We start from the raw sequence: 53,835 nt of genomic DNA on the forward strand, positions 1-53,835 counted from the left end.
CCCACCCACCGGCCCAAGGCGCTACACCAGCCACGACGCGACAGCGACGGGCCGCCGCAGGCATTTCAGGGGCGCGGGGAACTGCGCGAGCAACCACCCACACACCCGCAGACGAAAACGGCCCCTACAACACACCCACCCGCACCAAACCAACCCCCCGCCGCCGCCTAGGCTTCGGGCATGACCCACCCGCACGCCGCGTCCCGCCCCACCCAAGCCGTCATCCTGGCCGGAGGCCAAGGCTCCCGGCTGCGCCCGTACACCGACGACCGCCCCAAGCCGATGGTCGAGATCCCCGGCACGGGCACGCCGATCATCGGCCACCAGCTGGCCTGGCTCGCCGACGAGGGCGTCACGGACGTCGTCATCTCCTGCGGCCACCTCGCCGAAGTGCTCCAGGACTGGCTCCAGTCGGCCGACCTCCCCGTACGCGTCACGACCGTCGTGGAGTCCGAGCCCCTCGGCCGCGGCGGCGGCCTGCGCTTCGCGGCCGCCCACCTGCCGCACCCGGACCTCCCCTGGTACGCCACCAACGGCGACATCTGGACCCGCTTCTCGCTGCGCGAGATGGCCGACTTCCACACCGAGCGCGACGCGATGGCCACCCTCGCCCTGGCCCGCCCCCGCATCCCCTGGGGCGCGGTGAAGACGGACGGGTTCGGTCACATCACCGACTTCATCGAGGCGCCCCCCTCCACCTTCGAGATCAACGCGGGCGTCTACGTCTTCTCCCCCGCCTTCGCCGACCTCCTCCCGGAACGCGGCGACCACGAGCGCACCACGTTCCCGCACCTGGCCCGCCAGCGCCGCCTGGCCGGCTTCCCGATCCCGCACGGCGCGTACTGGCGGGCTATCGACACGGCGAAGGACCTCACCGAGGCGGCGAAGGAACTGGCGTCCTTGAGCCGCTGAAGACAACGAACCGCAAGACAACCAACCCCTGAACCACGACAAGGGGCCCCGCACCCCCAGGCGCAGGACCCCATCAACCACGAACGACCGCCGGGCCGGCCGACAACAGGACCGAGGAACATTCAGCCGGTGGGCTTCCCGAGCAGCCCGCCCACCGGCTCCGTTACCCCAACAGGCCGCCCACAAGGCCGGACTGGTCGGAACCGGAACCCCCGGAGCCGGAGCCGCCGGAGCCGGAGCCACCGGAACCGCCCCCGCTGCCGGACCCGCCGGACGCGGTGCCCCCGGAGGTCGGCCCGGAGCTGGTGCTCGGCTCCTGACCGGCCGGGGAGGACTGCCGCGACGGCGCCTGCCCGGCGCTGCCCTGCGTCTGGCTGGGCCCACTGGTCGCCGTACCCGACGAACGCCGCGCGCCCGGCGTGCCGGCCTCGTGCGAGGGCCCCGCGGACGTCGCGCCCTGGGTCGGCGCGGTGGACGCGGACGGCGTGCGCCGCGCCGACGACCGGTCGTCGGGCTCCTGCGGAAGCGGCGAGCCGGGCAGCTCGTTGCGCGGGGCCTCCCCGGGCCCGGGCACGACCACCCGGTCGGCGTCGCGGACGGCACCGCCGAGCAGCGAGCCGACGAGCAGCGTGAGACCGGTGACGATCACGGTGATCAGCGCACCGCGGCGCAGCACATAGCGCCGCAGCTCCCAGATGTCGGAGCGCGGTCCGAGCCGCCGCCAGGCGCTCGCGGCGAGCCGGCCGTCGACGGAGTAGACGGGGGCGCCGGCGATGATCAGCGGCGACCAGGCGGCGAGGTAGATGATGTCGGGGGCGTCGTAGGCGGGAACGGTCTTCCAGCTGACGGTGACGATGAGCGCGGCCGACAGCAGCGCGCCGACCACGGCCGCGACCCGCTGCCAGCAGCCCAGGACGGTCAGCACCCCGACCAGCACCTGGAGGAAGGCGATGACCAGCCCGGAGCCGACCGGGTGGTGCAGGGCGAACTGGCGCAGCGGTTCGGCGACCTCCCAGGGGTGCAGGGTGTTGAGCCACTTGACCATGGAGCCGCGCTTGCCGCCGTCGAAGTAGACGGGGTCGCACAGCTTGCCCATGCCGGCGTAGATGGAGATGAAGCCGAGGAAGATGCGCAGCGGGAGCAGGACGACGCCGAGGTTCATGCGCCGGTGCGGGTAGTACGCGTGCCGCGCGGGATCGTCCCCGTGCCGCTTGCGCGCCCCGGACTCGTCACGCTGCTCCTGCTCGGCGTACCCGGGTCCGGGCCCGTATCCGGCGTATCCGTCCCCGGCCTCGCCCTCGTATCCGGCGGCCCCGTTCGCGTCCCCGTATCCGGGTTCGTCGTAGGCGCTGCCGACGGTGCGCATGGCGGGGAGCAGCCGGGTGCCGGCGCCCTCGTCGGAGGTGCGCTGGGCGCCGACGACGGGCGTCTCGACGGTCCGGTCCAGCTCGTCGTAGCCGAAGTCGTGGCCCGGGTGGCCCGGGTGGCCCGGCTCGACGCGGGGCAGCACCTGCGTGGCTCCGGCGTCGGCCGCCGACGGCTCGGCGTGGCCGACGCTGCCGGCCCGCACGGCCTGCAGGAGGCGGTGGGCGCCGGTGTCGTCGGGGGCGGACCTGCCGCTCCAGACGACGGGTCGGCGGCGGGCCCCGGCGGCCGTGTCGGCGGCGTGCGCGGCACCGGCGAGGGGCGCGCGGGCGGTGTCCTGGGTGGCGCTCACGTGCCGCGCGATCCGCGGGGATCTGGTGCGCACGGACGACGCACCCAGCTGCACGCGGAAGCTCGCGTGAGTGACGATGATCTGCGCCGGATCGCTCGGCACCTTCACCATGCTCAGCGCGGGAGCGTCGTCGAATCCCGACGAGCGGTCCCCCGTGGGTGTGCGGGGTGTTCTGGTGTCCACACTCATCTAACCGAGTGATGTGTGGTTAGGACACTGCCTTGACCGTGCGGATCTGTCCGGACCCCGTCAAGGTTGTCCCGATCGCCCGGAATCCCCCGTGTGGGGGACACCGGCGAACAGGCATTCAGCCACGGCGCCGCGCCACAGGCCTTCAGACATGGCGCCGCACCGCAGGCCCTCAGCTACGGCGCCGCGCCGCCTCGTACAGCACGATGCCCGCCGCGACACCGGCGTTCAGCGACTCGGCGCCACCCGGCATCGGGATGCGCACCCGGTAGTCGCAGGTCTCGCCGACGAGCCGGGACAGGCCCTTGCCCTCGCTGCCGACGACGACACACACCGGCCCGCCGAGCGCGTCCAGCTCACCGAGCTCGACGTCCCCGTCGGCGGCGAGGCCGACGACGATGATCCCGGCCTTCTTGTACGCCTCCAGCGCCCGCGTCAGATTGGTCGCCCGCGCCACGGGCGTGCGGGCGGCCGTACCGGCGGACGTCTTCCAGGCGCCGGCGGTCATCCCGGCCGCGCGCCGCTCGGGCACGACGACACCGTGCCCGCCGAAGGCGGAGACGGACCGCACGACCGCGCCGAGGTTGCGCGGGTCGGTCACACCGTCGAGGGCGACGATGAGCGGGTCCTCACCGTCGTCCGCCGCGGCGTCGGCGAGGTCCTCGGGGTGGGCGTACTCGTACGGCGGGATCTGCAGCACGAGCCCCTGGTGGTTGAGCCCGTTGGTCATCCGGTCCAGCTCGGGACGCGGGGCCTCCATCAGGTTGATGCCACCGCGCTCGGCGGCGAGCTGCAGCGCCTCGCGCACCCGCTCGTCGTTGTCGATGAACTGCTGGACGTACAGCGTGGAGGCGGGCACGCCCTCACGCAGCGCCTCGACGACCGGGTTGCGGCCGACGACCAGCTCGGAGGGGGACTTGCCGGCGCCCCGGCGCTGCGGCGCACGGCCCTGCGCGCGGCGGGCCTTCGCCTGGGCGGCACGCTGCTTGGCGTGGCCCTTGCGCATCTCGGCGGGCGGGGTCGGGCCCTTGCCCTCCAGGCCCCGGCGCCGCTTGCCGCCACTGCCGACCTGCGCGCCCTTCTTGCCGGACATGCGACGGTTGTTCGCGGCCATGACCTACCTGTCTTCGTGATGCGTGGTGTACGTACGTCAGTGCAAGTGTGCCGCCCATGGCGACGGGCGGCACATTCGCGGTGTTCTAGCGGGCCCCGAGGCTCCAGCGCGGCCCCTGCGGGCTGTCCTCGATGACCAGCCCCGACTGCCCGAGCTGGTCCCGGATCGCGTCCGCGGTGGCCCAGTCCTTGCGGGCGCGAGCGGACTCACGCTGATCGAGGACGAGCCGTACGAGGCTGTCGACGACGCCGTGCAGGTCGTCGCCCCGGTCGTTCTCGCCCGCCCACTGCGCGTCGAGCGGGTCGAGCCCGAGGACGCCGAGCATCGCCCGCACCTCGGCGAGCCGCGCCACGGCGGCGTCCTTGTCGTCGGCGGCCAGGGCGCTGTTGCCCTGCCGGACCGTCGTGTGGATCACCGCGAGGGCCTGCGGGACGCCCAGGTCGTCGTCCATGGCCTCGGCGAAGGCGGGCGGCACCTCGGCGGCGGGCTCGACCTCGCCGGCCTTCTCCACCACCCGCTGCACGAAGCCCTCGATCCGGGCGAACGCGGACTCGGCCTCGCGCAGGGCGTCCTCGCTGTACTCGATGGTCGAGCGGTAGTGCGGGGTGCCCAGGTAGTACCGCAGCACGATGGGCCGCCACCGCTTGGCCATCTCCGACACGAGCACGCTGTTGCCGAGCGACTTCGACATCTTCTCGCCGCTCATGGTGACCCAGGCGTTGTGCACCCAGTACTGGGCGAAGTCGTCGCCGAACGCCTTGGCCTGGGCGATCTCGTTCTCGTGGTGCGGGAAGATCAGGTCGAGCCCGCCGCCGTGGATGTCGAAGGCGGAGCCCAGGTACTTGTGCGCCATGGCCGAGCACTCCAGGTGCCAGCCCGGACGCCCCCGGCCCCACGGCGTCTCCCAGTCGGGCTCGCCCGGCTTGGTGGCCTTCCACATCGCGAAGTCGCGCGGGTCGCGCTTGCCGGTGATGCCCTCCTCGGCAGGCTGGCGCATCTCGTCCAGGTCCTGCTTGGACAGCTCCAGGTACGAGGGCCAGGAGCGCACGTCGAAGTAGACGCTGCCGTCGGCCTCGTAGGCGTGCCCGCGTTCGATGAGGGTGCGCATCATCTCGACCATCTCGGTCACGTGCCCGGTGGCACGCGGCTCGTAGGTCGGCGGGAGGCAGCCGAGGGCGCTGTAGCCGTCGTTGAAGGCGCGCTCGTTCTCGTAACCGATCGACCACCAGGGCCGGTTCTGCTCATGGGCCTTGGCGATGATCTTGTCGTCGATGTCGGTGACGTTCCTGATGAACGTCACGTCGTAGCCGCGGTACTGAAACCAGCGGCGCATGATGTCGAAGTTCAGCCCGGAGCGGATGTGCCCGATGTGCGGGGCCGCCTGCACGGTGGCGCCACACAGGTAGATCGAGACACAACCCGGCGTGAGCGGGGTGAAGTCACGGATCTGCCGGGCGCTGGTGTCGTACAGGCGAATCGTCACGCATCCAGGGTAGTGGGCACGGACGAGTGCCTCGCGCCCTTGGGCCGACAAGGCACGGTTTCGTGACCTCGGGGCCGGCCGGCCCCGCGAACCGGCCGGTCAGCCCACCCGCACCACGAGTGCCGTCGCCACGGCCATGAGTCCTTCGTCCCGGCCGGGGAAGCCGAGCCCGTCCGTCGTCGCCCCGGAGACGGACACCGGCGCCCCCGCCGCCTCGGAGAGCACCTTCTCCGCCTCCGCCCGCCGCTTGCCGATCTTCGGCCGGGGGCCGACGACCTGCACCGCGACATTGCCGATCCGGAAGCCGGCGGCGCGCACGATCCGCGCCGCCTCCGTCAGCAGGGTGACACCGGACGCGCCGGACCACTCGGGCCGCCCGGTGCCGAAGTGCTGCCCCAGGTCACCGAGACCGGCGGCGGAGAACAGCGCGTTGCACGCCGCGTGCGCGACGACGTCCGCGTCGGAGTGGCCGGCCAGGCCGGGCCCCTCGCCCTCCCACTTCAGCCCGCCGCACCACAGCTCGCGGCCGTCCTCGAAGGCGTGGATGTCGGTGCCGATGCCGACCTGCGGGAGCACCACGTCCTCAGAACCCATCGTTCAGCCTCCTGCGCGCGAGCACGGCCTCCGCCAGGACCAGGTCCAGCGGCCGCGTCACCTTGAACGCCTCCTCGTGGCCCGGCACCACCACGACCCGCTCGCCGAGCCGCTCGACCATGCCGGCGTCGTCGGTGACGTCGTCCGTGACGGTCTCGTGCGCCCGCACCAGCGTGGCCCGCTCGAAGCCCTGCGGGGTCTGCACGGCCCGCAGCCGCGCCCGCTCCGGCGTGGCCAGAACCGGCTCCGGCTCGCCCGCCTCGGCGGCCGGTTCGACCTCCTTGACGGTGTCCGCGAGCGGCAGCGCGGGAACCACGGCGACCGCGCCCTCGCGCACGGCCTCGATCACCGCGTCCACGGTGTCGACGGGAACCAGCGGCCGCGCGGCGTCGTGCACCAGCACGATGTCGTACTCGGGCGGCAGCGCCTCAAGACCCAGCCTGACCGATTCCTGACGGGTCTGTCCGCCGGGCACCACGACGAAATCCGTGCGCTCGGGCAGCGCGTGCGCGTCGAGCAGGCTCTTGACCTCGCCCGCCCCGTCCGGCGGGGCCACCACGACGACGAGGGAGACGAAACGGGACGCCGCCATGGCGCGCACCGCGTGCACCAGCATGGGCGTGCCGCTCAGCGCGCGCAGTGCCTTGGGGGCGCCCGGCCCCAGACGCACGCCACGCCCGGCGGCCGGAATCACCACAGCCGTGCGTGGTTCGGTGATCGAAGGACGCGATACCTCAGACATCGGTTCCTGTCAGGTTTGTGTGCTCGGCCCGGGTGGGTATGGCCTCACCGTGCCGGGCGCGCGACGCTCTGACCGGACCCTTCCGTGACCCTGGTCGGGCGGGCAGCCCGGGCCCGGCACCGCGGCAGCGGGGGTTCCCCGTGTACGGCAGGACGGCTTGGACGGCAGTGGCGTCACGTGCGCGGATACGAAACGTACGGATGCGTAGCGTACGCAGCGGTGGATACGAACATGCCGCAGCGCCCGGCGACAGCTGTTGCGTCATCGGGCACCGCGGCATTTCACACCGTGCTGAACTGAGGCGGACGGGGCCGCGTCAGGAAGCGAGAACCTCGTCGAGGAGGGCCTCGGCCTTGTCCTCGTTCGTGTTCTCCGCGAGGGCGAGTTCGCTCACCAGGATCTGGCGTGCCTTGGCGAGCATGCGCTTCTCACCCGCGGAGAGTCCGCGCTCGCGCTCACGACGCCACAGGTCACGCACGACTTCCGCGACCTTGATGACATCGCCGGAGGCGAGCTTCTCCAGATTTGCCTTGTAGCGACGGGACCAGTTCGTGGGCTCCTCGGCGTACGGCGCGCGCAGCACCTCGAAGACCCGGTCGAGCCCGTCCTGACCGACCACATCACGTACGCCGACGAACTCCGCATTGTCCGCTGGCACACGTACCGTCAGGTCACCCTGGGCGACCTTCAGCACCAAGTAGGTCTTGTCCACGCCTTTGATCTGGCGAGTTTCGATGGCCTCGATCAGCGCGGCCCCGTGATGGGGATAGACCACGGTGTCGCCAACCTTGAACGTCATGTGACAGGTACCCCTTCCGTGGCTATCCAGGGTAACACGGATACGGCGTCTTCTGAATGGCGTTTTCGCAGGTCAGGGCATATCTCGGGGCTTGACAACAGCGACGGGGACGTGCTGCGCGGGGCGACCGGAGGCAGGTATTCGCAGGTGGGAGCCGCTTCTCGGGGCGCCTGAAACACGCCCGTCACAGCCTTCGGGGGCCTCCTGCGGAGGGCCGAACATCACAAAATGTCCGGTTCCAAGCGTGCGACTTCCGCTACTCCGTTCGGCCCCATGGAGACGGTTACGAGTCGAATCCGGAATTGATCACGCCGTACCGGGAAGCGCGCGGCAAGCGCTCTCGAACCGATCAGGAAGGGGCCGGCTCATCGGGTGTGATCAATTCCGGTGACGGCCGTGCATTCTTCACGGAAAATTCGCCGACCGGAGTGACGGAGACCTGCGACGACTTATGTGAATGGCGGACGAAGCGAGTGGTCAATGTGACTGGTGAGTCAGTTGTGGCAACTGACGGCCGAAGGGGCCCCGGTCACCCCCTGTGCGGGTACCGCCTGCTGAGCGATCCGGGGGTTCGGGGGAGGGTCGGGTGCGGCTGCGTGGGAACGGCTCGGTAACCTAAGCCCGCTGACTGACCCTTAGGGCGGCTTTACAAGGAAAGCTGCCCCTGCGTTCAAGGAGTTGCCGCCGCCGTGAGCAGCAGCCTTCGACGCGGCGCCCTCGCCGCCTCCGTCACCGCCCTCTCGATCGCCTCGCTGGCCGCCTGCGGCGCCGGTAACGACAGCCAGACCCTGCAGATCAAGCCGGACAACGCGGCGACGAGCGTCGGGGACATCAAGATCCAGAACGCGACCGTCATCACCCAGCCCGACCGCGAGTCCACCGGCCCGGCCGCCGTCTCCGCCACCCTGTTCAACTCCAGCGGCACCGACCAGACCCTGGACGCCGTCAAGGTGGAGGGCTCCGGCCAGAACGTCGAGCTCAAGCCGGTCGGCGGCAAGGGCAAGGTGACCGTCCCGGCCCATGGCTCCGTCGTCATCGGCGGCAAGGGCAACGCGTCGGCGATCCTGGCGTCCGGCCGCGAGGCCGTCCAGAACGGCAACGTGCAGAAGGTGACCTTCACCTTCAGCAAGACCGGTGACGTGACGCTGGCCGCGTTCGTCGTCCCGGCCACCAGCTACTTCAGCGACTGGGGCCCGAGCGACGTCCCGAGCGCCCCGGCGCAGAGCCCGTCGCAGTCGCCGTCCGGCTCCGCGTCGGCGTCCTCCTCGGCGAGCCCGTCGCAGTCGCCGTCACAGTCGGCCTCGGGCAACCCGAGCAGCCAGGCCTCGGCCTCGCAGTCGGCCGGCCACTGAGCCGCGGACACGTGACGACGAAGGGCGGGACCCCGTGAGGGGTGCCGCCCTTCGTCGTCGTGGTGCCGTTGCCTTCCAGCTCGGGGTGCCCGTGGGCTTTACGGCTCGAACTTGTAGCCGAGCCCCCGCACCGTCACCAGGTAGCGCGGCGCCCCCGGGTCCGGTTCGATCTTGGCGCGCAGCCGCTTGACGTGGACGTCGAGGGTCTTGGTGTCGCCCACGTAGTCCGCGCCCCACACGCGGTCGATGAGCTGCATACGGGTCAGCACGCGGCCGGCGTTGCGCAGCAGCATCTCCAGCAGGTCGAACTCCTTCAGCGGAAGGTCGACCTTGGAACCGCCGACGGTCACCACGTGCCGGTCGACGTCCATGCGGACCGGGCCGGCCTCCAGCGCGGCCGGCGCGACCTCCTCCGGCTCGCCGCGGCGGCGCAGCACCGCGCGGATGCGGGCGACCAGCTCGCGGGAGGAGAAGGGCTTGGTGACGTAGTCGTCGGCCCCTATCTCCAGGCCGACGACCTTGTCGATCTCGCTGTCCTTGGCGGTCACCATGATCACGGGGACGTTGGAGCGGCCGCGCAGCTGACGGCACACCTCCGTACCGGGCAGCCCCGGCAGCATCAGGTCGAGGAGGACGAGGTCGGCGCCGTTGCGCTCGAACTCGTCGAGTCCGTCGGGGCCGGTGGCCGCCACGGCCACCTCGAAGCCCTCCTTGCGGAGCATGTACGACAGGGCGTCGGAGAAGGACTCCTCGTCCTCGACGACGAGCACTCGGGTCACGGAAGGACCTCCGGGGCGGAAAGCGTTTCGTACGCGGATGAGTCGGGGGTGTGGGACGAGCCGCGCGACGGCTCGGCGGACCGGCCGGCCCCGTCGGGGTCGTCCTCGCCTTCGAGGTCGGGGTGCTGCTGGGCGCGGTCCCGGCCCGCACCCGCCTCCGGCAGTCGCAGGGTGAAGGTGGAGCCCTGTCCCTCGGCGCTCCACACCGTGACCTCCCCGCCGTGCGAGGCGGCCACGTGCTTGACGATGGCCAGACCCAGGCCGGTGCCTCCGGTGGCACGGGAACGGGCCGGGTCGACCCGGTAGAAGCGCTCGAAGATGCGCTCCTTGTCCTTGTCGGAGATGCCGATGCCCTGGTCGGTCACGGCGATCTCGATCATGTCCCCGCCGGGCGCGGTCAGGCGCCGGGCGGCGATGCCCACGCGGGTGCGGGCCGGGGAGTAGTTGACTGCGTTCTCGACGAGGTTGCCGAGGGCGGCGGCGAGCTGCCCGCGGTTGCCCCACACGGCCAGGTCGGCGGTGCCGCCGGCGGCCATGGTGATCTGCTTGGTGCCCGCCTGGTGCCGGCAGCGGTCGATGGCCTCGGCGACCAGCTCGTCGACCCGGACCGGCTCGGCGTCCTCCAGCGGGTCGTCGTTCTGCACCCGGGAGAGGTCGATGAGCTCCTGCACCAGGTTGGTCAGCCGGGTGGCCTCGATCTGCATGCGCCCGGCGAACCGCTGCACGGCCTCCGGGTCGTCGGAGGCGTCCATCACGGCCTCGGACAGCAGGGAGAGCGCGCCGACCGGGGTCTTCAGCTCATGGCTCACATTGGCCACGAAGTCCCGCCGGACCGCTTCGATGCGCCGGGCCTCGGTGAGGTCCTCGACCAGCAGCAGCACCAGCCGCGACCCGAGCGGGGCGACCCGCGCGGAGACGGCGAGCGCCTCGCCCCGTCCGGTGCCCCGCCGGGGCAGATCCAGCTCGACCTGCCGTATCTCCCCGTCCCTGCGGGTGTCCCGGGCCATCTGGAGCATCGGCTCGACGGCGAGCCGGCCGCCGCGCACCAGCCCGAGGGCGTACGCGGCGGAGCTGGCCTTGACCACGGCGTCCGCCTCGTCGAGGACGACGGCGGAGGAGCGGAGCACGGACAGGACGGTGTCGACGCCGGGCGGGAGCACGGCCTCGGTGTGCAGAGAAGTACGAGTGGGGCGCTTCTGCTCCCGCTCGCTCCAGCGGAACGCCAGCATGGCGATCACGCCGGTGAGCACCCCGGCGATCGCTGCCGCTGCGGCGACCGCCGCGTTCACGTCCATGCCACCAGGTTAGGCATGGGGTACGACATGCCCACAGCCGTCCGGCTGTCAGCTCGAACACTCGTCGCTCAGAGTTCACCTTGGGGCCAGGATTGGTTCATTTGGGGTGGCGGAACCGGACGCGTAGGGGACGGAACGTGGGAGCGTGGGGTCGGGACCCCTGCCCCGGAACCCCGGACGACACGCACGAGAGGGAACCTAGATGCGGGACGCGTACCACGAGGAACTGGACTCGATCGGCGACGGTCTGGTGGAGATGGCCCGGCTGGTCGGGTCGGCGATCGGACGCGCCACGACCGCCATCCTGGACGCCGATCTGAAGCTGGCCGAGAGCGTGATCGAGGCCGACCAGAAGGTCGACGAGCTGCAGCACGACCTGGAGGCGCGAGCCATAGCGCTGCTGGCGCGGCAGCAGCCGGTGGCCACCGATCTGCGGATCGTCGTCACCTCGCTGCGCATGAGCGCCGACCTGGAGCGCTCCGGCGACCTGGCCCAGCACGTGGCCAAGCTCGCCCGGCTGCGTTTCCCGGCGCGGGCGGTGCCGCAGGACATCCACGCCACGATCCTGGAGATGGGCCAGCTCGCGCAGCGCCTGATGGCCAAGGCGGCCGAGGTGATCATCACCAAGGACGTCGACCTGGCACTGCAGCTGGAGCAGGACGACGACGCGATGGACCTGCTGCACCGCACGCTCTTCCAGCACCTGATCGACGACCGCTGGAAGCACGGCATCGAGACGGCCGTCGACGTCACCCTGCTGGGCCGCTACTACGAGCGCTACGCCGACCACGCGGTCGCGGTCGCCAAGCGGGTGGTGTATCTGGTCACGGGTGAGCACGCGGACGAGCTCCAGCAGGACATCCAGCCGGTGCCGGGCGCGGACGGCGCCTGACGGGACGCAGCCGGGGGCGCGCGATGGACCGCGCGCGCTCGTATGCGCCGTTGATGCGCCCGACGGACCGGGCATGCAATGGGCACAGGCACGAGCCTCGTATAGGAGGAACCATGGCCGATTCCCCCAGCACGCCCGGTACCACGTCCGACCCCACCCAGGAACGCCCGACCGAACAGAGCGCCGAGATCAGGAACCTGACCCTGATAGGCGCCTGCGGCTGCGGCTCGGGCTGCGGATGCGGCTGCCAGTCGGGCAACCCGTGCCAGTGCGGCTGATCCGCTGATTCGACGCCGAGGACCCCGGCCGCCGCCACGGCGCCGCCGGGGCCTTCGGCGTGCCGGTCAGCCGCCCGCGCGGACCGTGATCTGCACGTCGGCGGTGGCCCGGATGGTGCCGGCCGGGCTCAGCTGGAAGGCGACCGACACCGTCTGGGCGCTGCCGTCAGCCGCCGCGCGCCGCTGATCTACCTGCGCCGCGGGCGCCAGGATGGCCCGCGCGCCCCCGCACAGGCCCAGCGTGGCGGGGTCGTTGCCGGCGTCGCCGTGGTTGTAGTCGTCGAGATCGTCGACGTCGGGCACGAGGTGGCTGTCCCGCAGATAGGCCCGCAGCGCGTGTCTGCTGCTGCGCAGGGACACGGCGAGCCGGACCTCACCGCTCGCCGCGGCCGCGTGCGACACGTAGTGAACGTCCTCGGCACCGGCGGGCAGCGACAGCCCCGTCGCACCGAGCGCCTGGTCGAGCGGCACGTCGGAGTGCGCGCAGGCACGCCGGTCCCCGAAGGGATGCGCGGCGTCCCCCTCCGCGTACCACCAGCCGGCCGCGAGCACGAGCAGCGCGCTCGCCCCGCCGATCCCCCACGCCGTCCGCCCCATGCCCGCAGGCTACCGACCCGTACGGTCGCCGTGCCCGCCGGGCGGGCGGAGCATGAGAGGAGGACGAAGACAGGGGCTTCGCGCACCCGACCAAGAAGGAGGTGCGGACCATGCCCAAGTTCATGGACGTCCACCACGGGATGAAGGGCATCACGGCGGACCAGCTGATGGAGGCGCACAACGCCGACCTCGCCATCGAGGGTGACGAGAGCGTCCACTTCGAGAAGGCCTGGGCGGATCCGGAGTCCGGCGAGGTCTTCTGCCTGTCCGAGGCCCCCTCGGCCGAAGCGGTCCAGCGCATCCACGAACGCGCGGGGCACAGGGCGGACGAGGTCCACCCGGTCCCGCTGTCGGTCTGAGCCCCCGGCCCCTACGCCCCGGGGGCGCGGAAGTCGACCTGCCGCCGGGTGGCCTGGTCGATCTCGTCGACGGAGAGCAGAGGAGTGGCCCGGGTCGTCAGCGCGCCGCTGGCCTTGACGGTGAGGCTGATCGCGGCCATGGACACCGGATCGGGGAGGTCGATGACGAGCACGAGGTCGTCCTCCCCGAAGGCGAAGTACATGGCCTCGACGCTCCCCCCGAGCCCGCCGACAACCCGCTCGACAGCCGCCCGCCGCCCACTGGCCCCTTCCTTCAGCAACCCCTTGGTGCCCTCGGGCGTGTAGGTGGCCTGAATGAGGAACTTCGGCATGGCCGCTCCCGGCTCGTCACTGGTCCGCCAACACCCAACGGCCTTCCCGGCCTCGCGCCCCCGCCACACACCACCGGCCCGAATTCACCCGCGAGGCCCGGCAGCCGGACCATGCGAGCGGCGAGGCCATGGCCATGCGGCCCGGGATGTGGTCGACTCGCCGGCGTGGACACCGTCTTGGCCGCCCTGGTGGCCGTCGCCGGCACACTGATCGGCTCACTGACCACGTATGTGTTCCAGCGACGTACGACCGAGCACGCGAACGCCGCCGCGAGGGAAGAACGTCGGCGGCAGGAGCGTCTGGCCGCCTGCAGCGGCTACGCCGTCGCCGTCACGGAACTCAAGCGCGGCGTCATCACCCTGTGGTTCCGCCGCAGGGCGTCCCCGCCCGACCAGGACGCCTGGATGACCGCGCAGATAGAAGCCGACAGACTGGGAGCCGCGGCCGAAGCCGCCGCCTTCCACCTCCACCTGGTGGCGGACGACCCGGCCCTCCGCCGGCTGATGAACGCGATCTCCGCCAAGATCGCCGCGCTGGACGAGGCGGAGGACCGGGACGCACTGCGCGGCATGGAAACCGAGTTCGAACAGGCTGTCCACGCGTTCCTGGACGAGGCCGCCCGGCGCATCCGCTGACCGACGGAAAGCCCCACTCGCCCCGGCCCGGGCCACGACCAAGCCCCCTGCCCCGCACCGTGTGCGCGGGGAGGGGGCGTGATCAGGGGAGCTACTTCTTCTTGCCCTGGTTCTTCACGGCCTCGATCGCTGCTGCCGCTGCCTCCGGGTCGAGGTACTTGCCGCCGGGGGTGACCGGCTTGAAGTCGGCGTCGAGCTCGTAGTACAGGGGGATGCCCGTCGGGATGTTCAGGCCCGCGATGTCGGCGTCGGAGATGCCGTCCAGGTGCTTGACCAGGGCGCGCAGGGAGTTGCCGTGGGCGGCGACCAGGACCGTGCGGCCGGTCAGGAGGTCGGGGACGATGCCGTCGTACCAGTAGGGGAGCATGCGGACGACGACGTCCTTGAGGCACTCGGTGTCCGGGCGCAGCTCCGGCGGGATCGTCGCGTAGCGGGCGTCGTGCGCCTGGGAGAACTCGGAGTCCTCCGACAGCGGCGGCGGCGGGGTGTCGTAGGAGCGGCGCCACAGCATGAACTGCTCCTCGCCGAACTCGGCGAGGGTCTGCGCCTTGTCCTTGCCCTGCAGGGCGCCGTAGTGGCGCTCGTTCAGGCGCCAGGTGCGGTGGACCGGGATCCAGTGGCGGTCCGCCGACTCCAGGGCGAGCTGGGCGGTGCGGATGGCGCGCTTCTGGAGGGAGGTGTGGACGACGTCGGGGAGCAGGCCGGCGTCCTTGAGCAGCTCACCGCCGCGCGTCGCCTCCTTCTCGCCCTTCGCGGTCAGGTTGACGTCCACCCAGCCGGTGAACAGGTTCTTCTCGTTCCACTCGCTCTCGCCGTGGCGGAGGAGGATCAGCTTGTACGGTGCGTCGGCCATAAGGATGAGCGTAATCGAAGGCCCCCGGGCGGCGACGCGGGCGCTCGCACCGCGGACGGTTGACGGGGTTTGTTAATCGAGTGGTCTCCCGCGCATCGGCTTTGTAAGTTGCGGTTACCTGTCGCGCCGCTTACATCCCTCGGGGGGACCTCCACCATGCCGTCCGCCGCACTGCCCAGTCTCAGACGTGCCGCCCGGGAGTCCGTCGCCGGCCTGCCCCGCGCCTTCTGGTGGCTGTGGACCAGCACCCTCGTCAACCGGCTCGGCGCCTTCGTGGCCACCTTCATGGCCCTCTACCTCACCCTCGACCGCGGCTACTCCGCCTCCTACGCCGGCCTGGTCGCCTCCCTGCACGGGCTGGGCGGGGTCGTCTCCTCCCTCGCGGGCGGGGTCATGGCCGACCGGCTCGGGCGGCGGCCCACCCTGCTGATCGCGCAGCTCGCCACCGCGGCCTCCGTCGCGCTGCTCGGGTTCATGACCGATCCGGTCGCCATCGCCGCCGTCGCCTTCCTGGTCGGCATGGCCTCCAACGCCTCCCGGCCCGCGGTGCAGGCGATGATGGCCGACATCGTGCCGCCCCAGGACCGGGTGCGGGCCTTCTCGCTCAACTACTGGGCGATCAACCTCGGCTTCGCCGTCTCCTCGATGGCCGCAGGCTTCATCGCCCAGGTCAGCTACCTCGCCGGGTTCCTCATCGAGGCCGGCATGACGCTGGTGTGCGCGATCGTCGTCTTCCTCAAGCTGCCCGAGTCGCGGCCGGTCCAGGTCGGCGGCGGCCCCAAGGAGCCCGACGTGGGCCTGGGGACCGTGCTGCGCGACGGGCGGTTCATGGGCGTCGTCGGGCTGTCCTTCCTCGTCGCGCTGATCTTCCAGCAGGGCTCGGTCGGGCTGCCCGTCGCCATGGGCGAGGCCGGGTTCACACCCGCCGACTACGGGCTGGCCATCGCGGTCAACGGCGTCCTCATCGTCGTCCTGCAGATCCCCGTGACCCGGTTCATCGAGCACCGGGACCCGCGCCGGCTGCTCGTCGTGTCCTCCGTGCTCGCCGGATACGGCTTCGGGCTCACCGCCTTCGCCGGGTCGGTCGGCGTCTTCGCGCTCACCGTCTGCGTGTGGACCCTCGCCGAGATCGTCAACGCGCCGACCCAGACCGGTCTCGTCGTACGGCTGTCGCCGGTGCACGGGCGCGGGCGCTACCAGGGCATGTACACCCTGTCGTGGTCCGTGGCCGCCCTGGTCGCGCCGCTGATGGCCGGTGCGGTCATCGACCGGTACGGGGCCGGGTGGCTGTGGGGGCTGACGGCGGTCGTGGGGACCGTGGCCGGTGCCGGGTACGCCCTGCTCATGCGGCGGCTGCCCGACGAGGAGCCCGCGCCGGAACCGGCACCCGCCGCCGAGGTCACGGGTGCATCCGCGCGCCCTTGAGCACCTTGTCCACCGCGTTGCGCGGGCCGTACACCGCCAGGCCCACCAGGTCGAGCTCCGCCGTCGGTACGGCGCGGACCGCCGCCCGGTTGTCGCGGTCGTTGCCCGTGGTGAACAGGTCCGACGTGAAGACGGCCCGGGGCAGCGCGCGGGTCAGCACGCGCGCGTGGGCCGCCGTCAGCGTCTCCTTCGTCCCCTCGAAGACCAGCACCGGCTGGCGGAACATCGGCAGGTAGTCCGTTCCGTCCGCGTCCTCGTACGGCTCCCCGATCACCTCGGGGAGCCGCGTGCCGAGGCCGCTGACCAGGAAGGCGGTGACGTTGAGGCGCTGCCAGGGCTCCAGGTCCTCGCGCAGCAGGATGGCGATCTTGGTGTCGAAGCGGATCGGTTCGATGCCTTGCGCTTCCGCCGCGTTGTTCATGCCTTGAGGTTCTGCGTCGTTCATGCCTTGAGACTGTCCCGCGGCGGACCATCCCGTCTTGTACGTTCTTTGCATGGCCGCGCAGCGTGAGGTGTCCGCCTGGCGGCCCCGCGTCCCCGGGGTCGTCGAGGTCTTCCACGCCCACTTCACCGAGTACGCCTACCCCATGCACGTGCACGCCGCGTGGACGCTGCTGATCGTCGACGACGGCGCCGTGCGCTACGACATCGAGCGGCACGAGCACGGCACCCTGCGCGACACGGTCTCCCTGCTGCCGCCGCACGTCGCGCACAACGGCGCCCCCGCCACCGCGCACGGCTTCCGCAAGCGCGTCCTCTACCTCGACTTCTCCCGGCTCGGCGAGGAGCTCATCGGCTCGGCCGCGGACTCACCCGACCTGCGCGATCCCCTGCTGCGGCGGCGGGTGGGGCAGGTGCACGCGGCGCTGGCCCGGCCCGGGGAGGAGCTGGAGGCCGAGAGCCGGCTGACCCTCGTCGCCGAACGGCTGCGCGACCACCTGCGGCCCCGGCCGGCAGCCGGGGCCGGGACCCGCCGCCCCGACCCCGCCCTCGCCCGCCGGCTGCGCGAACTGCTCGACGCGCGCGTGCCCGAGGGCATCACCCTGGAGGAGGCCGCGCGGGTGGTGCAGGCCCATCCCGCCCATCTGGTACGGGCGTTCAGCGGCGCCTACGGCATCGCGCCGCACCAGTACCTGACGTCGCGGCGGGTGGAGCGGGCCCGGCGGCTGCTGCTGGACGGGCAGCCGGCGAGCGCGGTCGCCACTGAGGCCGGGTTCTACGACCAAGCCCATCTCACGCGCCATTTCCGGAAGTTGGTGGGTGTGACTCCGGCCAAATACGCTACTTTGCGCCATGGTTGAATGCCGGACGCTTCCGTAGTCTGCGGTCATGGACTGGCATGCGTGGCACGACGCTTACGACATCCCCGACTCCTACCTCGGCCGGCGTCTCGCTCTCGTCCAGGAGCGGGTCCGGCACGCCCTCGACGTCGCACCGCCGGGTCCGCTCACGGCCGTCAGCCTCTGCGCGGGGCAGGGCCGGGACCTGATCGGCGTACTGGCCCGGCATCCGCGGCGGGGTGATGTGCGGGCGCGGCTGGTGGAGTTGGACGAGCGCAACGTGCGTTCCGCGCGCGCGGCGGCCGCGGCCGCCGGCCTGGACGGGGTCGACGTGGTGTGCGGCGACGCGGCGCTCACCGACCACTACACCGCCTACGCCCCGGCCGACCTGGTTCTGCTGTGCGGCGTCCTCGGCAACCTCACCGACAAGGACATCGAGCGCACCCTCGACCACTGCGCGCAGCTGTGCCGCAGCGGCGGCACGGTGGTGTGGACGCGGACCCGGCACCACGACACAAACGTGTGTGCGTGGCTGGAAAAGCGCGGCTTCGAACCGGTGTGGGTCTCGGGCCCGGAGATCCCGCACGGCGTCGGCGAGCACCGGTTCACCGGCGAGACGGGGACGCTGCCCGCGGGACAGCGGATGTTCACCTTCGTCGGTTATCCCATCCTGCACGGCAATCTGTTTCCGAGCACGGGGAGTTGAGGCCGGGAGCTGCGGCCGGCGTTGGGGCTGGGGTTGGGGCCGGGAAGATCTGCGGAAGGGGCCCTTCCGTACGTTTGTTCGGATAGCGTCCCGGGTCATGGACGAGACACAGGACACCCGTACTTCCTCCGCCCCCAGATCCCTGCGCGCCCGCCGTGTCACGACCGCCGTCGCCGGGGCTGCGGCCCTGGTCGCGCTCGCCGTCGGCGCCGCCCTCGCGGCCGACGGGGACGGCTCCACGACCCCGCCCACCCCCTCCTACAGCACCCCGGCCGACACGTCCGGGGGTGACACCGGCGGCGTGGCCGGGGGGTCCGGTGGGGGCGACTCCGGTGGTGTGGATGGCGGGTCCGTGAGTGGGTCCGAGGGCGTGGACGGCGGTGGCGACGGTGGGTCCGTGAGTGGGTCCGGCGGTGTCGTCGGTGGCGGCGACGGCGATCCCAGTCCGTCCACCCCGCCCAGCCCCTCGCCGTCGGCCCCGGTCGACCTGGCCGAGCTGAACCGGAAGATCGACGAACTGAACCAGAAGGTCGACCAGTTGCCGACGAAGAAGGACCTGGCCGACGCGCTGCGGGCGCTCGCGGACGAGCTCGACAAGCCCGCGAAGACCAAGTAGGTCAGTCCGGCCGCTGCGTGAGGTGGGTGAACGCGTCCAGGTTGCGCGTGGACTCGCCGCGGGCCGTCCGCCAGGCGTACTCCTTGCGTATCGCGGAGGCGAAGCCCAGCTCCAGCAGCGTGTTGAACGCCCCGTCGGCCGCCTCCAGGACCTGGCCCAGGAGGCGGTCGATCTCGTCGGGGGTCACCGAGGCGAGCGGGAGGCGGGCGGTGACGTACACGTCGCCGTGGCCGTCGACGGCGTAACTCACGCCGTACAGCTTGAGGTTGCGCTCCAGGAGCCAGCGGTGGACGCCGGCCTCGTTCTCGTCGGGGTGGCGGATGACGAAGGCGTTCAGGGACAGGGAGTGGCGGCCGACGATCAGTGAGACCGTCGTGGACAGCTTGTGGGTGCCGGGGAGCTTGACGACGAAGTGGCCCGGCTCGGGGCTCTCCCACTCCAGCTCGGCGTCCCGCAGTACGCCCTCGATGACGTCACCTGTCGGCTTCTCTACCTCACCCATGGTGCGAGCGTACGCGACGGCGGTGGGCATGCAGCGCGGCCGTGTACACGTCGGCGGTGGCGGCGGCCGCGGTGTCCCAGCCGAAGGACTGGGCGTGCCGGGCGGCGGCTCCGCCGAGGCGGGCGGTGAGCTGCGGGTCGTCGGCGAAACGGCCCAGCACGCGCGCGTACGCCTTCGGGTCGTGCCCCTGCACCAGGAAGCCGGTCTCGCCGTCGCGCACCGCGACCGGCAGGCCGCCGACGGACGCGGCGAGCACCGGGGTGCCGGTGGCCTGTGCCTCTATGGCGACCAGGCCGAAGGACTCGCTGTAGGAGGGGACGACGAGGACGGACGCGGCCCGGAACCAGTCGGCGAGCTGCTCCTGGCCGACGGGCGGGCGGAACCGTACGACGTCGGCGATGCCGAGCCGGGCGGCGAGCTTCTGCAGGCCCTCCGGCTTGGCGAGGCCGCTGCCGCTGGGGCCGCCCACGACGGGTACGAGGGTGCGGGCGCGTAGCTCCGGGCGCTCGTCGAGGAGGGCGGCGACCGCGCGCAGCAGGATGTCGGGGGCCTTCAGGGGCTGGATGCGGCCCGCGAAGAGCGGGATCAGGGCGTCCTGGGGCAGGCCCAGGCGGGCTCGGGCCGCCGCCCGGCCGTCGGCGGGGCGGAAGCGGCCGAGGTTGACGCCGGGGTGGACGACGGCGACCTTGCCGGGGTCGGCGGCGTAGTGGTGGACCAGCTCGTCGGCCTCCTCGGAGGTGTTGGCGATGAGCCGGTCGGCGGCGGCGACGATCTGGGTCTCGCCGATCACTCGGGCGGCGGGCTCGGGGGTGTCGCCGTCGGCGAGGTTGGCATTCTTGACCTTGGCCATGGTGTGCATGGCGTGCACCAGGGGGACGCCCCAGCGCTGGGCTGCCAGCCAGCCGACGTGGCCGGAGAGCCAGTAGTGGGAGTGGACGAGGTCGTAGTAGCCGGGGCGGTGGCCGGCCCACGCCTGCATGACGCCGTGCGTGAAGGCGCACAGCTGGGCGGGGAGGTCCTCCTTGGCGAGGCCCTCGTAGGGGCCGGCGTCGATGTGCCGCACGAGGACGCCGGGGGCGAGCTGCACGGTGGGGTCGAGGCCGCCTGCGGTGGCCCTCGTGAAGATCTCCACGTCGATGTTGATCGCGGCGAGGCGCTGCGCGAGCTCGACGATGTAGACGTTCATGCCGCCGGCGTCGCCGGTGCCGGGCTGGTGGAGCGGGGAGGTGTGCACGGAGAGCATGGCCACGCGGCGGGGCCTGCGGTGCAGTCTCAGCCGTGCGGCGGGGGACGGGGAGCGGCGCCCGAGCCTGCTGACGTAGTGGCTCACGTGGCGGTCCTCCTTGCTGCGGGCACGGTTCTCCGACAGGGGGAACGTTGGGGGGCGGGTTCCCATTCCTGCGGGGGTGATTTTGCCTGGGGGGGTGGGGTGCGTTTTTGTCTGCGGGTGTCGTCGTGGTTGCTCGCGCAGTTCCCCGCGCCCCTTGAATGCCTGCGGCGGCCCGTCGCTGTCGCGTCGTGGCTGGTGTAGCGCCTCCGGCCGGCGGGTGGGTCGGGGCCGGGGTGGGGGGTATCCCACTCCGTAGCTGCGGGCAGTCGTGCCGCTTGGGCGGCACGGGTGGGCGCTGGGGGTCCCCCCCTGCTCGAAGAGCTTGGGGGAGGCACCCCGTCGCGCCGGGCTGCGCAAACCCACCCCCGGCCCACCGCAGTACCGAGGACCTGCTGGCGCACCCCGTAGCAACCCCGGCGCATACCCTCTACCCATGAGTTCCCGTGCTTCGAGTCGCCCCGTGGGGACCGTTACGCGTGGGACCACCAATCCGAACCGGCTGCGGCGTATGGACCGGTGGATCGCGGCCGTGCACGGCGCCGCGCTGCGACGGGTCGCGGAGCCCGTGGCCGTCGATCTGGGCTACGGGGCCGCGCCCTGGACCGCCGTGGAGTTGCTGACGCGGCTGCGGACCGTCGCGCCACGCGTGCGTGTCGTCGGGGTGGAGATCGAGCCGGCCCGGGTCGCGGCGGCGCTGCCCTACGAGCGGGAGGGGCTGGTCTTCCGGCACGGCGGGTTCGAGGTGCCGGTGCCGGGGCGGCCGGCGCTGATCCGGGCGGCCAATGTGCTGCGCCAGTACGACGAGGACGAGGTCGCCGCGGTGTGGGAGCGGCTGTGCGCGCGGCTCGCTCCGGCCGGAGGCGGATTCGGGGGCGGGCTGCTGGTGGAGGGCACGTGTGACGAGATCGGGCGCCGGCACGTGTGGGTGGCGCTCGGGCCCGAGGGGCCGCGCACGGTGACCTTCGCGACCCGGCTCGGGTCGCTTGAGCGGCCGTCGGATCTCGCGGAGCGGCTGCCGAAGGCCCTCATCCACCGCAACGTTCCCGGTGAACCGGTGCACGCGTTCCTGCGGGACTTCGACCGCGCCTGGGCGGCCGCCGCGCCCTATGCCTCGTACGGCGCCCGGCAGCGGTGGATGCGCGCGGTGCGGGATGTCGCGGCCGGCTGGCCGGTCGTGGACGGGCCGAAGCGGTGGCGGCAGGGGGAAGTCACCGTGGCCTGGGAGGCGTTGGCGCCGCGTCGCTGAACTGGGCCGCACCGGCCCGGATCGCCGGATCGGGTGATCTGGGTGCCGGGTGGAACGATCTTCGGGGGTCGTTCGTCGAACGGGCGGGGTGATCGTCGCGTCCGGCCGGGGGGTCGAGGCACTGCCTCTGTCGCTTTTCGCGCGGACATGGCACGATCCCTCCGGCACCGGTAAGTTACTGACGGTAAATCAGTTTTGGGGGATGAGGTATGGCAGCGGGCAAGCGCAGCCTGATCACGGCGGCAGTGACCGTGGTCTGCGCCGTCACCGTGCTGGCGGCACCGGGTACGGCCTTCGCGAGCCCCTCGCCCACCCCGTCCCCGGCGGCCTCCGCACCCGCCACCCCGGCTCCCGGCGCCTCGCGGGCCCCGCAGCCCAGCAAGGACCTGGAAGAGGTCCGGCAGCGGCTTGAGAAGCTCTACCACGAGGCGGCCGTCGCCACCGACGCCTACAACGCCGCCGAGGAGCAGTCCAAGCAGCAGTCGGCGCAGATCGTCGCGCTGGCCAAGAAGATCGTCGAAGGGCAGCGGCGCCTCGACCAGTTGAAGGACAGGGCCGGGGCCGCCGCCCGCGCCCAGTACCGCACGGGCGGCCTGCCGCCCGAGGCCCAGCTGGTGCTCAGCGACGACCCACAGCAGTTCCTCGACGGCACCGGCCGCCTCCTGCAGGGCCAGCGGGCCACCAAGGGCATGCTCGGGGAAATGGCCCGCACCCAGGAGGACTTGAAGCAGTACGCCGCGGACGCCTCGGAACGCTGGCGGCAGCTGGAGGCCAACCGCAAGGCCAAGGAGGCGGCCAAGCAGAAGATCACCCAGCAGATCTCCGCGGCCGAGAAGCTGGAGTCCCAGCTGGAGGCGAAGGAGAAGGCACGCCTGGCCGAGCTGGAGCGGCAGGCCGCGCTCAAGGCGCAGACCGCCTGGCTGGACACCGGGATACTCAAGGACGTCAGGGCCGCTTCGAGCGGCCAGGGCAAGCAGGCGGTCGCCTTCGCCACGGCCCAGATCGGCAAGCCGTACGAGTGGGGTGCCGAGGGCCCGAAGACCTTCGACTGCTCGGGGCTGACCTCGCAGGCCTGGGCGCACGCCGGCCGGCCCATCCCGCGCACCTCCCAGGAGCAGTGGCGGCAGCTGCGGCACGTCGACGTCAAGGACATGCGGCCGGGCGACCTGATCATCTACTTCGGCGACGCCAGCCATGTCGGGATGTACGTCGGCGACGGCGCGATCGTCCACGCCCCGCGCCCCGGGCGCACGGTGACGCTCGCCGGGGCGGGCACGATGCCGATCCTGGGCGTCGTCCGCCCCGACGCGTGAGCGGCACGGGCGGCTCCGGCGGGCCGGCCGAGGCCCCTGTAGCGCCCGTCACGTGACCCCGGGCACGCGCCCCAACACCCCTGTAACCCCGGTCACGTGACCCACCGCACGTCGATCACAGGGCCAAACTCCACGCCGACGTGACGTTCGTCATCCCCGCGGCGCACCCCGCCTGTCCAACTGCGGTACGGAACGCGGCATATGACGGTGGCCTCCTGCCGGGCGACGTGTCTCACACCATTCCTTTACCGCGCTCCCACCCGCTATGGTCCCCGTCGGTGGATCGAGGACCCTCGCCCACCATGCCCTCGGGGGGAGGGAAGGAACCCAAGACAATGCCCGTACCCGTACCGCGGCCCAGGGCGATCCCGGCCGTGGAGAGTGGTCAGGCGCCGGCCGCCCACCGAGGTGGCCCCTCCAAGGAAGAGACCCCGCGCAAGGAAGCCACGGTCGTCGACAACGCCGCCACCACCCACCACAACCTCACACTGCTGCTGATCCAGGACGATCCCGGCGGCTCGCCGATCGTGCCCGATCTGCTGGACTCGGCCGGCAAGCCGATCCGGGTGCGCACCGCCCGCAACCTCACCGAGGCCGAGCGGCTGCTCACCGACGACGTCCACTGCATCCTGCTGGACCTCGCCCTGCCGGCGCCCGGCCGGCCCGCCGACGCCGACGGTGACCACGACGAGCTCGCCGTGCTCAAGCACGTGCTGCAGCTCGCCCCCCGGCACGCCGTGCTCGCGCTGACCGCCTCCAGCGACGCCGAGCGCGGCGCCGAGGCCGTGCGGGTGGGCGCGCAGGACTACCTGTTCCGCGACGAGCTGGACGGACGGCTGCTGAGCCGCGCGATCCGCTACGCCGTCGAGCGCAAGCGTTCCGACACGGCCGAGCGCAAGCTCGCCGAGGGCCGGCTGCGCGCCCAGGAGAACCGCCGGCTGGAGCGGGGCCTGCTGCCCACGCCGCTGCTGGACGGCTCCTCGCTGCGCTTCGCCGCCCGCTACCGCCCCGGCCGCTCGCGCGCGCTGCTCGGCGGTGACTTCTACGACACCGTCCGCACCCCGGACGGCACGGTGCACGCCATGATCGGCGACGTCTGCGGGCACGGCCCGGACGAGGCGGCGCTCGGCGTGGAGCTGCGCATCGCCTGGCGCGCGCTGACGCTGGCGGGTCTGTGCGGCGACGAGCTGCTCGGCACGCTGCAGCAGGTCCTGGAGCACGAGCGCGGCGACGACGAGATCTTCGCGACGCTGTGCACGGTGGACATCGCGCCGGACGGCCGCCGCGCCGGCCTGTGCCTGGCCGGCCACCCGTCCCCGCTGCTGCTGCGCCCCGGCTCCCGGCCCCGGCTGCTGCCGTACGACAACAACGGCCCCGCGCTCGGTCTGCTGCCGGGTGCGCGCTGGCCGCGGATGCAGGTGGACCTGGGCTCCGAGTGGAGCCTGATGCTCTACACCGACGGGCTGATCGAGGGCCGCGTCGGCGAGGGCCGCGAGCGGCTCGGCCAGGACGGCATGGTGGACATGGTCGCCCGTCGTTACACCGCGGGCCTGCGCGGCGAGAGCCTGATCCAGGCCGCGGTCACCGAGGCCCGCGAGCTGAACGGCGGCGAGCTGACGGACGACGTGGCCGTGGTCCTGCTGGACCGCCTGCCCTGAGCCGCCCGCCCCGCCGCCGCCGGTGGGGCTACCGTCCGCCGTTCCACGGGCCGTAGGGGCCGTCGCTGCTGGAGCCGCGGCCCCGGCGGCGGTGGCCCTGGACCTGGGCCAGGGCGGGGCGTACGTCCACGAAGAAGACGATGGACGCGACCAGGCCCGCGAGCTGCAGGAAGAGCATCGGCACCAGCAGGTTCACCGCCACGGCGACGCCGAGGATGATCAGCCAGAAGCCCTTGTTCTGCTTGTCGGCGGCGCGGTAGGCGTCCTCACGGAAGATCGCGGCCATCACGAAGGCCACCACGGCCATCGCCAGCATCGCGAGGTACAGCAGCCACATGAACCCCGCGAACCCCTGCATCAGCACAACGTCCACCACCCGACTCGGCTCATCGATACGCGGTCACCGTACCCGTAGAACGGGCCGGACACCCCAAGGGTGCCCGGCCCGCCGAAGTACCGCCCGTGCGGTCCCCGGTTCCGCTTACTCCGCGGCCGGGGCCGTCTTCTTCGCGGCGGTGGTCTTCTTCGCCGGGGCCTTGCGGGCCGCCGGCGCCTTCTTCTCGGCCGGCTCCTCGGCCGGCGCGGCCTCGCCCGGCGCCGGCTTGGTCTCGGAGCCCGGCTCGACGGCCACCGCGAGGTCCTCGATCTCCTCGGCGGCCTGGCCGCGCCAGGTCTTCACGGCCTGCTCGCCGTGCTCGGCGACCTTCTCGTAGGCCTCCCGGGCCTTCACGGCGTACTCGGCGGCCACGCCGACGCCGCGCAGCGCGAGGTCCTGGGCGGACTCGCCGAGCTTCTTCAGGTCCCCGTCGAGGGCGCCGATGAGCTCGGTGACCTTGGTCTGGAGGGTCTCCTGCGTCTCCTTGACGCGTGCGGCGGCCCGCTCCTGCACGGCCTTGGGGTCGGTGTTGCGGACGGCCTCGAAGCGGGCCGGCGCCTCCGTGCGCAGCTGCTCGACCAGGGCCGGCACCTTCTTGGCCTGCTGGAACGCCAGGTCGGCGGTGCCGGCGGCGAAGTAGAGCGGAGTCGGGTCGCTGAGGGTCTTGCGCAGGTCGTCGGTGATGGCCATGGTGAGGGTCCTCCCGGATTTCGTTCGGATGAGGGTCTGTGTGGTCCGCAGCCGGCGGCCGGGTGTTCCCTGGTCCGGTCAACCGGCCGTCTGCTGCGGTCCCGCGTCGCTTCCGCCGACCGTGCGGGGGTCGTGTACGGGGGCGTCGCCTGTGCCGGCCTGCTCGGTGCCGTCCGTGTTCCCGGTGCCGTTCCCGAAGCCGTTCTCCTTGCGGAACGACTCGTAGATCTGCAGCAGCACCTGCTTCTGCTTCTCGTTGAGCGACGGGTCGGCGAGGATGACGGCGCGCGTCTCCACCTCGTCCCGGTCCCGTTCCGCGTCGAGGATGCCGGCGCGCACGTACAGCGTCTCGGCGGAGATCCGCAGGGCCTTTGCGACCTGCTGGAGCACCTCCGCGCTGGGCTTGCGCAGCCCGCGCTCGATCTGGCTCAGGTACGGATTGGACACCCCGGCGGCCTCCGCGAGCTGCCTGAGCGACAGCTGGGCGTTGCGCCGCTGCTCGCGCAGGTAGTCACCGAGATTGCCGACGTTGAGCGATGCCATGCCTCCACCATGCCGGACCGCGCTAACTATTGCAAGCATCCTGCTTGCAGGAGTGCAGCAGCGTGTCGGAACCGCCTTCGCCGTGCGCACATACCCACTTTTTTGTGGGTACTTGGCAGCGCCGCCCGCTCCCCCGAGGCTTGGACACGTGATCAGCGGGCCTCCGCTAGCCGGTCCAGACGGCGGTGGCCCCAGTTCGAGAGGGGGGTCAGCGCCTCGGCCAGGTCGCGGCCGGAGGCGGTCAGGGAGTACTCGGTCTTCGGCGGCAGGACGTCGTAGACCTCGCGGTGGACGAGGCCGTCCTCCTCCATCTCGCGCAGCGCCTGGGTCAGCACCTTCTCGGTCAGGCCCGGCAGCCGGCGCCGCAGCTCTCCGGGGCGGTGCGGGCCGGACTCCAGCAGCCACAGCAGCGACGACTTCCACTTGCCGTCGATCACGGCGAGCGCGGCGTTCACTCCGCAGGTCTCCCGGTCCGGCGCGGTCCGCTTGCTGGTCATTCATCCACCTTTGTCATGAAACGCCATCGCTCATCAGGGAGTTGAGCCATGTCCACCCCCACCCACAACCACCGCAACCACCCGCCGGCTTCCGTCACCGTCCTCGGACTCGGGCCGATGGGCCGGGCGCTCGCCGGCGCCTTCCTGGACGCGGGCCTCACCACCACCGTCTTCAACCGCACCCCCGGCCGCGACGCCGACCTGCTCGCCCGCGGGGCGCACAGCGCCGCGAGCGCACGCGAGGCGGTGGCGGCGAGCGCGCTGACCGTCGTCTGCGTGGTGAACTACGACGCCTCCGACGCGCTCCTGCGCGACGAGGAGGTCACCGCCGCCCTCAAGGGCCGCACCGTGGTGAACCTCTCCGCCGACACCCCGGCGCGGGCCCGGGACACCGCCGACTGGGCCGAGCGGCACGGCATCCGCTACCTGGACGGGGCGATCATGACGCCGGCGCCGAGCATCGGCACCCCGGACGCGGTGTTCCTGCACAGCGGGCCGTCGGCGGTCTACGAGGAGCACCGGCCGGTGCTGGCGGCGCTCGGCGGCACCCACACCCACCTCGGCGAGGACCCGGGCCGGGCCGCCGCCTTCGACGTCGCGCTGCTGGACGTGTTCTGGACGGCGATGGCGGGCTACGCGCACGCCCTCGCCGTGGCCCGGGCGGAGGGCATCACCGGCCGCGAGCTGGCCCCCTTCGCGCAGGGCATCGCGGCGATCCTGCCGCCGCTGTTCGAGGAGTTCGCCCAGAACGCGGACGACGGCACCTACTCGGGCGAGATCAACCCGATCACCTCGGCCGCCTCCACGATGGCGCACGTGGTGCACGCCTCCGAGGAGCACGGCATCGACGCGAGCGTGATGCGGGCGATCGAGGGCCAGGCCCGGCGCGTCATCGGCCTGGGCCACGGCGGCGACGGCTTCATCCGCGTGGCCGAGCTGCTGTCGCGGCGGTAGCCGCGCCCGGCGCGGTGTCCGCCTCCCGCCGGGACCAGCGGGTGAGGGCGGCCGCGATCCGCGCCGTTCCCGGGACCGTGTCCAGGCCCAGCGGGGCGGCGGCGGCCACGAGGACACCCCGCAGCCGGAGCGCGCCGTGCACGACCCGGCGCCAGTGGGCCGGCTCCCCGGGGCCCGGGAGGGTCAGGGCCACCCGGATGACGTCCGTGAAGACGGACTGGGCCCTCTTGAAGTCGATGAGCGGGCCCAGGTCCCGCTGCCAGCCGCGCGAGCTGCCGGGACGCTCCCGCTCGACCGCCGCCGCCCAGCCGGCCGCGAGCCGGCTCGCCTGCCGTGCCGGGTAGCGCATGAGGTACAGGTGCGTCGCCAGGTCGTAGAGCGGATCGCCGACCAGGGCCAGTTCCCAGTCGATGGTCCACAGGCGGCCGGTGCGGTCGGCCACGAAGTTCTCGCGGTGCAGATCGGCGTGCAGCAGGCAGAACGGGCGCTGCCCGAGCCCGAGGACGTGCTTGCGCAGCCGCTCGAAGGACTCCTCGTCCAGGCCGAGTTCGGTGAACAGGGCGCCGAACCGGTCGAGATTGCGCCGGTGGACGCGTTCCTCGGCGAAGCGGACCAGCCGCTCAAGGAAGCCGTCGCTGTCCCCGTTCTCGGGCCGGTCGGCGGCCCGGCAGCGGCGCTTGACCGTGAGCGTCTCCGGGGTCACCACGACCAGCTGGCGGAAGAGGTCGACGATCTGGTCGGTGAGGTGGTCCGGGACCCGCGTGCCGGACGGGTGCAGGGCGCCCAGCGTCTCGCCCTCCACGAAGCGCTGCAGGCGGAAGCCGTCGACCTCGATGATCTCCGGGACGCTCGTGATCCGGCCGTGCAGTGCCGTCACCAGCTGGTCCTCGGAGGCGAAGCACCGCCGGTCGAACCAGAGCAGGCCGGCGCGCGGCTCCCGGCACTTCCAGCGCACCGTCGGCCCGCGGTCGGGACCGGCGGCCAGCGGGAAGACGTAGGTCTCGTGGTGGTGTCCCTGGAGCGGCCCCATGACCAGGTCCCCGGCACCGCTCATCTCGGCCGCGCGCCGCCACGCGGGGGAAACAGCTTCCGGGGCCATCACCCGTTTTCTTTCGCCGTGAACGCCTTCCGGGGGTGCGGAAGTGGCCATACGGTACTCCGCCGGCGGGCCCGTCCGGCGCAGGACGGCGTTCCGCCGCGAACGAGGCTCCCTCCGGGCGACGACCGGGCGCTCACCTGTACGAACCGTCCCTGTCCGCGCGGTCCCGGCTCACCCCTGGAGCGCCCGCAGCAGCGGTTCCAGGGACCGGGTGACGTGGGTGGCGCCGGCCGACATGAGCAGGGCGGCCTTGCGGGGGGCGCGGGCGTAGCCGAGGAAGGGCACGCCGGCCTGGGCGGCGGCGTGGTGGTCGGAGGGGGAGTCGCCGATCATCAGGGCGTCGGCGGGGTCGCAGCCCATGGCGATAAGGGCCCGGTTGAGGCAGTGCGGGTGGGGTTTGAGCAGGTGCAGGTCCTGGGTGCGGCCGTAGACGTGCGGGGTGAAGCAGGGCAGCAGACCGCGGCCGGTGAGGTAGGTGCCGACGACGCGTGGGGAGTTGTTGGTGGTGATGGCCATCCGTGCGCCCACCGCCGTCCAGGTGCGTACGAGGGGGTCGGCCCAGGGGGTCGGCATCGCCGAGGAGGCGGCGTGCAGTTCCTCCTTGGTGAGACGTTCCTCCAGTTCGGCGACCAGGTCGCTGCGGGGGTGGCGGCGGTCCACCGCGCGCAGCACGGCGTGCGGGTCGAGCGACTCGCGCTCGCCGTCGGTGAGCAGCCCGTGCAGGCCCTGGCCCTCCAGCCACCGCACCATGTCGTCCGCGACCTTCTCCGCGGGGTGGGAGGCGAACAGCCGGCAGATGGGTCCGTCGAAGTCCCAGAGCACCACGCGTGCCCGGGCGATCAGTTCGGGCAGCGACCGTGTCTCGTCCGTCGCCGCTCTCGTCCGCGTCGTATCAGGAGTCACGAGGAGAGTGTCAGGTCCGTGGTGATGGTTTCCCAGAGGGCGTCGAACCACTTCTGGGATTCGGCCACGAACGCCGCGTCCCTTCTGCTGCTGCGGCTCTCGAAGGAGAACAGCAGGGACTTCGAGCCCAGCGCGTCGTACATGTCCAGCATCTGGCCCACGTACTCCTCCTCGCGCCGGGTGAGGACGTAGTAGCCCATCAGCGCCTCCTGCGCGTTGAGCAGGTACAGCTTGACCGGCGGGGTGAAGGTCAGCGCGCGGAAGGTGACGCGGACGTCGATGCCGTGGGTGGCGCGCAGGGCGGACAGGTTGTGCTGGAGCACCTGGCCCTGGGCGTTGCGCATCGCCAGCCAGCGCTCGTGCACGGAGTCGTCGTCGCCCTCGACCGCGACGGGGAAGGCGAGGTTGATGTTCCGGGAGGGCAGCAGGACGCGGACGTCGACCGACTGCGGGCGGATGCGGCCCTCGTGGATCAGGCGCAGCGGCTCGGCGAGGGCGAGCATGAAGGTCTCGGCGGTGTGGGAGACCACGTCGATACGGACCCGGGGTGCGGTGAAGGCCTCGACCAGCCGGGGTGCCAGGGCGACCATCGTCGGCTGGGGTTCCTCCAGGGCCGCGGGTGGTTCGGCGATCCGTGGCGGGCTGCCCTTGCTGACGTTGGTCAGCAGCCCGTCCTCCTGGAGGGCGCGCAGGGCCTGGCGCACGGCGCCGCGCTCCACGCCGAACTCCTCCGCCAGCTCGGCCTGGGTGGGCAGGCGGTCGCCCGCCTTGAGGTCGCCGCCGCGGATGCGTTCGCGCAGGGTGTCGGCGATCTGCTGGGGCGTGAACCGTCGGCTGCCGTTCACTGCCACGTTCTCCTGGGTCACGACCAAACGCTACAACTCCAATCCATCTAGAGGGAGTTGTTTGTGACTTGTTTATTGGTCATGACCAAGCGGGGACAACTTATACAGAGTTGGTTGCCAACTTCTCCGAGTTGGCGGACGGTTTGCCTCCGCCGACGGCCGCCCGAAGGAGGAACCACCGTGCCCGTTCTCCCTCTCCTGTGCACCCTGTTCGTCGTCGGCGTGGAACAGACCGTCCAGTGGCGCTACGGCACCGCCGGCGCCCTCGGCCTGCTGCTGCTCAGCGTCGGCATCAAGGCCCGCAGGCCGGCCATGAGCTCGGCCGGAGCCGTGGTGCTCGCCCTGCTGGTCGCGAGCCCGGCGCTCAGCTCGTGAGCACCAGCTCGGAACTGATCGTCTCCCACAGCGCGTCGAACCAGGCGCACGACTGCTCCACGAACGCCGTGTCGCGCGGCCCCGTCCCCCGCGCGAAGGCGAACAGCGTCGAGCGGGTGCCCACCGCGTCGTACAGCTGGAGCCGCTGATGGTCGATCTCGGCCTCCCGGCGCAGGGGCGTGTAGTACGCGAACAGCGCCTGCGCGCCGTTGAGCAGGTACAGCTTGACCGGCGGGGTGAAGGGCAGCGCGCGGAAGGTGACGTGCACGTCGATGCCGTGCGTGGCGCGCAGCGCCAGCAGGTTGTGCCGGAGCACCTGGCCCTGGGCGTTGCGCTGGGCCAGCCAGCGCCGGTGCAGCCGGCCGTCGGCCGCCGGGTCGACCGGCGCCGGGAAAGCCAGTTCGATATGGCGGCTGGGCAGCAGGATCCGTACGTCGATCTTGGCCGGTTCCAGACGCCCCGCGTGGATCAGCCGCAGCGGCTCGCCGAGGGCGAGCGTGAGGGAGACCGCGGTCAGGCACAGCGCGTCGATCTCCACGTGGGGGGCGGCGAAGGCCTGCGCGATGCGCGGCGCGAGCGCCACCATGGTCGGCTGCGGCGGCGCCGCGGGGCCCGGGTGCGCTCCGCCGTCGGGTGCGACGGTCGCCGGGCTGCCCCGGCAGACGCCGGTCAGCAGGTGCTCGTCCCGCAGGACGCGCAGGGCCTGGCGGACGGTGCCGCGCTCGACGCCGAACTCCTCGGCGAGGGCGGCCTGGGTGGGCATGCGCTGACCGGGCCGCAGCAGCCCGGACCTGATCCGGGCGCGCAGCGCGTCGGCCACCTCGTGATGTGACGGTTGTGGCCGCTGGGGCCTGTTCCGCCCAGGGGCGGCGGCGTGTTCCGGGTCCACAGCCGAACGGTACAACTTCTCGCCATCTTGCGGCAGTTCAGCGACAGGTGGTTATGAGCCGCTTCCAAGTGGAGATAAGTACAGTGAAGTTGGTCGCCAACTCGAAGGACATGGTCAAGCTTCTCAAGGGTTGGCCAGCACACTTCCGGCCGGGCTCCCTTCCGGAGGGGAGCCGGGAGCCCGATCGGTGAGCAGCACCACCGCACAACAACCACAACCGCACAGCGCTACGGATGCGCGCACACCCGTCGCCGGCAGAAGGGAGCAGGGTCTCAGAACATGTCCGGGCACCACGGTCGCCGGGACGTACGCAGCAGGGCGTCGGCCTCACGGGCGGCGCCCGCTCGTTCTTCCCGCACCCGGCCCAGCGCCGCCAGCCGCACCGCCGAGTCGTCCCCCAGCCACAGCGTCGCCAGCTCCCCCACCTCCAGGGTGAGGTCGGCGGCCCGCGACGTCGGCTCCACCGACGCCCCCTGCGGCGAGGCGTCCAGCAGATACCGCCCGCCGGTGAGCCCGGCCGGGTCCACGACGTCGAGCACCAGGGCCCCGGTCCCCTCGTACCCCCGCGCCCCGAGAGCCCGTACGACGTCCAGCAGCCGCACCCACAGCCAGTCCGCCTGCGAGGTGATCCGGGCCGCGCGCGGGTCCGGCAGCAGATGCGGAAGCAGGTCGTCGGGGGCCCGGTAGCCGCTCTTGACCCGCGCGACCCAGTCGATCGAGCACAGGAAGTGCCACAGGGCGCGCTCGGCGGCCGGGGTGGTGGCGATCAGCCCGCGCACGGTCGCCGTGTTCAGCGGCTGCTTGGCGTCCCCCCACGTGTCGTCGCACTCGTACGTCACCAGCCCCTCGACCTCACCGCCGGCCGAGCGGTAGACGGCGTGGAAGGGCTCGGTCCATGGCTCGTTGAAGCGCACCGCACCGGTGGCCACCTGCCACCACAGCTCGTCCCGGCTCACGGCGCCCGGCTGGGCGCGGCGCAGCCGCTCGTGCAGTTCGGGCCCGAACTTGCGGACGTCCTCGCCGTCCACGAGGTCGACCCGGCCGCCGTCGTCCGGTCCGGCCCGGCGCGGGTCGAGACCGGTGCGGGGCACGTCGACCGTCCACTCGGCCGCCGTGGTCGCCGGGCCGAAGCCGTAGCGGCCGTAGATCGGGTACTCGGCGGCGATCAGCGTGGCCACGACGTCACCGCGCTCCTTCGCCGCCGCCAGGTCCCTGGCCATCATCCGGGTGAGCAGTCCGCGGCGGCGGTGCGTGGCGCTGACGGTGACGTTGGAGACGGCGTCGGCCGGCACGGTTCCTCCGCCGACGGCCGTGAGCTCCTGCGCGAAGGACCGGAAGGTGGCCACGCAGCGGCCCGAGTCGAAGGCCCCCAGCAGCCGCCCCGGCGCGAAGGTGCGCCGACGCGCCCGGAGGATCTCCGGCGAGAGGGTCGGCGGCCGCAGGAAGCCGGTGTTCATCGCCCGCTGCCAGTCAGCGAACTCCCCCTCGGTGATGGGCCGGACGTCGATGTCGGAGGCGCTGTGACTCATGGGGCCACGGTAGGCCGGACACGGTGAGGTGTCGCGCGGATTTCGCGGGCCCGGCCACCGCCTCACCCGGGGCCGTCACATCAGGAGGTCGTCGACCTGCGCTTCCCCCTCGCGGTACCGCCGGGCGATCTCCGCGCTGCAGTCGTCCGTGGTGCGCTGCAGCAGCTGCCGGCGGCGGGAGACCTGCTGCTCGTAGCCCACCAGGCGGGCCATCGCCTCGTTCAGCTCGCTGTCGGTGCGCGCCGTCAGGTCCGACAGCTCGACCTCGGCGAGCATCTCGGCGGCCAGCAGCCGGTACTCCTCACTGTGCGGGGTGCCCACGGTGACATGGCGGGCGGAGGAGCGTTGCCGGGCCGGGGCGTCGGTGAGGATCTCCGACAGCCGCTCCACCACGGACGGCTCGCCCACCGCCACCACGGACGCCGGCGCGCGCCGCGTCAGCTCCGCGCGCAGGATGTCGATCCGCCCCTGCAGCAGGCGCCGTACGTAACTGAGGTCCGCCTCGTCGCGCTGGGCGTCGCGGCGCAGGACGCGCAGCTCCGGCAGGCTCAGCTCGGCCAGCTCCTGCCCCTGGGGGTAGACCCTGCCCGCAGAGCCCGGGGAAGGCTCGGCGGGCGGCCTCGGCCCGTTCGGACCGTGGGTTCGCTGCACGGGCGGCCGCGGGGCCGTCGTGTCCACCCCGCACGCGGACGTGGTCTCCGTCCCGCGCGCGGCTGTGACAGCCCCGGGCTGCTGCCCGGTACTCGGTGTGCTCATGTGCCTCTACCGTCCCCTCGACCGGCGTGTGGCGCCATCGTGCCACCCCGCGTGGCCGCTATGTGACCGAGTGCCCCCGAACGGCCCCAGATGGCGGGATTGGGACCGAAAATGGGCCCCGTCCGGAGTCCGGCCGGCGGCCCGGCATGATGGTCGTATGCGTGCAGTGGTGCAGAGGGTGGACGGCGCGAGCGTCGTCGTGGACGGCGAGACGGTGGGCGAGATCAAGGGCGAGGGGCTGTGCGTCCTCGTCGGCGTCACCCACGAGGACACCAAGGAGAAGGCGGCCCAGCTGGCCCGCAAACTGTGGTCGGTGCGGATGCTGCACGACGAGAAGTCGTGCAGCGACATCGACGCCCCGCTGCTCGTCATCAGCCAGTTCACCCTCTACGGCGACGCCCGCAAGGGCCGCCGCCCCACCTGGAACGCGGCCGCTCCCGGCGACGTCGCCGAGCCGCTGGTGGACGAGGTCGTCGCCCGGCTGCGCGCGCTCGGCGCGACGGTGGCCACGGGCCGCTTCGGCGCGCGGATGCGGGTGTCCCTGACGAACGACGGCCCGTTCACGGTGCTCATCGAGGTCTAGGGGGTGTCTCGTCGCTCAGGCCGGATCAGGGAGCGGCGAGACACCCCCCAGGCCCCGACGCCGGGACGATCCGGACGACGGGCCTCGGCCCGGCCGAGGCCCGCTGCCTGGCCGGAAACCGTCTACGGCTCGACGACGACCTCCTGGGCCGCCGCGGTCGTGCCGGCGACGAGCGGGGCGTCCGCGGGGACGTTCCGCTTGACCAGGGCGAGCGCGACCGGGCCCAGCTCGTGGTGGCGCACCGACGTCGTCACGAAGCCGATCTTCCGGCCGTCGGGGCCGTCCGCGGCGAGCCGCAGCTCCGTGCCCGGCGCGGGCAGGTGCACCTCGCTGCCGTCGAGGTGCAGGAAGACCAGCCGGCGCGGCGGCTTGCCGAGGTTCTGCACCCGGGCGACGGTCTCCTGGCCCCGGTAGCAGCCCTTCTGCAGATGCACGGCGCTGCCGATCCAGCCCAGCTCGTGCGGGATCGTGCGGTGGTCGGTCTCGAAGCCGAGACGGGGCCGGTGGTGTTCGACGCGCAGGGCCTCGTACGCCAGGATCCCGGCGGGCGGCCCGGCCTGCGCGGCGAACGGCTCCAGCTGCTCGCGGGGCAGGAACAGATCACGGCCGTACGCCGTCTCCCGTACGACGACACCGTCCGGGACCTCGGCGATGGAGCCGGCGGGCAGGTGGACGACGGCGAAGTCGGCGGTCCGGTCGGCGACCTCCACCTTGTAGAAGAACTTCATCGACTCCAGGTAGGCGATCAGCGCCTCCTGGGTGCCGGGCTCGACGTGGGCCCAGACGGTGGTGCCGTCGTCCACCAGGTACAGGGCGTGCTCGATGTGGCCGTGCGCGGACAGGATCAGCGCCTCGGTGGCCTCGCCCGCGGGCAGTTCGCTGACGTGCTGGGTGAGCAGCAGGTGCAGCCAGCCGAGCCGGTCCTCGCCGGTGACGGTGATCACACCGCGGTGGGAGAGGTCGACGAAACCGGTGCCGTCGGCGAGGGCACGCTGCTCGCGGAACAGGTCGCCGTAGTGGGCGGCGACGCCTTCGTCCACCCCTTCGGCGGAGACGGCGCCGGGCAGGGACAGCAGGGGGCTCTTCATGGCCTCAAGCCTACGACTAGGTACTTGAACCCTTGAGGTCGGCGGTGGCGCAGTCCTTGCAGCGGCCGAAGATCGCGAAGTGCTTCATGTCGGTGTCGAAGCCGAACTGTTCGCGCAGCTTGGCGGTGAACTCGGCGGCCACCGACAGATCGGCCTCGATGACGTTGGTGCAGTCCCGGCAGACCAGGTGGATGTGGTGGTGCCGGTCGGCCAGGTGGTACGTGGGCGCCCCGTGCCCCAGGTGGGCGTGGCTGACCAGGCCCAGCTCCTCCAGCAGCTCCAGCGTGCGGTAGACGGTGGAAATGTTGACCCCCGACGCCGTCTTCCTCACTTCCGCGAGGATGTCGTCGGGGGTCGCGTGCTCCAGGGTGTCCACGGCTTCGAGGACAAGCTGCCGCTGCGGCGTCAGCCGGTAGCCGCGCTGCCGCAGGTCCGTCTTCCAGTCGGTGCTCACCACACCCACGAGTCTAGGACCACCGGCGGCGGACCAGACGGGAGCGGGCCTGCTTGCGGGAGCGGGCCTACTTGAAGAAGGCGATGCCGTCGTCCGGGAGGTCCTCCGGCAGGGCCTTCGCCCAGCGCTCGACCTCCTCCGGGGTGACGACCTTCTTCAGCTGGGCCGACATGTAGGGGCGCAGCTCGACCTCGGGGGTCTGCTTCTCGCCGACCCACATCAGGTCGCTCTTGACGTAGCCGTACAGGCGCTTGCCGCCGCTGTAGGGGCGGGAGGCGGCCGTGCGGGCCACGGCGTCCGTGACCAGGTCGATCTGCGGCTTCTTGTCGGCCATCTCGCCGTACCAGACCTCGATGACGCCGTCGTCGCGGGTCATCGTGACCTCGACCTTGCGCTCGGCGTCGATCCGCCAGAAACCGGACTCGGTCTCCAGCGGCCGCACCTTGTTGCCCTCCTTGTCCAGGACCCAGGTGCGGGAGTGGTACTCAAGGAAGTCCCGGCCGTCGTGGGTGAAGCTGACCTCCTGGCCGAAGTTGCACTTCTCGGAGCCGGGGAAGTCGTGCACGCCCGCACCCGCCCAGTTCCCGAGCAGGAAGGCGAGCGGGACAAGGTCCTTGTGCAGGTCGGACGGGATCTCGATCATGATCGACGGCTTTCCTGGTTCAGTGGGTCAGCGCTGGCCCTGGTACAGCTTCTTCACGGTCAGGTAGGCGAAGGCGAGGACACCGACGCAGACCAGGACCAGCAGGGTTTCGAAGAAGATCTCCACGGGGTGCTCCTTGTGAGCGCAAGCGGGCGGTACGGGGCCGGGCCCCAGCTTACGCGGCCGGGACCCGGTCCTCCTTGTGAGGTACCTCCTGACGGGGTCCGCGTGGATCAGCCCAGCAGCTGGCTCTGCAGCACGACCGTCTGCTGGAACGGCACGGCGGCCGCACCGCCCTTGCGGGACCGGACCACGACGGCGAGGACGTCACCGGCGGACAGCACGGCTTGGCGCACCTGCTCGGGGCCGTAGGGCTCTTTCTCCGCGTAGACCATGCGCTCGATGCCCCGCACCTGGGCCAGGGGGGAAGTCGTCGTCCCCGGTCAGGGTGTCCGCGCCGCGCACCGGGCAGGTGGGGGCGGCGTACGGGAACAGCTTGCGCAGGTCGGCGTCCGTCTTCACCTTGCGGTCCTGCGCCGCGGGCAGTGGCGTGGGGGCCGGGCCGGTGGCCTGGCGGAGCGTCGGCTGGGACAGCGAGGGCAGGGCCGTGGGCTCGCGGTCGGCCTCGATCAGGTAACCGGCGCAGGTGCCGGCGAGCAGGCCGAGCGCCGCGGCGCCGGTGACGAGCAGCGCCGGACGGCCGCCCCGGCGGCGCGGGGCCGGTCTGTCCGGTGGAACTTCCGTTTCTTTCATGACGTCCCCCCAAGAACGTGAAGCGCGGCTTCCGTATCCGCGCCCCACGGACACTCATGGTCATGCCAAGCAGTTGGAGCGGCGTTGATTACGATTCCGTCATGGCGAAGAAGCTCGTGATCAAGGTGACGGCGGGGGCCGACGCCCCGGAGCGGTGCTCACAGGCGTTCACCGTCGCGGCGGTGGCCGTGGCCAGCGGGGTGGACGTGTCGGTGTGGCTGACCGGTGAGTCGGCGTGGTTCGCCCTGCCGGGGCGGGCCGCCGAGTTCGAGCTGCCGCACGCGGCGCCGCTGCCCGACCTGATCGACTCCATCCTGGCGGCCGGCCGGCTGACGCTGTGCACGCAGTGCGCGGCCCGGCGGGACATCACGGAGAAGGACGTCATCGAGGGCGTACGGATCGCGGGCGCGCAGGTGTTCGTGCAGGAGTCCCTCGCCGACGACACCCAGGCGCTGGTCTACTGACCCGCCCGCCGATCCCGGGACGGGCTAGCGCGGGCGCTTCTTGCCGTCCAGCTCGTCCCACCACTCGTCGGACTGCGGGTCGCCGGACGGGTCGTCCCACCAGCGGTCCTCGGGGCCGCGCCGGTTGGCGACCATCGCGGCGACCGGCGGGATGACCATGGCGAACACGCACATGCCCACGGCCGCGGGCACCGACCACAGGCGCACGAACCCCCACGCCATGACGAAGAGGAACAGGCACGTCCCCATCAGGGCGAAGTACACGTGACGTCGCCGTGCGTACATGTCTCCAGGTTAGATCCGGGCACGCCGAAGGGCCGCACCCCAGGCGTCCAACCCGGGGGGTGCGGCCCTTCAGCCACTGACGGGGTACGTCAGACGGCGATGGCGACCTCGGCCAGACCGCCGTCCTGGGCGACGACCGTGCGGTCGGCGGTGCCGCCGGGCACGAGAGCGCGAACGGTCCAGGTGCCCTCGGCCGCGTAGAAGCGGAACTGTCCGGTGGCGGAGGTCGGGACCTCCGCGGTGAACTCACCGGTCGAGTCGAGCAGGCGCACATAGCCCTGCACCGGCTCGCCGTCGCGGGTCACCTGGCCCTGGATCGTGGTCTCACCGGGCTTGATCGTCGAGGCGTCCGGGCCGCCGGCCTTCGCTCCGCACATGTCTGTCTCCTGAGGGGTCTGACCAGAAGGTCGGTCGGGTTGGGGTTACTTGCCGGTGCCGAGCTCGATCGGCACGCCGACGAGGGAGCCGTACTCGGTCCAGGAGCCGTCGTAGTTCTTGACGTTCTCCTGGCCCAGCAGCTCGTGCAGGACGAACCAGGTGTGCGCGGAGCGCTCACCGATGCGGCAGTAGGCGATGGTGTCCTTGGCGAGGTCGACACCCTCGGCCTCGTACAGCTCCTTGAGCTGGTCGTCGGACTTGAAGGTGCCGTCGTCGTTGGCCGACTTCGACCACGGGATGTTCTTCGCGGACGGGACGTGGCCCGGACGCTGCGACTGCTCCTGCGGCAGGTGCGCGGGGGCGAGCAGCTTGCCGGAGAACTCGTCGGGCGAGCGGACGTCGACCAGGTTCTGGGTGCCGATGGCGGCGACGACCTCGTCACGGAAGGCACGGATCGAGGTGTCCTGGGGCTGGGCCTTGTACTGGGTCTTCGCGCGCTGCGGGACCTCGTCGCCGGCGACCAGCTCGCGGGCGTCCAGCTCCCACTTCTTGCGGCCGCCGTCCAGGAGCTTGACGTCCTGGTGGCCGTAGAGCTTGAAGTACCAGTAGGCGTACGCGGCGAACCAGTTGTTGTTGCCGCCGTAGAGGACGACGGTGTCGTCGTTGGCGATACCGCGCTCGGACAGCAGCTGCTCGAACTGCTCCTGGTTGACGAAGTCGCGGCGGACCGGGTCCTGCAGGTCCTGCTTCCAGTCGATGCGGACGGCGTTCTTGATGTGGTTCTTCTCGTACGCCGTGGTGTCCTCGTCGACCTCGACGATGACGACCTTGGGGTCGTCCAGGTGCTGCTCGACCCAGTCGGCGTCTACCAGGACGTCGCTGCGGCTCATGCTTTTCTCCTCCGGGGCAGTTGCGGCGGGGCGTGCGACAGATCAGGGCGTGCGCAGGCCTCAGTGGCGGCGCACGGGTGCCCAGGGGCTGGGCGGTGAGGGACGCGGAGGCCCGGCGGGCCGTCCGCTCAGAAGGTGCGACAGAGCATGGCGGCAACGCGGCACAGGTCCACTGCCCGCCGCTTCGTGAGATCCGCCTGTCGCTTCATGTGCTCGATCGTAGGGACGGACAGGCGGGCGTGTCACCGGCGTGTCGCATCCTGAGACGCGATCGTCCGTGATGTGGGATACGAAGCGTCTCGGGCCCGTCGCCGCACGGGTTCCGGGCGGTGCGGCCCGCATCACCCCCTACGGCGTGGACAGGCACGTCTCACCCCTCGGACGGACTCCGGCCGACGGACGGGGTCTACCCGGCCAACCTGACGTTCGAACCCTTCACCGAGATCTCCACACCGTCCGGCGCCGCGCGCACGCTGTCCAGCTTGACGCCGCCCGGCAGCTGGTCGATGACCTGCTGGAAGTCGATGATCCGGCGGATGCGCTGCTCGGCGACGGCGGCGGCGCCCAGCGCGGGCAGGGAGTCGGCGTGGAACTCGATCCGGTCGTTGACGACGGCCACCGAGCTGAGCACGGACAGGTTCTGCTTGCCGAGGATCGGCAGGGTCGCCTCCACCGCGACCTTGATCTTGCCGTCGCCGCCGTCGGAGAGGCCGACGATACGGGCCTCGACACCCGGGGCCACCTCGGTCGGCTCGGACTTGGCGGTCTTCATCAGCTCGGCGTAGGAGACCGTCGCGGTGCCGGTCACGCTCTTCGCGGTGGCGGTGCTGTAGTCGCCGGAGAAGGAGACGCCCTTGCCGTGGGCCTGCAGGTCGTCGATCCGGACCTTCTGGCCTGCCTTGCCGGTGGCGGCCTCGTAGTCCTTGATCCCCACCTCCACGTCGTCCAGCTCGCCTGCGGCGTACTGGGTGAGGAAGGGGAAGCCCTCGATGGAGACGTCCGGGGTGTCCTTGAGCCCCTCGTTCTTGCGCACCTGGTCCGCCGCCTCGCTCTCCGCGAAGTGCACGGCGACCCGGTCCGCGACGGCGAACAGGCCACCCAGGATCACTACGGCGATCAGCAGTATGCGCAGGGCGCGAGGCATCCGGTGGTTCCCCCCGTCGATGGTCGGTCGAACTTCACGGTAACCCCGCGGCCTGGCGGGACCGCGGGATTGTCGACCAGCTGTGACAGGGGCCGGGGGCGGTGACGCGGGCCTCAGCCCAGCGCGCGGCCCAGGACGTACACCACGGGCGCAGCCGCCGTCAGGGGGAGGGCGACACCGGCCGTGAAGTGGACGAAGCGGGACGGGTAGTCGTACGCGGCGACGCGGTGGCCGATCAGGGCGCAGCCGGCCGCGGCGGCGCCGAGCAGCGCACCGCCCGTGCCCAGGCCGGTCATCTGGCCCACCGCGATGCCGGCCCCGGCCGCGGCGAGCAGGGAGACGGCCACCGACGCCGGCGTGGGCAGCGGCAGCGCGCGGGCCAGGACGGCCACGGCGACGGACGCGGCACCGACGGACACCGCGTCGGCGCCGGCCGCCAGATGCCCGCCGGCCATGATCGCCAGCGCGGCCGAGGCGACGGTCGCCATCAGGCCGTACATCCGCTCGTCCGGGTCGGCGTGCGAGCGCAGCTGCAGGACCAGGCAGAGCAGGACCCACACGCCGAGCGTGCCGAGGATGGCGGCGGGGCCGTGCTCACGGCCGGCCGCCAGGACGGCGGCGTCGGCGACGAGGCCGCCCAGGAACGCCAGCGCGATGCCCTGCCGGGCCGGCCACATGCCGTTCAGCCGGAACCAGCCCGCAGCCGTGACCGCCTGCAGCGCGACCAGCGGGACCAGCAGGGCGTACGACCCGATCGGCGCCGCGACCGCGAGCAGCAGGCCGAGCAGCGCGGTGAGGGCCGCGGGCTGCATGCCGGGGTCGATGATCGGCGAACGGCCCTCCAGGCGGGCCCGCTGCGCATCGGTGATGCGGGCGTTGCCGGCGAGGGTGGCGGGACCGTAGGCCGGCTCGCCCGCCTCCGGCCCGCCGGGCGCGGCGGCGCCGGGCGCCGGGGGCGCGGGTGCGGTGGCCACCGGCTGGGGCTGGGGGAGCGGCTGCGGCTGCGGCTGGGCCTGCTGCTGGGGGTGGGCCTGCTGCTGGGGTGGGCCTGCTGCTGGGGCTCGGGGAGCGGCTGGGCGTACCCGGTGTCATAGGGCTGGCCGTATGCCTGGGTGGAGCCGTACTCCTGGCCGGGGCCGTACCCCTGGCCGGGGGCGTACGTCCCGCCGTACTCCTGGGTGCCGTACGCCTGAGCGCCGTACGACTCCCCCGTGCCGTACGCCCCGCCGTACTGCTGCTGCGCCGGCTGCTGGACCTGCTGTCCCTGCTGCTGAGCCTGCGGCTGCTGCAGATACGCCGTCTCCTCCGCCGGGGGGAGCGGCGGCTGGACCTGGGTCTCCCAGGTCTGGCCCTGCCACTGCTGGGTGTACTGCTGAGGGTCGTCGGAGGGCTGCTGGTACTGCCCGGGCCAGTCCTGCTGGGGCTGGGGCTGGGCGTAGGGGTCGTACGGCTGGTTGCTCATCGGCGTGCTCATCCTCCTGCGAACGGCGGGAGCACCTCGACCGTGCCGCCCTCGGTCAGCCGTACCGCCTCGTGCGCGCGCGTGCCCACGGGGTCGCCGTCGATGAGGAACGAACAGCGCTGGAGCACGCGGGTCAGCTCGCCCGGGTGCCGCTCGCGCACCGCGTCGAGCACCCCGGCCAGCGTGGCCGCGTCGTACGGCTCCTCGGCGACCCCGGCCGCGGCCTTCGCGGCCGCCCAGTAGCGCACCGTGACCTTTGCCATCTCGTCCCTCAAGTCGGTTCGGCAGTGAACACCGTCAGGCTAGCCCGCCCGGGAGGCGGCCCAGCGCGCGATGCGGTCGAGCAGCTCGCCGCCGGCGGCGTTCTCGGCGTGGCCCATGCCGGGCTCCAGCCAGAGTTCGCCGTGCCCACCGGCGGCCTCCGCGAGCATCCGGGGGTGGTCGACGGGGAAGTAGCCGTCGCTGTCGCCGTGGACGATGAGGAGGGGGGTCGGGGCGATGCGCGGGACCGCCTCCACCGGGGACAGCGGCACCGGGTCCCATTCGCGGTGGTGGATGCGGACGCGGAGGCCGTAGCGGCCCACCAGGCGCCCGGCCGGCCGGGTGACCAGCCAGTGCAGCCGCCGCATGGGCGCCGTACCCCGGTAGTACCAGCGGGCCGGTGCGCTGACCGAGACGACGGCGTCCGTGCCGCCGTGCAGTGCCGCGTGCCGCAGCACCACCGAGCCGCCCATGGAGAAGCCGACGGTGACCACGCGCGTGTGCCCGAGCTCGCGGGCCCATGCCACCGCCGCCTCAAGGTCCAGCACCTCCCGGTCGCCGACGGTCGAGCGGCCGCCCGAGCGCCCGTGGCCCCGGAAGGAGAAGGTGACCACGGCCCCGGAGTGCGCGAGGGCGCGCGCGACCCGGCGCACGTGCGGCCGGTCCACCTCCCCGGTGAACCCGTGCGCCACGACGAACACGAGGCGTCCCGCAGGTGGCGCCGAGGTGTCGCAGGCGCCGCTCCCGGGGTCGTACAGCGCGTCGATCGTCACCCCGTCGGACGTGCGCAGCAGCGTGCGCGTGGGCGTCCGCAGGCCTGTCTCACGATTCGGACGTACGGTGGAACGCGCCACATCACCTGCCGGACCGATGCTCATGTGGGCTATTCTGCTGGGCAGAGGATCCGGGCAGCGAAGCCCCCGGGTCCTTTCGTGCTTTCGGAAGCGTTGTATACGAAGCGGAAAACCGCAGATGAACGCGGATTCCGTGGGAGGTACGGGTTGTCGATCGCATAGTGGCCCCCCGGGGCCACAGCGGATCCCAGGGGCGCGGGAGCCGCACCGGACGAAGCAGGGCCGCACACGTCCTCGCAGGGACCGAGGAGGAACCAGACGTTATGGGCGAGCGAACCGTGCACGACGACACGACGACCCGGGCAGGTGGGGCATGAGCTCTCTGCTGCTGCTGACCAACGCCCTCCAGCCTTCGACGGAGGTGCTGCCCGCGCTCGGCCTGCTCCTGCACAACGTGCGGGTGGCTCCGGCGGAGGGACCGGCCCTGGTGGACACCCCGGGCGCCGATGTGATCCTGGTGGACGGGCGGCGCGATCTGCCGCAGGTGCGCAGCCTGTGCCAGCTGCTGCGCTCCACCGGCCCCGGCTGTCCGCTGATCCTGGTGGTGACCGAGGGCGGCCTGGCGGCCGTGACCGCGGACTGGGGCATCGACGACGTCCTGCTGGACACCGCGGGCCCCGCGGAGGTCGAGGCGCGGCTGCGGCTGGCCATGGGCCGGCAGCAGATCGTCAACGACGACTCCCCGATGGAGATCCGCAACGGCGACCTCTCGGTGGACGAGGCGACCTACAGCGCCAAGCTCAAGGGGCGGGTCCTGGACCTGACCTTCAAGGAGTTCGAGCTGCTCAAGTACCTCGCGCAGCACCCGGGCCGGGTCTTCACCCGCGCCCAGCTGCTGCAGGAGGTGTGGGGCTACGACTACTTCGGCGGCACCCGTACCGTGGACGTGCACGTACGACGGCTGCGTGCCAAGCTCGGCCCGGAGCACGAGTCGCTGATCGGCACCGTACGGAATGTCGGTTATCGATTCGTTACGCCCGAGAAGGGTGAGCGTGCCGGCGAGGAGGCCAAGGCCAAGTCGGGGCGGGCAAAACCGGACGAGACGGACAGCGGGACCGCCGTACCCGCCACCGAGGTCCCGGCCGACGCCTAGCGCACCACCGCGGCGGGGCGTTGCGGTCGCACATCCACGCACTGATACGCCCTGCCCAGAGCGGGTCTCTCCGCGTAGACTCCGCGCGTGGCCAAGGTGACTCGGGATGACGTGGCACGGCTGGCAGGGACTTCCACTGCCGTCGTCAGCTATGTCATCAACAACGGACCCCGGCCGGTCGCCCCGGCCACGCGCGAGCGTGTCCTCGCCGCGATCAAGGAACTGGGGTACCGGCCCGACCGGGTCGCCCAGGCCATGGCGTCCCGCCGTACGGACCTCATAGGCCTGATCATCCCGGACGCCCGTCAGCCCTTCTTCGGCGAGATGGCGCACGCGGTCGAGTGGGCCGCCGCCGAGCGCGGAAAGATGGTCCTGGTCGGCAACACCGACTACGTCGGTGAGCGCGAGGTCCACTATCTGCGCGCCTTCCTCGGCATGCGGGTCTCCGGCCTGATCCTCGTCTCCCACGCGCTGAACGACCTGGCCGCCGCCGAGATCGAGGCCTGGGACGCGCGGGTGGTGCTGCTGCACGAGCGCCCCGAGGCCATTGACGACGTCGCGGTCGTCACCGACGACCTGGGCGGCGCCCAGCTCGCCGTCCGCCATCTGCTGGAGCACGGCTACGAGTACGTCGCCTGCATGGGCGGCACCGCCGAGACCCCGGCCGTCGGCGACCCGGTCTCCGACCACGTCGAGGGCTGGCGGCGGGCGATGGCCGAGGCCGGGATATCGACGGAGGGGCGCCTGTTCGAGGCCCCGTACAACCGTTACGACGCCTACCGGGTCGCCCTGGAGATGCTCTCCGGCCCCGACCGGCCCCCGGCGATCTTCTGCTCCACCGACGACCAGGCGATCGGCCTGCTGCGCGCGGCGCGCGAGCTGCGCATCGACGTGCCCGGCGAGCTGGCGGTGGCCGGGTTCGACGACATCAAGGAGGCGGCGCTGGCGGACCCGCCGCTGACCACGGTCGCCTCGGACCGCTCGGCGATGGCCCGCACCGCCGTCGACCTGGTCCTGGACGACGGGCTGCGGGTGGCCGGCTCGCGCCGGGAGCGGCTGAAGGTGTTCCCGTCGCGGCTGGTGGTGCGGACGTCCTGCGGCTGCGGATGAGACGCGGCTGAGAAGGCCCAGGGAAAGGCCGAGGAGCGCCTTTATATCGGGCATACATGGTTCTGCCGGGCTTCTCAGGCAGTCCTCAGAAAGCTCTCATGATCGCGCGGAACGCTATGTGACATGACCGAGAGCATCCGCCGCGACGGCGAGTACGAGAACCTCCACGAGGGCGCTCACCGCGACCCCTACGAGGGCGCTCACCAGGGCACGTACCAGGGCGCCGCCCAGGGACCGTCCGAGGGCGCTCAGCAGGGCCCGTACCGGGGCGCCCCGCAGGGCCCGTACCAGGGCGCTCACCAGCAGGCTCACGCGCAGGGCTCCTCGCCCGTGAACCCGGAGTGGCCGCCTCCGCCGCCGTACGAGCCGACGGTCACGGCGCAGCCCGCGCCGGCGCCCAGGCGACGCTCCCGTGGCCCCGTCGCGCTGCTCGCCGCCGTCGCGATCGTCGCGGCGGCCATCGGCGGCGCCACGGCGTACGGCGTCCAGGAGCTGACCGGCAAGGACACGACCGCGAGCTCGACCGCGACGAACGTCGTGCCGTCGAGCAAGAAGGGCGACATCGCGGCCATCGCGGCGGCCGTCAGCCCGAGCATCGTCGAGATCAACGCGACCTCCGGCAGCGGGCGCTCCACCGGCTCCGGGGTGATCATCAGCTCCGGCGGCGAGATCGTCACCAACAACCACGTCATCGCCGGCGCCTCCTCGGTCACCGTGCGCACCAGCGACGGCAAGCAGTACACCGCGCGGGTCGTCGGCACGGACAGCAAGAAGGACCTGGCCCTGATCAAGGTGCAGGGCGCCTCGGGCCTGAAGGCGGCGTCGCTGGGCGACTCCTCTCGCCTCCAGGTCGGTGACACGGTCGTGGCGATCGGCTCGCCCGAGGGTCTGACCGGCACCGTGACCAGCGGCATCGTCTCGGCGCTCGACCGCGACGTGACGGTCCCGACCGAGGAGGGGCAGCAGCAGCAACAGGGCGGCGGCTGGCCCTTCGAGTTCGGCGGCCGGCAGTTCAACGGCGACACCGGCTCGTCCACGACGACGTACAAGGCGATCCAGACGGACGCCTCGCTCAACCCCGGCAACTCCGGGGGTGCCCTGATCGACATGAACGGGAACATCGTCGGCATCAACTCCGCGATGTACTCGGCCGCCGACTCGTCCTCCTCCTCGGACGCCGGCAGCGTCGGCCTGGGCTTCGCCATCCCCGTCAACACCGTCAAGGCCGACCTGGCCAAGCTGAGGGCGGGCGCGAGCGACTGAACCACTTCCGAAGCCCTTCGGCTTCCGAGCACAGGGAGTACGACATGATCGAGCACGTTTCCCCCACCGTCCGCACCGCCTCCCCCGCCTCCCCCGCCTCCCCGGCCGCTCCGGCCCTGCGCCTCGCGCACGCCGCACCCGCCCCGGCGCCGCAGGCCGCGGTCCCCCACCTGATGGGTCTGCGCACCGGCACGGACCGCCCGCACCGCCACAAGGTGCCCCTGCGCCGGCTGACGGCGGTGACCGGCTGAGCGGGGTCTTGGCCCGGCAGGCGGCAGCCGTGGGACGCTGAGAGCGTCCCGCACCGGGACGCTCCGGAACGCCCCGCACCGGGACGCCGAGACGGCCCGCACCGGGATACCGAGACGTCCCCACCGGGACGCCGAGAACGCCCGCACCGACCACCGCACCCGAGGACACCGCGACCGATGAGCCCCGCCGACGGCGACCGTGACCCCCAGCGCATCCTGATCGTCGACGACGAACCGGCGGTGCGCGAAGCCCTCCAGCGCAGCCTCGCCTTCGAGGGATACGGCACCGAGGTCGCCGTCGACGGCGCGGACGCCCTGCAGAAGGCCACCGCCTACCGGCCCGACCTGATCGTCCTGGACATCCAGATGCCCCGCATGGACGGACTGACCGCCGCGCGCCGTATCCGCGGCGCCGGCGACACCACACCCATCCTGATGCTCACGGCCCGCGACACGGTCGGCGACCGCGTCACCGGCCTGGACGCCGGCGCGGACGACTACCTGGTCAAGCCCTTCGAACTGGACGAACTCTTCGCCCGGATCCGCGCCCTGCTGCGCCGCAGCTCCTACGCGGCGGCCGTGGGCGCGGGCGACCCGGCCGACGAGGACGTGCTCACCTTCGCCGACCTGCGCATGGACCTCGCCACACGGGAGGTCACCCGCGGCGGGCGGCCCGTGGAGCTGACCCGGACGGAGTTCACCCTGCTGGAGATGTTCATGGCGCACCCGCGCCAGGTGCTCACCCGCGAGCAGATCCTGAAGGCCGTATGGGGCTTCGACTTCGAGCCGTCGTCGAACTCCCTGGACGTGTACGTCATGTACCTGCGCCGCAAGACGGAGGCGGCAGGCGAGCCCCGGCTCGTGCACACCGTGCGCGGCGTCGGGTACGTGCTGCGGCAGGGCGGCGCCGAGTGACAGGCCTGGTGCGCCGCTTCCGCACGCTGCCGATCCGCACCCGGCTGTCCCTGCTGGTGGCGGCGGCGGTGGCGTTCGCGGTGGCGGCGGTGTCGCTGTCGTGCTGGTTCCTGGTGCGGGGCCAGCTCTACAACCAGCTGGACGACGAACTGCGGGGTGAACAGGTCCAGACGGGGCTGCTGCAGAGCATGCTGCGCAACTGCCAGCTGCACAGCCCGCAGAGCATCCCGCAGCCGCCCAACTCCCCCATCGTCACGATCCTCTACTCCGACGGCTCCACCTGCCTGAACCCCGCCAACGACACCGTCCGGGTCGAGGCGTCGGACGTGGCCGTGGCGGACGGCCTGCGCCGCAACTCGCTGCACACCTCCGGCACCACCGACGGCACCCCCGTACGCGTCTACACCCTTCCGGTGGTCGACCGCAGCACGGGCCAGGTGCAGACCGGTATCGCCGTGTCCATCGCCAAGCCGCTGGCGGAGGTCACCAAGCCGCTGTCCTCGCTGGCCTGGATCCTGCTGCTCGTCTCCGGCATCGGAGTACTCGGCGCCGGAGCCGCCGGCCTGGCCGTGGCCCGCGCGGGACTGCGCCCCGTGGACAAGCTCACCGAGGCCGTCGAGCACGTCGCGCGCACCGAGGACCTCAGCGTCCGCATCCCCGTGGAGCACGACAGCGACGACGAGATCGCCCGGCTGTCCCGATCCTTCAACTCCATGACCACCGCCCTGGCCAGCTCCCACGACCTCCAGCAGCAGCTGATCGCCGACGCCGGCCACGAGCTGCGCACGCCGCTGACCTCACTGCGCACCAACATCGAACTCCTCACCCGCAGCGAGGAGACCGGCCGCCCGCTGCCCGAGGCGGACCGCAAGGCGCTGCTGGCGTCGGTGAAGGCGCAGATGACGGAGCTGGCCTCGCTCATCGGCGACCTCCAGGAGCTCTCCCGGGCCGACCACCAGCGCGGTGAACGCGTCCAGGTCGTCTCCCTGGAGGACGCGGTCGAGTCGGCCCTGCGCCGTGCCCGGCTGCGCGGCCCGGAGCTGACGATCACGGCGGACCTCCAGCCGTGGTACGTCCGCGCGGAACCGGCCGCGCTGGAGCGGGCGGTGGTCAACATCCTGGACAACGCGGTGAAGTTCAGCCCCGGGTCCGGCACCGTCGAGGTGCGCCTGACCGGCGGTGTCCTGACCGTGCGCGATCACGGCCCGGGGATCGCCGAGGACGAACTCCCGCACGTCTTCGACCGCTTCTGGCGCTCCCCGTCCGCCCGCGCGCTCCCGGGCTCGGGCCTGGGCCTGTCCATCGTGGCCCGCACGGTGCGGCAGGCGGGCGGCGAGGTGACGCTGGCCCGCGCGGAGGGCGGCGGCACCGTGGCGACGGTACGGCTCCCGGGGGCACCGACACCACCACCGGACACGCCGGTGGCATAGCGCTGGGGCTCCTGTTACGGCACCGGCGGCAGCGCCACGGACGACAGACTGGGCCGGGTCACTTCATCTTCGGACGCGCGACGGCGGTGATCGAGCACGCCGGCGGGCTACGTCACGGCCCCGTCGACGGCGGCGGACCGCGAGGGCATCCTGATCGCCAACTCGACGGTGACCGGCGACGTCTCGCCCGTGTCCTTCAACCTGGGCCGCCCCTGGCACGCGGGCGGCGACGCGACCCTGGACCCCCAGACGACGGCCCGCAACACCTCCCTGAGCGCGGCGATCAAGTCCACGCCCTGGACCGACATGAGCGGCTTCTCCTGGAAAAACGACCGCTTCGCGGAGTACAAGAACACGGGGGCAGGCGCGGGAACCGCCCCCAACTGACGGACACCCAGGCGGCGGACCAGGAGCGGTCCGGACTGCCGACGGCGACGAACTGCGTGGGCTCGGGAGCGCGGTCCCGGGCCAGTTCGGTCAGTTGGCGCGGTGACCAGGGCAGATTGACGGGCTCAGCCGTGCCCCACCCGACGGGCGCGGTGCCGGTGAGGATCTGCCAGGCCGCCTCAAGGGACTGGCCGAGGACCAGGTCCTCGGCTGCGGAACGGAGCGTGCGGAACGCGACGATGAGCCGCCGTCCGTCGTCCTGCATGTGAGCGGTGAAGGTCTCGGCCCTGCCGGCCGAGCCGTCGGTGAGAACAGGCGCAAAAGTGCCGTCCTGCCAGCTCAGCACGGCACCGGTCAGACCGTCGTAGTAGCCGCAGCCGGGATCCTGGACGACCCAACGGTTGGGGGGCTGGGCGAGCACGGCCCGGGCGGGTGCGGTGAGACGGGCGGTGGCCGGGCTGACGATCTGAAGGGACCGCTCGGTTGCGACGGCGCTCCGAAAGACGTCCGAAAGCCAGGGCGTCAGCGCGATCACGGGCCGGTCGGTGAGTACGACTGCTGAGCGATGCGTCAGGACGTCCACAGCGGGCATGCCCGTGCCTTCGGGTACGGGCACGGCGCAGACGTCCGACGGGGTCTCCACGACCTCCGTGGTCGCAGCACCCGGCGGCCAGGTGACGCCTCCCAGCAGCAGGTTCAGCCTCCCACAGAAGGAGCCGGCGAGCCGGGCGGCCTCTGGAACGGCGGTGGAGGCCCGAGTCTCGGTCCACCAGAACGGCCCCTCGTCCACGGGAGGCTGGATCCCCAGCAGGCGCGACGCCTCACCTGGTACCTGAACGAGGATGGGAGCCTCGACGGACACAAGAGGCCGCCCGCCGACACCGGACAACTGGACCACCGCCCCCTCAGCGACGCTGGCCACCTCCATACCGGGCCCACCCGCGTACAGCCCGGCCAGCAGAGCCCAAGGATCGGGCATCAAGGGCGTGAGCGAGATGACATCCTTCGTCACGGGGCCTTCTTCCGGATCCTGTCCATGAGCTGCAACGTCCGTCACAGTTTGCGGCTGACGTCTTGATAGCCCTCATTAAGCGGGTGGTGCAGGTTGACTGGAGGCACCCTCAAACAGGTACGTGTAAAGCGCTTCCAGGTAGACATAAAGGGCAGCCTCGTCAGGGAACTCTACGTCAGTCATCCCCTCGTATTCTTCGACGGAGAGCTCTCTCGCTCGAATCACATGGAGCAAGCCGTCTCTCACGCCCTGCACAAAAGACTCCTTGAAACTCATCAAGGTTGGACGCAGAAAGCCGCTAGTATCATAGGCAACATCCAAGCCAAGATATGTCCTGATAAAGGTGTCCAGTTCCTCGTTCATTCTCATCTCTTTACGGGTGACGGCCAGGGGCGGGATCGGCATACATCGTGTACAGCTTATATTGCCCCCCATCAAACCTGTAGACGGCCTTGATTACGCCACCTCGGAAGTCGACCGGGAGAAATTCTTGAGGATTTACTGGATTCCGATAGTAACCCGTGAACCGCTTATATCCCTGGGGGCCGAAGATCTGCTCGATGGGAACGATTCCGGCGGGCGGCGGAGTTCCCGTTCGAGCAATATAGTCGCGATAGTACCGGTCAGCTACAACCATGTCTTCCGCGTTGTCAAAGCGCGTAGCGAATGGACCGACCCGATGGGGTAGGCCAGTCACCCCATCCGCAGTCGTACCGGTAAGCGGGTCAATATTGTTCTCGGATTTAAGAAGACCAGGGTGGCCCGCATTCGGCCCATAAACTCTGGGATTTCCCTGCGAATCGAGCGCCACAGTCCCGAGACGGTCCTGTAGGGACCTGTCATCCGGGTAAAGATGCCGTCCGGGCGCATGCCCTTCCCCACCCTGGCGATCGTCCAACTCGTTGATGCGGTGGTCCACCACGTGCGGAGGCAACGAGGAGTTGGTGCCAGGTATCCGGTGAGGCGTCTGTTGTACGTAGCTACCTTCAGCCGGCAGAGCGTGTGATCCGCTGCCCCCAGAGTGACTTCCCTTCACAAAGTCGTGGGTAGGCCCGCCACTACCGCTGTGATGTTGCGCGGACGCATCTGAGGCGTGGCTCGACGTCGGCCCCTGGTGAGAACCTTGGCCGCCAGCCGTTGCCCCTCCATGAGAAGCGCTGTTGCCGCCACCATGGCTTGCTGTCGGCGCATGCGGCGAATGGTGAGCCGAAGCTGCTGAGTGGCCTGTACCGCGGCCTGGGGCAAAGCCGTACCCCTGTGATCCGACCGCGCGGGCAGGCGTCCGGGCGTCACCCCCGCCGTGACTGGCGACCAGGGCCGGTTCCTGAGAAGGCAGGCTTCCGTTCCGGTGCACCGGCCTTTCGTTTGCTGCCGGCTCTTGCTGCGCCGGTGCGTCCTGGCCGTCGGCTGCGGTGACCCTTCCGTCCTGGTGAAGCCGAGTGCCATCCGACCACACAGCATCCGTGCCGTCGATCGCCGGCCAAGCCCCAGCCGTGCCGGCTGCCGATTCGGCCTGCTCTGCTCGCACCGCGCCGGCGAGAGCCTCGTCGTACGCCCCGACCCGTACCGCCTTCAGCCCCTGGAAGATATCCCCCACCTTGACCACGCTCGTCGCCCCGGTCCGGGCGCCGGCAGCCCGGCCACCTCACCGACCAGCGTCTTCCCCGGCAGCACCCGGCTCGGCCCCGCACCGGTGCCCACGCCGTCCAGTACCCGGGCCCGCGGGTCGAGGACGTAACGCCGGTCGCTCGCCCCGCCCTTGCGCGGCACGGTGACCAGCCGCCGCCCGTCGGCGAGCGCGACGATCTGCGGACCGGCCCCGCCCGCCCCGTCATCGGCCTGCTGCGGCACCACGGCGAGGCTCTCCGCTCTCCCCTTCACGGCGTTCACTCCGACGACGGTGGCCAGCCCGTCCACGTCGACGAGAGCGAAGGCGGAGGAGCCTTTCCAGTCGTCGCCCAGGGTCACACCGCCTGGTCCGGCGCAGGCGGCTGCCAGTGCGCACGCCGCCGCGACCAGGAGCTGCTGCTTGTGACGCGTCGCCAAGGTGAGTTCCTCCCCCGTAAGTTGGCCTCTCGGGGCCCTTCCTACAGAGAGAAGATCGCTCAGCGCACGCCCCGATCATCACAAAGAGTGACTGGGGTCGGCATATGCACTCTGCGGGGCGAGTGGTGTTTCCGTGCTGACGGGGAAGCGTGCGGGGGGCCGGTGCCGGGTGCTCCGTCACTCGGCCGTCGGTGACCGTCAGTACCCGGTCGCCAAAAAGCGGTGGGCCCGGGCGCTCCGTACGGTGTGTGCGTACGGAGCGCCCGGGCCCCCGGGGAGTCGTTCTTCGGCGGTGCTCCTACTGCGTGATCGTGATCCGGTTCGCCGCCGGCGGCGCGAGCGGGCTCGTCGCCGAGGAGTTGGCCGTCAGGTACTGCACCAGTGCCGCCAGGTCGTCCATGCCGACCGTGTCGTTCGTGCCCTGGCCGAGGGTCGGGAAGCCGTCGCCGCCGCCCGCGAGGAAGCTGTTCGTCGCGACGCGGTAGGTGGCGGCCGGGTCGATGGGCTTGCCGTTCAGCCGGACGGAGTCGGTGACGACGCGGTCGGCGCCGGTCTTCGTCATGTCCAGCGTGTACGTCAGGCCCGCCGAGGGCTGGAGGATCTTCGGCGCGGCC

The 53,835-nt window shown here is 71.8% G+C and carries 61 protein-coding genes and 3 pseudogenes (1 of these 64 only partly in view); 24 read left to right on the forward strand and 40 right to left on the reverse strand.

All coding sequences use genetic code 11. From position 1 onward, the window contains the following. Positions 1-180: 180 nt before the first annotated feature. A complete protein-coding gene (locus C3489_RS17090; RefSeq protein WP_103782702.1) occupies positions 181-912 on the forward strand; it encodes a nucleotidyltransferase family protein in 732 nt (243 codons plus the stop codon). A 163-nt stretch (positions 913-1,075) separates the two neighbouring features. Here the strand turns inward: C3489_RS17090 and C3489_RS17095 are convergent, their stop codons facing one another. From C3489_RS17095 to C3489_RS17120, 6 genes are all read right to left on the reverse strand, one after another. Further along, positions 1,076-2,818 carry a DoxX family protein gene (locus C3489_RS17095; RefSeq protein ID WP_181139707.1) on the reverse strand — a complete coding sequence of 581 codons (1,743 nt, stop codon included), beginning with the start codon at positions 2,816-2,818 and terminating at the stop codon, positions 1,076-1,078. A 172-nt stretch (positions 2,819-2,990) separates the two neighbouring features. Then, positions 2,991-3,932 carry a 23S rRNA (guanosine(2251)-2'-O)-methyltransferase RlmB gene (gene rlmB / locus C3489_RS17100; protein ID WP_103782704.1) on the reverse strand — a complete coding sequence of 314 codons (942 nt, stop codon included), beginning with the start codon at positions 3,930-3,932 and terminating at the stop codon, positions 2,991-2,993. A gap of 85 nt (positions 3,933-4,017) precedes the next feature. After that, positions 4,018-5,415 (reverse strand): cysteine--tRNA ligase, encoded by a 1,398-nt coding sequence (cysS, locus tag C3489_RS17105; RefSeq protein WP_181139708.1) that lies wholly within the window; start codon positions 5,413-5,415, stop codon positions 4,018-4,020. Positions 5,416-5,514: 99 nt separating this feature from the next. Beyond that, positions 5,515-6,009 carry a 2-C-methyl-D-erythritol 2,4-cyclodiphosphate synthase gene (gene ispF / locus C3489_RS38700; RefSeq protein ID WP_181139709.1) on the reverse strand — a complete coding sequence of 165 codons (495 nt, stop codon included), beginning with the start codon at positions 6,007-6,009 and terminating at the stop codon, positions 5,515-5,517. Then, the gene (gene ispD, locus C3489_RS17110) at positions 5,999-6,751 is read right to left on the reverse strand and encodes a 2-C-methyl-D-erythritol 4-phosphate cytidylyltransferase (RefSeq protein WP_103782705.1); all 753 of its coding nucleotides are present in this window, start codon (positions 6,749-6,751) and stop codon (positions 5,999-6,001) included. Before ispD ends, ispF begins: the two co-directional genes overlap by 11 nt. A gap of 316 nt (positions 6,752-7,067) precedes the next feature. Next, a complete protein-coding gene (locus C3489_RS17120; RefSeq protein WP_003953493.1) occupies positions 7,068-7,550 on the reverse strand; it encodes a CarD family transcriptional regulator in 483 nt (160 codons plus the stop codon). 689 nt (positions 7,551-8,239) lie between these two features. On the opposite strand from C3489_RS17120, the gene C3489_RS17130 reads away from it, so the two are divergent. After that, positions 8,240-8,902 (forward strand): DUF461 domain-containing protein, encoded by a 663-nt coding sequence (locus C3489_RS17130; RefSeq protein WP_103782707.1) that lies wholly within the window; start codon positions 8,240-8,242, stop codon positions 8,900-8,902. 98 nt (positions 8,903-9,000) lie between these two features. Here C3489_RS17130 and C3489_RS17135 read toward each other — a convergent pair whose 3' ends face one another. Both C3489_RS17135 and C3489_RS17140 read right to left on the reverse strand, forming a co-directional pair. Further along, positions 9,001-9,681: a response regulator transcription factor gene (locus C3489_RS17135; protein WP_030734890.1), complete on the reverse strand. Its 681-nt coding sequence runs from the start codon at positions 9,679-9,681 to the stop codon at positions 9,001-9,003. Beyond that, positions 9,678-10,976 carry a cell wall metabolism sensor histidine kinase WalK gene (locus C3489_RS17140; RefSeq protein WP_103782708.1) on the reverse strand — a complete coding sequence of 433 codons (1,299 nt, stop codon included), beginning with the start codon at positions 10,974-10,976 and terminating at the stop codon, positions 9,678-9,680. The genes C3489_RS17135 and C3489_RS17140 overlap by 4 nt, the downstream gene beginning before the upstream one ends. A gap of 202 nt (positions 10,977-11,178) precedes the next feature. Between C3489_RS17140 and phoU the strand changes: the two genes are divergently transcribed. Together phoU and C3489_RS17150 are read left to right on the forward strand one after the other, a co-directional pair. Next, the gene (gene phoU, locus C3489_RS17145) at positions 11,179-11,868 is read left to right on the forward strand and encodes a phosphate signaling complex protein PhoU (protein WP_103782709.1); all 690 of its coding nucleotides are present in this window, start codon (positions 11,179-11,181) and stop codon (positions 11,866-11,868) included. 113 nt (positions 11,869-11,981) lie between these two features. Continuing rightward, positions 11,982-12,146, forward strand: a complete 165-nt coding sequence (locus C3489_RS17150) for a hypothetical protein (RefSeq protein WP_181139710.1) — start codon at positions 11,982-11,984, stop codon at positions 12,144-12,146. A 66-nt stretch (positions 12,147-12,212) separates the two neighbouring features. On the opposite strand, the gene C3489_RS17155 is transcribed toward C3489_RS17150, so the two are convergent. Continuing rightward, complete coding sequence (locus tag C3489_RS17155; protein WP_103782710.1) at positions 12,213-12,743, reverse strand: hypothetical protein; 531 nt, start codon at positions 12,741-12,743, stop codon at positions 12,213-12,215. Between the two features lie 110 nt (positions 12,744-12,853). Here C3489_RS17155 and C3489_RS17160 point away from each other — a divergent pair, with 110 nt between their 5' ends. Continuing rightward, a complete protein-coding gene (locus C3489_RS17160) occupies positions 12,854-13,102 on the forward strand; it encodes an SCO4226 family nickel-binding protein (RefSeq protein ID WP_103782711.1) in 249 nt (82 codons plus the stop codon). 11 nt (positions 13,103-13,113) lie between these two features. Here the strand turns inward: C3489_RS17160 and C3489_RS17165 are convergent, their stop codons facing one another. Then, entirely contained in the window at positions 13,114-13,434 is a 321-nt protein-coding gene (locus tag C3489_RS17165) for a GYD domain-containing protein (protein ID WP_103782712.1), read from the reverse strand. A 165-nt stretch (positions 13,435-13,599) separates the two neighbouring features. Between C3489_RS17165 and C3489_RS17170 the strand changes: the two genes are divergently transcribed. Beyond that, complete coding sequence (locus tag C3489_RS17170) at positions 13,600-14,070, forward strand: hypothetical protein (protein WP_103782713.1); 471 nt, start codon at positions 13,600-13,602, stop codon at positions 14,068-14,070. Between the two features lie 91 nt (positions 14,071-14,161). Here C3489_RS17170 and C3489_RS17175 read toward each other — a convergent pair whose 3' ends face one another. Then, a complete protein-coding gene (locus C3489_RS17175; protein WP_103782714.1) occupies positions 14,162-14,923 on the reverse strand; it encodes a phosphoglyceromutase in 762 nt (253 codons plus the stop codon). 156 nt (positions 14,924-15,079) lie between these two features. Between C3489_RS17175 and C3489_RS17180 the strand changes: the two genes are divergently transcribed. After that, positions 15,080-16,348, forward strand: coding sequence for an MFS transporter (locus tag C3489_RS17180; protein ID WP_103782715.1), 1,269 nt, complete (start codon positions 15,080-15,082; stop codon positions 16,346-16,348). Here C3489_RS17180 and C3489_RS17185 read toward each other — a convergent pair. Further along, complete coding sequence (locus tag C3489_RS17185) at positions 16,323-16,793, reverse strand: DUF2000 domain-containing protein (protein ID WP_103782716.1); 471 nt, start codon at positions 16,791-16,793, stop codon at positions 16,323-16,325. The two genes, C3489_RS17180 and C3489_RS17185, sit on opposite strands and share 26 nt — an antisense overlap. A 49-nt stretch (positions 16,794-16,842) precedes the next feature. Here C3489_RS17185 and C3489_RS17190 point away from each other — a divergent pair, with 49 nt between their 5' ends. From C3489_RS17190 to C3489_RS17200, 3 genes are all read left to right on the forward strand, one after another. After that, complete coding sequence (locus C3489_RS17190; protein WP_103782717.1) at positions 16,843-17,649, forward strand: AraC family transcriptional regulator; 807 nt, start codon at positions 16,843-16,845, stop codon at positions 17,647-17,649. A gap of 28 nt (positions 17,650-17,677) precedes the next feature. Further along, on the forward strand, positions 17,678-18,334 hold the full coding sequence (locus C3489_RS17195; RefSeq protein WP_103782718.1) for a class I SAM-dependent methyltransferase: 657 nt from the start codon (positions 17,678-17,680) through the stop codon (positions 18,332-18,334). Positions 18,335-18,431: 97 nt separating this feature from the next. After that, entirely contained in the window at positions 18,432-18,950 is a 519-nt protein-coding gene (locus C3489_RS17200) for a hypothetical protein (protein ID WP_258054738.1), read from the forward strand. 1 nt (position 18,951) lies between these two features. On the opposite strand, the gene C3489_RS17205 is transcribed toward C3489_RS17200, so the two are convergent. Both C3489_RS17205 and mshA read right to left on the reverse strand, forming a co-directional pair. Beyond that, positions 18,952-19,452 (reverse strand): YbjN domain-containing protein, encoded by a 501-nt coding sequence (locus C3489_RS17205; RefSeq protein WP_103782783.1) that lies wholly within the window; start codon positions 19,450-19,452, stop codon positions 18,952-18,954. Beyond that, the gene (gene mshA, locus C3489_RS17210) at positions 19,445-20,782 is read right to left on the reverse strand and encodes a D-inositol-3-phosphate glycosyltransferase (RefSeq protein ID WP_103782719.1); all 1,338 of its coding nucleotides are present in this window, start codon (positions 20,780-20,782) and stop codon (positions 19,445-19,447) included. Before mshA ends, C3489_RS17205 begins: the two co-directional genes overlap by 8 nt. Positions 20,783-21,215: 433 nt before the next feature. On the opposite strand from mshA, the gene C3489_RS17215 reads away from it, so the two are divergent. From C3489_RS17215 to C3489_RS17225, 3 genes are all read left to right on the forward strand, one after another. Further along, positions 21,216-22,028, forward strand: a complete 813-nt coding sequence (locus C3489_RS17215) for an SAM-dependent methyltransferase (protein ID WP_103782720.1) — start codon at positions 21,216-21,218, stop codon at positions 22,026-22,028. Positions 22,029-22,237: 209 nt separating this feature from the next. Beyond that, positions 22,238-23,341 (forward strand): C40 family peptidase, encoded by a 1,104-nt coding sequence (locus C3489_RS17220; RefSeq protein WP_103782721.1) that lies wholly within the window; start codon positions 22,238-22,240, stop codon positions 23,339-23,341. A gap of 335 nt (positions 23,342-23,676) precedes the next feature. Then, positions 23,677-24,999 (forward strand): PP2C family protein-serine/threonine phosphatase, encoded by a 1,323-nt coding sequence (locus tag C3489_RS17225; RefSeq protein ID WP_103782722.1) that lies wholly within the window; start codon positions 23,677-23,679, stop codon positions 24,997-24,999. Between the two features lie 28 nt (positions 25,000-25,027). On the opposite strand, the gene C3489_RS17230 is transcribed toward C3489_RS17225, so the two are convergent. The 4 genes from C3489_RS17230 to C3489_RS17245 form a co-directional block, all read right to left on the reverse strand. Then, on the reverse strand, positions 25,028-25,357 hold the full coding sequence (locus C3489_RS17230; RefSeq protein WP_374936750.1) for a DUF2516 family protein: 330 nt from the start codon (positions 25,355-25,357) through the stop codon (positions 25,028-25,030). 123 nt (positions 25,358-25,480) lie between these two features. Next, positions 25,481-26,065, reverse strand: a complete 585-nt coding sequence (locus C3489_RS17235) for a hypothetical protein (protein WP_103782723.1) — start codon at positions 26,063-26,065, stop codon at positions 25,481-25,483. A gap of 78 nt (positions 26,066-26,143) precedes the next feature. Further along, entirely contained in the window at positions 26,144-26,608 is a 465-nt protein-coding gene (locus C3489_RS17240) for a helix-turn-helix domain-containing protein (protein ID WP_103782724.1), read from the reverse strand. Between the two features lie 152 nt (positions 26,609-26,760). Beyond that, on the reverse strand, positions 26,761-27,105 hold the full coding sequence (locus tag C3489_RS17245; RefSeq protein WP_103782725.1) for a helix-turn-helix domain-containing protein: 345 nt from the start codon (positions 27,103-27,105) through the stop codon (positions 26,761-26,763). Between the two features lie 48 nt (positions 27,106-27,153). On the opposite strand from C3489_RS17245, the gene C3489_RS17250 reads away from it, so the two are divergent. Continuing rightward, entirely contained in the window at positions 27,154-28,059 is a 906-nt protein-coding gene (locus C3489_RS17250) for an NAD(P)-dependent oxidoreductase (RefSeq protein ID WP_103782726.1), read from the forward strand. Here the strand turns inward: C3489_RS17250 and C3489_RS17255 are convergent. The 3 genes from C3489_RS17255 to C3489_RS17265 all read right to left on the reverse strand — a co-directional run bounded on the left by C3489_RS17255 (position 28,025) and on the right by C3489_RS17265 (position 30,933). Next, positions 28,025-29,158 (reverse strand): aminoglycoside phosphotransferase family protein, encoded by a 1,134-nt coding sequence (locus tag C3489_RS17255; protein ID WP_103782727.1) that lies wholly within the window; start codon positions 29,156-29,158, stop codon positions 28,025-28,027. The two genes, C3489_RS17250 and C3489_RS17255, sit on opposite strands and share 35 nt — an antisense overlap. A 171-nt stretch (positions 29,159-29,329) precedes the next feature. After that, on the reverse strand, positions 29,330-30,061 hold the full coding sequence (locus tag C3489_RS17260) for an HAD family hydrolase (RefSeq protein ID WP_258054744.1): 732 nt from the start codon (positions 30,059-30,061) through the stop codon (positions 29,330-29,332). Next, entirely contained in the window at positions 30,058-30,933 is an 876-nt protein-coding gene (locus tag C3489_RS17265; RefSeq protein ID WP_103782729.1) for a GntR family transcriptional regulator, read from the reverse strand. The genes C3489_RS17260 and C3489_RS17265 overlap by 4 nt, the downstream gene beginning before the upstream one ends. 153 nt (positions 30,934-31,086) lie before the next feature. Between C3489_RS17265 and C3489_RS17270 the strand changes: the two genes are divergently transcribed. Continuing rightward, positions 31,087-31,281 carry a hypothetical protein gene (locus C3489_RS17270; protein ID WP_103782730.1) on the forward strand — a complete coding sequence of 65 codons (195 nt, stop codon included), beginning with the start codon at positions 31,087-31,089 and terminating at the stop codon, positions 31,279-31,281. Here C3489_RS17270 and C3489_RS17275 read toward each other — a convergent pair. From C3489_RS17275 to C3489_RS17285, 3 genes are all read right to left on the reverse strand, one after another. Further along, positions 31,271-32,185, reverse strand: coding sequence for a winged helix-turn-helix domain-containing protein (locus C3489_RS17275; protein WP_103782731.1), 915 nt, complete (start codon positions 32,183-32,185; stop codon positions 31,271-31,273). The two genes, C3489_RS17270 and C3489_RS17275, sit on opposite strands and share 11 nt — an antisense overlap. A gap of 257 nt (positions 32,186-32,442) precedes the next feature. Next, positions 32,443-33,699 carry a GNAT family N-acetyltransferase gene (locus C3489_RS17280; protein WP_103782732.1) on the reverse strand — a complete coding sequence of 419 codons (1,257 nt, stop codon included), beginning with the start codon at positions 33,697-33,699 and terminating at the stop codon, positions 32,443-32,445. A gap of 75 nt (positions 33,700-33,774) precedes the next feature. After that, entirely contained in the window at positions 33,775-34,455 is a 681-nt protein-coding gene (locus C3489_RS17285) for an aerial mycelium formation protein (RefSeq protein ID WP_181139712.1), read from the reverse strand. A gap of 157 nt (positions 34,456-34,612) precedes the next feature. Here C3489_RS17285 and dtd point away from each other — a divergent pair, with 157 nt between their 5' ends. Continuing rightward, entirely contained in the window at positions 34,613-35,038 is a 426-nt protein-coding gene (dtd, locus tag C3489_RS17290; RefSeq protein ID WP_103782734.1) for a D-aminoacyl-tRNA deacylase, read from the forward strand. 122 nt (positions 35,039-35,160) lie between these two features. Here dtd and C3489_RS17295 read toward each other — a convergent pair whose 3' ends face one another. From C3489_RS17295 to C3489_RS38705, 4 genes are all read right to left on the reverse strand, one after another. Continuing rightward, entirely contained in the window at positions 35,161-36,126 is a 966-nt protein-coding gene (locus C3489_RS17295; protein WP_103782735.1) for a folate-binding protein YgfZ, read from the reverse strand. A gap of 16 nt (positions 36,127-36,142) precedes the next feature. Beyond that, the gene (locus C3489_RS17300; protein ID WP_103782785.1) at positions 36,143-36,583 is read right to left on the reverse strand and encodes a Fur family transcriptional regulator; all 441 of its coding nucleotides are present in this window, start codon (positions 36,581-36,583) and stop codon (positions 36,143-36,145) included. 64 nt (positions 36,584-36,647) lie between these two features. Then, entirely contained in the window at positions 36,648-37,223 is a 576-nt protein-coding gene (locus C3489_RS17305) for an FABP family protein (RefSeq protein ID WP_103782736.1), read from the reverse strand. Positions 37,224-37,456: 233 nt separating this feature from the next. Beyond that, positions 37,457-37,636: a hypothetical protein gene (locus tag C3489_RS38705; protein ID WP_181139720.1), complete on the reverse strand. Its 180-nt coding sequence runs from the start codon at positions 37,634-37,636 to the stop codon at positions 37,457-37,459. Between the two features lie 441 nt (positions 37,637-38,077). Here C3489_RS38705 and C3489_RS17320 point away from each other — a divergent pair, with 441 nt between their 5' ends. Continuing rightward, positions 38,078-38,440 (forward strand): DsrE family protein, encoded by a 363-nt coding sequence (locus C3489_RS17320; RefSeq protein ID WP_103782737.1) that lies wholly within the window; start codon positions 38,078-38,080, stop codon positions 38,438-38,440. A 24-nt stretch (positions 38,441-38,464) separates the two neighbouring features. On the opposite strand, the gene C3489_RS17325 is transcribed toward C3489_RS17320, so the two are convergent. The 8 genes and pseudogenes from C3489_RS17325 to C3489_RS17355 all read right to left on the reverse strand — a co-directional run bounded on the left by C3489_RS17325 (position 38,465) and on the right by C3489_RS17355 (position 43,738). Beyond that, complete coding sequence (locus tag C3489_RS17325; RefSeq protein ID WP_103782738.1) at positions 38,465-38,725, reverse strand: DUF3099 domain-containing protein; 261 nt, start codon at positions 38,723-38,725, stop codon at positions 38,465-38,467. An 89-nt stretch (positions 38,726-38,814) separates the two neighbouring features. Beyond that, on the reverse strand, positions 38,815-39,102 hold the full coding sequence (locus C3489_RS17330; protein WP_103782739.1) for a DUF1416 domain-containing protein: 288 nt from the start codon (positions 39,100-39,102) through the stop codon (positions 38,815-38,817). A gap of 45 nt (positions 39,103-39,147) precedes the next feature. Next, a complete protein-coding gene (locus tag C3489_RS17335; RefSeq protein WP_103782740.1) occupies positions 39,148-39,993 on the reverse strand; it encodes a sulfurtransferase in 846 nt (281 codons plus the stop codon). A 128-nt stretch (positions 39,994-40,121) separates the two neighbouring features. Then, positions 40,122-40,202, reverse strand: a complete 81-nt coding sequence (locus tag C3489_RS40030) for a putative leader peptide (RefSeq protein ID WP_350310325.1) — start codon at positions 40,200-40,202, stop codon at positions 40,122-40,124. Between the two features lie 197 nt (positions 40,203-40,399). Next, positions 40,400-41,137, reverse strand: coding sequence for a DUF2993 domain-containing protein (locus tag C3489_RS17340; RefSeq protein WP_103782741.1), 738 nt, complete (start codon positions 41,135-41,137; stop codon positions 40,400-40,402). A 113-nt stretch (positions 41,138-41,250) separates the two neighbouring features. Next, positions 41,251-42,599, reverse strand: a pseudogene (locus tag C3489_RS17345) (hypothetical protein). Between the two features lie 8 nt (positions 42,600-42,607). Beyond that, a complete protein-coding gene (locus tag C3489_RS17350; protein ID WP_103782742.1) occupies positions 42,608-42,862 on the reverse strand; it encodes a MoaD/ThiS family protein in 255 nt (84 codons plus the stop codon). A gap of 39 nt (positions 42,863-42,901) precedes the next feature. Then, complete coding sequence (locus tag C3489_RS17355) at positions 42,902-43,738, reverse strand: alpha/beta hydrolase (RefSeq protein WP_103782743.1); 837 nt, start codon at positions 43,736-43,738, stop codon at positions 42,902-42,904. A 289-nt stretch (positions 43,739-44,027) separates the two neighbouring features. Here C3489_RS17355 and C3489_RS17360 point away from each other — a divergent pair, with 289 nt between their 5' ends. The 7 genes and pseudogenes from C3489_RS17360 to C3489_RS39395 form a co-directional block, all read left to right on the forward strand. Next, positions 44,028-44,807 (forward strand): response regulator transcription factor, encoded by a 780-nt coding sequence (locus C3489_RS17360; RefSeq protein WP_103782744.1) that lies wholly within the window; start codon positions 44,028-44,030, stop codon positions 44,805-44,807. A gap of 87 nt (positions 44,808-44,894) precedes the next feature. Next, positions 44,895-45,917, forward strand: a complete 1,023-nt coding sequence (locus C3489_RS17365; RefSeq protein WP_103782745.1) for a LacI family DNA-binding transcriptional regulator — start codon at positions 44,895-44,897, stop codon at positions 45,915-45,917. Between the two features lie 123 nt (positions 45,918-46,040). After that, a complete protein-coding gene (locus tag C3489_RS17370; protein ID WP_181139713.1) occupies positions 46,041-47,180 on the forward strand; it encodes a S1C family serine protease in 1,140 nt (379 codons plus the stop codon). Between the two features lie 44 nt (positions 47,181-47,224). Continuing rightward, positions 47,225-47,431 carry a hypothetical protein gene (locus tag C3489_RS17375; protein WP_146075328.1) on the forward strand — a complete coding sequence of 69 codons (207 nt, stop codon included), beginning with the start codon at positions 47,225-47,227 and terminating at the stop codon, positions 47,429-47,431. 177 nt (positions 47,432-47,608) lie between these two features. Next, positions 47,609-48,346 carry a response regulator transcription factor gene (locus C3489_RS17380; RefSeq protein WP_103782746.1) on the forward strand — a complete coding sequence of 246 codons (738 nt, stop codon included), beginning with the start codon at positions 47,609-47,611 and terminating at the stop codon, positions 48,344-48,346. Further along, positions 48,343-49,776, forward strand: coding sequence for a cell wall metabolism sensor histidine kinase WalK (locus C3489_RS17385; RefSeq protein ID WP_103782747.1), 1,434 nt, complete (start codon positions 48,343-48,345; stop codon positions 49,774-49,776). The genes C3489_RS17380 and C3489_RS17385 overlap by 4 nt, the downstream gene beginning before the upstream one ends. A 62-nt stretch (positions 49,777-49,838) precedes the next feature. Beyond that, positions 49,839-50,189, forward strand: a pseudogene (locus C3489_RS39395) (pectate lyase); the annotation flags it as partial. Between the two features lie 44 nt (positions 50,190-50,233). Here the strand turns inward: C3489_RS39395 and C3489_RS38710 are convergent. From C3489_RS38710 to C3489_RS17405, 4 genes and pseudogenes are all read right to left on the reverse strand, one after another. Continuing rightward, positions 50,234-51,142: pseudogene (locus C3489_RS38710) on the reverse strand (DUF6177 family protein); the annotation flags it as partial. Between the two features lie 108 nt (positions 51,143-51,250). After that, a complete protein-coding gene (locus C3489_RS17395) occupies positions 51,251-51,538 on the reverse strand; it encodes a hypothetical protein (RefSeq protein ID WP_103782748.1) in 288 nt (95 codons plus the stop codon). A 1,209-nt stretch (positions 51,539-52,747) separates the two neighbouring features. Further along, positions 52,748-53,221: a hypothetical protein gene (locus tag C3489_RS17400; protein ID WP_103782749.1), complete on the reverse strand. Its 474-nt coding sequence runs from the start codon at positions 53,219-53,221 to the stop codon at positions 52,748-52,750. 298 nt (positions 53,222-53,519) lie between these two features. Next, positions 53,520-53,835, reverse strand: the end of a protein-coding gene (locus tag C3489_RS17405) for a bifunctional UDP-sugar hydrolase/5'-nucleotidase (RefSeq protein ID WP_103782750.1). 1,505 nt of this gene lie beyond the right edge of the window; 316 of the gene's 1,821 nt are visible here — the last part of the coding sequence; its start codon lies beyond the right edge, outside the window; the stop codon is at positions 53,520-53,522.

The organism is Streptomyces sp. Ru71 (genome assembly GCF_002920535.1).
In the GTDB taxonomy this organism is placed as follows: Bacteria; Actinomycetota; Actinomycetes; order Streptomycetales; family Streptomycetaceae; genus Streptomyces.

Excerpts from the sequence above, each read along its gene's own strand:
- ispD (WP_103782705.1), bottom strand. The coding sequence starts at position 6,751 with ATGTCTGAGGTATCGCGTCCTTCGATCACCGAACCACGCACGGCTGTG.
- C3489_RS17155 (WP_103782710.1), bottom strand. The coding sequence starts at position 12,743 with ATGGGGCGGACGGCGTGGGGGATCGGCGGGGCGAGCGCGCTGCTCGTG.
- C3489_RS17200 (WP_258054738.1), top strand. The coding sequence starts at position 18,432 with ATGGACGAGACACAGGACACCCGTACTTCCTCCGCCCCCAGATCCCTG.
- C3489_RS17205 (WP_103782783.1), bottom strand. The coding sequence starts at position 19,452 with ATGGGTGAGGTAGAGAAGCCGACAGGTGACGTCATCGAGGGCGTACTG.
- C3489_RS17095 (WP_181139707.1), bottom strand. The coding sequence starts at position 2,818 with ATGAGTGTGGACACCAGAACACCCCGCACACCCACGGGGGACCGCTCG.
- C3489_RS17120 (WP_003953493.1), bottom strand. The coding sequence starts at position 7,550 with ATGACGTTCAAGGTTGGCGACACCGTGGTCTATCCCCATCACGGGGCC.
- C3489_RS17340 (WP_103782741.1), bottom strand. The coding sequence starts at position 41,137 with ATGCCTCGCGCCCTGCGCATACTGCTGATCGCCGTAGTGATCCTGGGT.
- C3489_RS17330 (WP_103782739.1), bottom strand. The coding sequence starts at position 39,102 with ATGTGCGGAGCGAAGGCCGGCGGCCCGGACGCCTCGACGATCAAGCCC.
- C3489_RS17190 (WP_103782717.1), top strand. The coding sequence starts at position 16,843 with ATGGCCGCGCAGCGTGAGGTGTCCGCCTGGCGGCCCCGCGTCCCCGGG.
- C3489_RS17090 (WP_103782702.1), top strand. The coding sequence starts at position 181 with ATGACCCACCCGCACGCCGCGTCCCGCCCCACCCAAGCCGTCATCCTG.
- C3489_RS40030 (WP_350310325.1), bottom strand. The coding sequence starts at position 40,202 with ATGAAGCGACAGGCGGATCTCACGAAGCGGCGGGCAGTGGACCTGTGC.
- C3489_RS17355 (WP_103782743.1), bottom strand. The coding sequence starts at position 43,738 with ATGAGCATCGGTCCGGCAGGTGATGTGGCGCGTTCCACCGTACGTCCG.
- C3489_RS17335 (WP_103782740.1), bottom strand. The coding sequence starts at position 39,993 with ATGAGCCGCAGCGACGTCCTGGTAGACGCCGACTGGGTCGAGCAGCAC.
- C3489_RS17320 (WP_103782737.1), top strand. The coding sequence starts at position 38,078 with ATGGCGAAGAAGCTCGTGATCAAGGTGACGGCGGGGGCCGACGCCCCG.
- dtd (WP_103782734.1), top strand. The coding sequence starts at position 34,613 with ATGCGTGCAGTGGTGCAGAGGGTGGACGGCGCGAGCGTCGTCGTGGAC.
- C3489_RS17380 (WP_103782746.1), top strand. The coding sequence starts at position 47,609 with ATGAGCCCCGCCGACGGCGACCGTGACCCCCAGCGCATCCTGATCGTC.
- C3489_RS17235 (WP_103782723.1), bottom strand. The coding sequence starts at position 26,065 with ATGGCCATCACCGACGACCTGCGCAAGACCCTCAGCGACCCGACTCCG.
- C3489_RS17285 (WP_181139712.1), bottom strand. The coding sequence starts at position 34,455 with ATGAGCACACCGAGTACCGGGCAGCAGCCCGGGGCTGTCACAGCCGCG.
- C3489_RS17220 (WP_103782721.1), top strand. The coding sequence starts at position 22,238 with ATGGCAGCGGGCAAGCGCAGCCTGATCACGGCGGCAGTGACCGTGGTC.
- C3489_RS17240 (WP_103782724.1), bottom strand. The coding sequence starts at position 26,608 with ATGGCATCGCTCAACGTCGGCAATCTCGGTGACTACCTGCGCGAGCAG.
- C3489_RS17185 (WP_103782716.1), bottom strand. The coding sequence starts at position 16,793 with ATGAACGACGCAGAACCTCAAGGCATGAACAACGCGGCGGAAGCGCAA.
- C3489_RS17305 (WP_103782736.1), bottom strand. The coding sequence starts at position 37,223 with ATGATCGAGATCCCGTCCGACCTGCACAAGGACCTTGTCCCGCTCGCC.
- C3489_RS17250 (WP_103782726.1), top strand. The coding sequence starts at position 27,154 with ATGTCCACCCCCACCCACAACCACCGCAACCACCCGCCGGCTTCCGTC.
- C3489_RS17140 (WP_103782708.1), bottom strand. The coding sequence starts at position 10,976 with ATGGACGTGAACGCGGCGGTCGCCGCAGCGGCAGCGATCGCCGGGGTG.
- C3489_RS17165 (WP_103782712.1), bottom strand. The coding sequence starts at position 13,434 with ATGCCGAAGTTCCTCATTCAGGCCACCTACACGCCCGAGGGCACCAAG.
- C3489_RS17225 (WP_103782722.1), top strand. The coding sequence starts at position 23,677 with ATGCCCGTACCCGTACCGCGGCCCAGGGCGATCCCGGCCGTGGAGAGT.
- C3489_RS17245 (WP_103782725.1), bottom strand. The coding sequence starts at position 27,105 with ATGACCAGCAAGCGGACCGCGCCGGACCGGGAGACCTGCGGAGTGAAC.
- C3489_RS17215 (WP_103782720.1), top strand. The coding sequence starts at position 21,216 with ATGAGTTCCCGTGCTTCGAGTCGCCCCGTGGGGACCGTTACGCGTGGG.
- C3489_RS17180 (WP_103782715.1), top strand. The coding sequence starts at position 15,080 with ATGCCGTCCGCCGCACTGCCCAGTCTCAGACGTGCCGCCCGGGAGTCC.
- C3489_RS17255 (WP_103782727.1), bottom strand. The coding sequence starts at position 29,158 with ATGGCCCCGGAAGCTGTTTCCCCCGCGTGGCGGCGCGCGGCCGAGATG.
- phoU (WP_103782709.1), top strand. The coding sequence starts at position 11,179 with ATGCGGGACGCGTACCACGAGGAACTGGACTCGATCGGCGACGGTCTG.
- C3489_RS17160 (WP_103782711.1), top strand. The coding sequence starts at position 12,854 with ATGCCCAAGTTCATGGACGTCCACCACGGGATGAAGGGCATCACGGCG.
- C3489_RS17360 (WP_103782744.1), top strand. The coding sequence starts at position 44,028 with ATGAGCTCTCTGCTGCTGCTGACCAACGCCCTCCAGCCTTCGACGGAG.
- C3489_RS17280 (WP_103782732.1), bottom strand. The coding sequence starts at position 33,699 with ATGAGTCACAGCGCCTCCGACATCGACGTCCGGCCCATCACCGAGGGG.
- C3489_RS17150 (WP_181139710.1), top strand. The coding sequence starts at position 11,982 with ATGGCCGATTCCCCCAGCACGCCCGGTACCACGTCCGACCCCACCCAG.
- C3489_RS17295 (WP_103782735.1), bottom strand. The coding sequence starts at position 36,126 with ATGAAGAGCCCCCTGCTGTCCCTGCCCGGCGCCGTCTCCGCCGAAGGG.
- C3489_RS17175 (WP_103782714.1), bottom strand. The coding sequence starts at position 14,923 with ATGGCCGACGCACCGTACAAGCTGATCCTCCTCCGCCACGGCGAGAGC.
- C3489_RS17230 (WP_374936750.1), bottom strand. The coding sequence starts at position 25,357 with ATGCAGGGGTTCGCGGGGTTCATGTGGCTGCTGTACCTCGCGATGCTG.
- C3489_RS17325 (WP_103782738.1), bottom strand. The coding sequence starts at position 38,725 with ATGTACGCACGGCGACGTCACGTGTACTTCGCCCTGATGGGGACGTGC.
- C3489_RS17370 (WP_181139713.1), top strand. The coding sequence starts at position 46,041 with ATGACCGAGAGCATCCGCCGCGACGGCGAGTACGAGAACCTCCACGAG.
- C3489_RS17395 (WP_103782748.1), bottom strand. The coding sequence starts at position 51,538 with ATGAACGAGGAACTGGACACCTTTATCAGGACATATCTTGGCTTGGAT.
- C3489_RS17350 (WP_103782742.1), bottom strand. The coding sequence starts at position 42,862 with ATGGCAAAGGTCACGGTGCGCTACTGGGCGGCCGCGAAGGCCGCGGCC.
- rlmB (WP_103782704.1), bottom strand. The coding sequence starts at position 3,932 with ATGGCCGCGAACAACCGTCGCATGTCCGGCAAGAAGGGCGCGCAGGTC.
- C3489_RS17375 (WP_146075328.1), top strand. The coding sequence starts at position 47,225 with ATGATCGAGCACGTTTCCCCCACCGTCCGCACCGCCTCCCCCGCCTCC.
- ispF (WP_181139709.1), bottom strand. The coding sequence starts at position 6,009 with ATGGGTTCTGAGGACGTGGTGCTCCCGCAGGTCGGCATCGGCACCGAC.
- C3489_RS17195 (WP_103782718.1), top strand. The coding sequence starts at position 17,678 with ATGGACTGGCATGCGTGGCACGACGCTTACGACATCCCCGACTCCTAC.